Here is a 57,671-nt window from a genome sequence, read left to right on the forward strand (position 1 = left end):
GTCGTTCAACCCTTCGAAGCGGTAATAATTGGCAAGCGCAATATAAGCGCGGCCCGGATGGGTGATCGCCACGAAGGAGGAGTGGGCGATGATGTTGAGCGCCTGGAGGCCGCGATAGTCCGGATGTGCACGCCAGCTGATATCGGCCAGAAGGCAGGCCGCCTGCCGGTAACGGCTTTCCTCTTCCGTCTCCTCGATGCCGAAGACCGGAAAGGTGCGGCCGCTCCAGTCGGCCAGTTCGCGCGCATGTTCGGGCGAACGGGCACGCAGAATGGCAAGCTCGTCGGCCGTGACCAACAGCGGGTCGGTATCCCGCTCCGCTTCCGTCAGCAGCGAATAAAGATAACCTTCGCGCACGCCCTGCGCCGAGAAGGCGATCGTTGCCGGCTTCATCGCCTTTAGAACTTCACGCATGGCGATGGCGCCGAACGGCAGAAGCGAACGGCGGTTCTTGGAGACCGCCTGCCAGGCCGGGTCCTTGCTGTCCCTGGAGACGATGACTTCTTCCAGAAAATTCAGCATTTCCGCCAGCGGCAATTCATATCCCTGCATCATGTGCAGCGGATAACCTGTGATCTCCATGTGCAGCTTGGCGATGTTTCGCCACGTGCCGCCCACGGCATAAAAGGTACGCCCCTCGCCGGCCGCCAGCAGCTTTGCGAAAGATTTGACGTGCTTGCGGGCAATTGTCGTCGCCTTCTCCAGCGAGCCATCCGATTGTTCCGACAACCGAAGGCCGCCGAGCGGCAGGGTGATGCCCTCGCCGCAGTTCTTGCCCTTGATGTCGATGAGTTCCAGCGAACCGCCGCCCAGGTCGCCTGCAATGCCATCCGGGTCGTGGAAACCGCTGATCACGCCATAGGCGGAATAAAGCGCTTCCTTTTCGCCGGACAGGACCTCGATCTCGCAACCAAGTATGGCTTCGGCTTCACGGATGAAATCCGGGCCGTTTTCCGCTTCACGCGCTGCCGCTGTCGCCAGTACGTAGAGTTGCTGCGCCTGCGCCTGTTCGGAAAGCGCATGGAAGCGACGCAGCGCCATCAAAGCCCGGCTGACGCCTTCCTCATGCATCCGGCCCGTGAGGGCCAGTCCCTTGCCGAGACCGCAAAGGACCTTTTCGTTGAACAGCACGGCGGGCGCGCGGGAAAGACCTTCATATACGACGAGACGAACGGAGTTCGAACCAATATCTATGACGGAAACGGGGGCAAGGCCGGTCAGCCGCCCCTGTGCTTCTGATCGAGTCATTCAGCCTGTTTCTTGCGGGAAGAAATCAACCCGGCAATCAATTTGGGCGCACTTGATTTCAGGGCTTCACCACGTCCGGAAAGGCTGGGATTGGTCATGAAATAGTGCTGCGCGTTGAACGGTTCTTCGCCTTTACGCACCTCGATGCGCCTCGACGTTCCGTCCGCAAGTATCTCGTAGCTCTGCTGGTTGTCAATGAGATTGCCCAGCATAATCTGTGAAAGAACCTGCTCGTGCACGGTGGGGTTGGTGAGCGGCACCAGCGTTTCAACGCGGCGATCAAGGTTGCGCGGCATCATGTCGGCGGAGCCGATATAGACCAGCGCCTTGTCGGACGGAAGGCCGAAACCATTGCCGAAGCAGAAGATTCGGCTGTGCTCGAGGAAGCGGCCGACAATCGACTTGACGCGGATATTGTCCGACAGACCCGCAACCTGTGGGCGCAGGCAGCAAATGCCGCGCACGACGAGATCAATCTCCACGCCGGCCGCACTGGCGCGGTAAAGCGTATCGATAATCTCGGGATCGACCAGCGAGTTCATCTTCATCCAGATCGCCGCCGGCGCACCGCGCTTGGCGTGCTCGATCTCTTCGTTGATGTGCTTCACAATGCGCGCACGCAGCGTATAGGGCGAAATGGCGAGCTTCATGCCCTCTTCCGGTTCGCCGTAACCCGTGATGAAGTTGAAGATATTCGCCATGTCGTGGGCGATCTTCGGGTTGCAGGTGAAGAAGGACAGGTCGGTATAGATCTTGGCCGTGATCGGGTGGTAGTTGCCGGTGCCGAGGTGGCAATAGGTTCTGAGCTTGCCGTCCTCGCGGCGCACCACCATAGACATCTTGGCATGCGTCTTGAGTTCGATGAAGCCGAACACCACCTGCACGCCGGCCCGCTCCAGATCGCGCGCCCAGCGGATGTTCGCCTCTTCGTCGAAACGCGCCTTCAATTCGACCAGCGCGGTCACGGATTTGCCGGCTTCCGCCGCGTCGATCAGCGCGCGAACGATCGGGCTGTCGTTGGAGGTGCGGTAAAGCGTCTGCTTGATGGCGAGCACTTCGGGGTCGCGCGCAGCCTGCAACAGGAACTGCACAACCACGTCGAAGCTTTCATAGGGGTGGTGAACCACCATGTCTTTTTCGCGGATGGCGGCAAGGCAATCGCCGGCATGTTCACGCACGCGCTCGGGGAAACGGGCGTTGTAAGGCTCGAACTTCAGGTCGTCGCGCGGTGCGCGCACGATTTCCGAGATGGTGTTGAGCGCGAGCAAGCCGGGCAGAACGGCAACGCGATTATCAGGCACGCCAAGCTCGTGCACCACGAACTGGCGGAGCGACTGCGGCATTTCGCTGTCGGTCTCAATGCGGATAACCGAACCGCGGCGGCGGCGCTTCAGCGCGCTTTCGAAGAAGCGGACCAGATCTTCCGCCTCTTCCTCCACCTCGATATCGCTGTCACGGATGATGCGGAACGTGCCGAATCCCCTGACGGTATAGCCCGGATAGAGACGGTGAATGAACAGGCCGACTACATCTTCAAGCGTGATGTAGCGGATGGCGTTTTTCTCATCCGGTAAACGAACGAAGCGGTCGAGCGCCGTCGGGAGACGCAACAGCGCTGTCATCGGCTCGCGGCCGTTGACGCTGTCGAGTTGCAGGCCCATCGAGAAACCGAGGTTCGGAATAAAGGGGAACGGGTGCGCAGGGTCGATGGACAGCGGCGTCAGCACCGGGAAAATACGTTCCTCGAACTCGGTGCCCAGCCAGGTACGATCCGCTTCGGAAAGTGCGGCAGGCCGCACGATGAAGATTTCTTCCTTGGCGAGATATTGCTGCAGAACCGCAAGCGAAGCCTGCTGCTCCATTTGAAGATTGTCGATTTCCTTCAGAATATCTTCCAGCTGCTCGGCTGGTGTCTTGCCGTCAGGTGTCTTGACCGTAATCTTCTGGCGCACCTGGCCTTCGAGGCCGGCGACGCGAACCATGAAGAATTCATCGAGGTTGGCGGCGGAGATGGACAGAAAACGCAGTCGCTCCAACAGCGGATGATCCGTGTTCAGCGTTTCTTCCAGAACACGGCGATTGAACTGGAGCCAGGAGAATTCGCGGTTGATGAAGCGCGCGGGGCTGTCCCAGAGATTCTCGCCCTCGGTCACCGGCTGAACCTTGTTGAAGTCGTCCTGCACAATAGCGCCCATGTCCTGTACCATCCCCTGACTTTCCGTCCCGTGATCCTGCTGCATCCCGCGATCGTCCCTCTTGCCCGTATAACAGTTTGACGACGGAACTGTGACAGTCAATCGACCTCCAGCCCGCTACCCCTTGTCCCTTCGCCCATCGCGTTAAGGACTTCCGCCGCCAAGGGACGGGTTATCCTTGTTCCACGCGAGAGCGCCAGCCTGTCGATACGGTCCACAATCGTCTGCGCCGTATCGAGTGAACGCTCCATTCTGTTGACGATGTAGCCTATGAGTTTGTCATCCATATAAAGCTGCCGGTCGGCGAAGAGTTTCACCAGAACCTGTGCCAGAAGACCCTCGTCGGGCTCGCCTGTCTCCACCACAGTCACGGCTTTCAGGCGTGAGCGCAGGTCCGGCAAGGTCACCGGCCATGCGGCCGGCCATTGCCGGCTGGTCATCAAAAGCGTGGTGCCGTGCTGGCGCACGCTGTTGATGACATGGAAAAGTTCGGTGTCGTCAAAACCGCGGCGATCGGCATCCTCGAACAGAACCGCTCCGGTTTCGGCAAGACGCGCAGCGCCAACACCGGCTTGCGGGTGGATATCCTGCGCGCTGCTGATATTTTTCCAGATATTGGCGAGATGCGATTTTCCCGAACCCGGAGGCCCGGCCAGCACCACCACGGGCGAAGGCCAGTTCGGCCATTCATCCACAAGGCTGACGGCAGCCTTGAGCGAGTCGGACACGAGAAGATCGTCCCTTCCAGAAGCGGACTGGTGTGAGAATGCGAGCGGCAGCTGCTCGGCCTTCGACCGGGCGTTGTCGTTTTTGATTTGGTCAGTCATCGTTAGCCCTGAGAGTCAACCTTGCCGGAGGACGTTTCCTGTTCTTCCCAGGGAAGGTTGGCGGCGTGCCCATGGTAAAGATCGCTTTCAAGATATCGCGACAATGCAAAGCGGACAAGCACGCCAACGGCTGCCGCCGCCGGCACGGCGACCAGAAGGCCGACGAAACCGAAAAGCGCACCGAAGGCGAACAATGCGAACATCAGCCATACCGGATGCAGGCCGACGCTGCTGCCGACGAGCTTCGGCTGCAGGATGTTGCCTTCGATGAACTGGCCGGAAAAGAACACGGCAAGTGTCAGAAATACATAGATATAATCAGGCCAGAACTGCACGATGGCAACGCCGACGGCAAGGATGAGGCCGACCATCGAACCAATATATGGAATGAAGCTGATAAGGCCGGAGAAAAGGCCGATCAGCAGGCCGAAATTCAGGCCCACCAAGGACAGGCCGACAGCGTAATAAACACCAAGGATGAGGCAGAGCGACCCCTGCCCGCGCACGAATCCGGCAATCGTCCTATCCATGTCGCGGGCGATCTGGCGGACCGTATGCACGTAGTCGCGCGGTATCCAGCTATCGACCTTGTCGATCATCCGGTCCCAGTCGAGCAGCAGGTAGAAGGCGACGACGGGTGTGACGACCAGCAGCGACATGACATCGACCAGCGATTTGCCGGAATTCCAGATCTGCGTCAGCAGGGTGCCAATGAAGCCCGCGCCTTCGGTCAGCAGCTTGGAAAAATTCTCCTTCACTGCATTGATCTGGTTGCTCACCCAGTCAGGCAGCAGATTGGCGTCCGCACCGGCGATCAACTGCTGCAGGGACGAGACATATTGCGGGATGCGCGTGATGAATTCGGATGCCTGGGCGGCAATCAGCGGAATGATGATGATGAGCGACAGCGCGAAAATCAGCACGAAGGAGACGAGGATAACGACGGTCGCCATCAACCGGCTGAGGCCTCGGCACTCCAGCCAGTCGGCAACCGGATCGAGAAAATAGGCAAGCGCCATGCCCGCCACGAAAGGCAGGAGGATGGAGCTGAAGACCATCAGGAAAAAGATAAAGACGGCAAGCACGCCTATCCAGAAAAAAACCTGCCGGCGCAGGCTCGTACCGCTCACATGGGGTTGCATCCGTTCATCCTCTTGTCGCCGTGCCGTCATTGCCCATGATGGAGATAGGATGCGCATATGCACATGGTCAAGGCCGGTGGCCCGGCAGCGATAGACACGGCGGTTGCCAGGTCCGTGCAACGACGACGGGTTTTCAAGTCTGCGCTGCGCATATCGCCGTCGAGAGGCCCGAGGCACACAAAACGTCAAACCGTCGCAAAGCCGTTAAAAACCGGAGCTTTTGCCACTCAAACCCTTGCATCGGGCCCCGTCCCGTGCGAATGGCGACGCCAAAGGAACCAGCGGAGACGAGAGCGATGAGCCAGTCGGGCAAGAACGGTCTTACCTATAGTGACGCAGGTGTGGATATCGACGCCGGCAACCTGATGGTCGAAAAGATCAAACCGGCGGTGCGCTCGACGCGGCGTCCCGGCGCGGATGGCGAAATCGGCGGCTTCGGCGGCCTGTTCGATCTGAAGGCCGCAGGCTTTAACGATCCGGTTCTGGTGGCCGCCAATGACGGCGTCGGCACCAAGTTGAAGATCGCCATCGATGCGAATTTCCATGACACCGTCGGCATCGACCTCGTTGCCATGTGCGTCAACGATCTCGTCGTGCAGGGCGCAGAACCGCTGTTCTTCCTCGACTATTTCGCGACCGGCAAGCTCGACCCGGATCAGGGCGCTACCATCGTTTCCGGCATTGCAGCCGGCTGCCGCGAATCCGGCTGTGCGCTGATCGGTGGTGAAACCGCTGAAATGCCCGGCATGTATTCCGATGGCGACTACGATCTCGCGGGCTTTGCCGTGGGTGCTGCCGAACGTGGCCAGCTTCTGCCCGCCGGCGATATTTCCGAAGGCGACGTCATTCTTGGACTTTCGTCCTCCGGCGTTCATTCCAACGGTTTTTCGCTGGTGCGCAAGATCGTTTCGATCTCCGGCCTTGACTGGGACGCCCCGGCACCCTTCGCAGATGGCAAGAAGCTTGGCGAAGCGCTGCTGACGCCGACGCGCATCTATGTAAAGCCGCTTTTGAAGGCAATCCGCGAGACCGGCGCGCTGAAGGCGCTGGCGCATATTACCGGCGGCGGCTTCCCGGAAAACATTCCGCGCGTTCTGCCCAAGCATCTCGCCGCCGAGATCGATCTCGACGCGATCGAGGTTCCGGCTGTGTTCTCGTGGCTTGCAAAAACCGGTGGCGTTGAAGCCAAAGAAATGCTGCGCACGTTTAACTGCGGTGTCGGCATGATCGTGGTCGTTTCGGCTGAAAATGCCGCCAAGGTCACCTATGCTCTGACGGCGGAAGGCGAGACCGTGTTCCCGCTTGGCCGCATGGTCGCCCGCGAAGAGGGTGCGCACGGCACGATCTACAAGGGCGCCCTCAGCCTATGATGAGCGCCGCCTCTCGATCTGGCCGCGCACGTGTCGTCGTTTTCATTTCCGGCAGCGGCTCCAACATGGTGTCGCTTGCCAAGGCCTGTCAGGAGACGGATTTTCCGGCCGAGATCGCCTGTGTAATTTCGGACAAGGCGTCGGCAGGCGGGCTGGAAAAGGCACAGGCGTTCGGTATTCCCACGCTCGTTTTCGAGCGCAAGACCTATGCCAGCAAAGCCGAGCATGAGGGCGCCATTCTGGCCGCACTTGGCGAGATTGCGCCTGATATCATCTGTCTTGCCGGTTACATGCGGCTGATCTCCGGGGATTTCATCGCCCCCTATGAAGGCCGCATTATCAATATCCACCCTTCCCTGCTGCCGCTTTTCCCCGGCCTGCACACCCACCAGCGCGCCATCGACAGCGGCATGAAGATTTCCGGCTGCACCGTACACTTTGTAACCGAAGGCATGGACGAAGGCCCGACGATCGCGCAGGGCGCGGTGCCGGTTCTTTCCGACGACACGGCCAAGACGCTGGCGGCGCGGATACTCACCGTTGAACACCAGCTTTATCCACTTGCCCTGAAGCAGCTTGCGGAAGGCAAGGTGCGGATGGAAGGTGGGAAAGCCATTTCCAGCGGCGACGCAAGTAAATCTGAGTATTCCAGCCTGATTTCTGCTTACTGATAAATATTTCCCTAAAGTACAAAGATACTTAAAGTGGTATTTCCTCTAAAATAAACCGAACTTTTACCATAATCACCTTTAATGCCCGCAACGGTCCCGCATTTTGGAGCCCTCCGGTCATTCAGGAGCGATTATGCTAATTTCGAAGTTTTCCCTGCCGCTTTCGGCCGTTTTACTGTTGGGTACGAGCCTGCCGCTCGCCGCCGAGCAAAGCGGCATCACCGCTTCGCTCGATGCCGGTGTTCTAAACATCAAGGCCACAGAGACCTTTTACAACGGAAGCCACAAAAACAGTCAACTCGACTGGAAAACAACAAATGCCATGGCGTTACGCGGATCGCTTGGACTTGAGCTGTCACCCGAGTGGCGCATAAAAACGGAAGGTCGAATCGGCTTTGCTGGCGATGGCTACATGACCGACTACGATTGGCTGCCTCCCTATTACAGGGATACATCGAAAACTGGATGGAGCGACCGCTCACAGCACGGCGACACTCGCCTCGACCACTACCTGACCGGAAGCATCGAAATCAACAGAACACTGCTGGAAGACCCGCTGCAGCACGTCAGTGCCGGTATCGGCTTTCGCTATACCGACGTGCAGTGGTCCGCCTATGGCGGTGACTACATCTACAGTTGGAGAGGATTTCGCAATAATGTCGGTGAGTTCAACAATAGCGAAAAAGCCATCACCTACCGGCAGCAAATCCCCGTATTTTACGGCAATGTGACCGGTGGGCGCAAATTCGGGAACTGGTCGCTGAATGCCGGCCTCGAAGGCGGCGCAATGATCTATGCGAAAGCCACGGACGATCACTGGATGCGTTCGATCCGCTTCACCGACAAATTCCATGTTGGCGGCATGTTCGGAGCAAAAGCGGGCATCGCCTATGCCCTGACTGAGAATGCCTCCCTCTACCTGGATGGCGCATACGAATATACGAGCTTCGGTCGCGGTGACAAAACCCTCACACCGACTGGCGGAACTACCGGCCTGTTTTATAAAGATTCGGCGGGCGGCGATATGCAGTCGCTTTTCGTTGGGGCCGGCGTAAAGGGCAGATTCTGAGTTGAAGGCTTCCGGTTGAGGCGGGAGAAGATGTTATTATCGCACGCAGAACGAAGCTGTGGCATGCCTCGTAAAAGCGATTGACCCTCAATCTCGTCGACACCTCATCTCTGCGATGCGGACAGAACGGTCGCAACGAAAAAAGACAACTCCGGATGAGGTCAAGGCGTGGAAAGAAGAAGGCCGCAAGTAATGGCCTTTGTCGTGGACGCCTCGGTAGTCGCGGCTTGGTTCCTGTCTGACGAGGACGGCACAATCGCCGATCACGTCTCCATCATCCGCCTGGCACGAAACATGCGCTTCCCGCCTATGATGCTGCCTACCTCTCGCTTGCGATTTCGCACAATGTGCCTTTAGCAACACATGATAGGAAGCTTGCGGCTGCGGCAAAGCTGGAAAACGTTGCGTTCGCTTAAGGTTTGCGTAGAGCCGCGCGGTTCAACATCGCCCACTGCAACAGAATAATCGTCTTGGAATCGGTGATTTCGCCGGACGCGATCATCGCGAAGGCTTCGTCGAGGCCGTAGGTCAGAACCTCCAGATCCTCGCCTTCGGTTTCCAGACCGCCACCGCTGCCGGCCTGCACGTCGAGATCGATGCGGGCGACGAAGAGGCTGACTTTTTCGGTGAGCGTTCCCGGGCTGGCATACATGTCGAACAGGTATTCGACCTTTTCCACCGCGTAGCCAGATTCTTCCATCGCCTCACGGCGAATGGCGTCGGCGGCGTTGTCGTCATCGAGGAGCCCCGCTGGCACTTCGATCATGAAGCTTGGATCGCCGTTCACGAAGACAGCAGGGCGGAACTGGCGCACCATCACCACGCTGTCGCGTTTGGCATCGTATAGAAGGATGGCGGCGGCGCTGCCGTGATCGTGGACTTCCCTGATGATGCGGATTGTCTTGCCATCCGGCATGCGCTGATCGAAAATGAGCTTCTGCATATGCACGAAGCCCTTCCACACCGTTTCCTTTTCCACCAGCCGGACCCTGCCGGAATCAGTGTCGGCCGGAACGTTTTTCGCTTGCGTCTGTGTCACCGGATATTCCCTTGCCTGTCGCGGAAGTGTTCAGCTTGGCCCTGTTGCGGTGCAATATCAAGCCTTTCAGGCTTCGTCGTCGCGGTGGAGCCACACCTTATTGTCGTGGAAAGCCGCGCCGCCATAGGGGGCAACGGCATCGGCGCCCGTCAGAACATTGATACCCTCGCCGTCCAGATGCGCCTTGTTGGGCCACAACCCTTCGGCAACCAGAACGCCGGGCCTCGCACCCTCCACGATTTTCGCGTGAAGACGCACTTCGCCGCGGCCATTGCCGATACGCACGATGTCGCCATCGGCTATACCGTTGCGGGTGGCGTCCTCGGAACAGATCATCACTTCCGGACGGCCTTCCTTCTGCACGGAGGTTTTCGTTTCCGCGAAGGTGGAGTTGAGGAAGTTGCGCGCTGGCGATGTCGCCAGTCGGAAAGGATGCTCTCCGTCGGCGGTTTCGATGACATCTACCTGATCCGGGAATTTCGGAAATTGCGCAACCGGTCCCATCACGCCGATGTTTTTCGGCGGTTTGTTTGGAGACGGCCCTGTCGCCCATTCGGGGCTGAAACGGAATTTTCCGTCACCATAACCAAAGCCCTCGAGATAATGCGCCACCTCGAAAGAGGGCTGCGCATCGATCCATTTTTCTTCCGCCAACGTATCGAAATCGCCCCAGCCGCTGACTTTCAGCATATGATCGACATGGTCGCGGGCTGAAAGACCGAAGCCCGGCATATGGTCGATACCAAGACGTTTCGCCAGTTCTTCGATGACGAAGAGATTGGTGCGCACGGTTTCCGGCGGCTCCACCAGCTTGGGGCCAAGCAGAATGTGGTTCTGGCCACCGGCGCGGTAGATGTCGTCATGTTCAAGGAACATGGTGGCCGGCAGCACGATATCGGCCAACTCGGCCGTCTCCGTCATGAATTGCTCATGCACGGCAACAAAAAGATCGTCGCGCAGGAAACCCTGTTTCACCAGCCGCTGCTCGGGTGCGACATTGACGGGGTTGGTGTTCTGGATGAGCAGCGCCGTCACCGGGCCACCATGTCGCAGCGCTTCCGCATCCCCCGTCAGCACGCGGCCGATCTGCGACTGGTCGAGCTGGCGCACGTTGGGGTCGGCATAGGCTGTGCCCATCAGTTCCGCCTTGTTGAGCCGGAAGATATCGCCGTTATTGTGGAAGGCTCCGCCGCCTTCATATTGCCAGGAGCCAAGAACGGTGGCGATCGAAAGGGCGGCATGCATGGCGACCGCGCCGTTGCGCTGGCGGGCGAAACCATAACCGAGCCGGAAGAACGTCTTTTTCGTCGTGCCCACGAGCCTTGCGAAATCCTCGATTTCCTCCACGGAAAGACCGGTGATTTCGGACGCCCATTGCGGCGTCTTCGATTTCAGATGCTCTTCAAGTCCCACCGGATCGTCAGCGAAGCGCGCCATGTAATCGCGGTCGGCATAACCATCGCGGAAGGCAATGTGCATGATGGCGCAGGCAAGCGCTGCATCGGTGCCGGGACGCAGGACGATGCGCATATCGGCCTGTTTCATGGTCGGATTGTCATAGATATCGACGACGACGATCTTCGCGCCACGTTCCTTGCGGGCTTTTACCGCATGGGTCATGACGTTGACCTGCGTGGCGACAGCATTCGTACCCCAGATGACAACGACATCGGCCTTGCCGATTTCGCGCGGATCGGGCCCGCGCAGCGCGCCTGTACCCATCACATAACCCGTCCAGGCCATGTTGGTGCAGATCGATCCGAAAAAGCCGGAATATTTCTTGGCGTGACGCAGGCGCTCGATGGAATCGCGCTGAACCTGTCCCATGGTTCCGGCATAGAAATAAGGCCAGACGGCCTCGGCGCCGTGCTTTGCCTCGGCTTTGACGAAGGCGTCGGCAACCTCGTCCAATGCCGCCGCCCAGGATATCTCCTGCCAGTCGCCGGCACCCTTCGCACCCTTGCGGCGCTTCGGGGTCAAAAGACGGCCGGGATGATAGATACGCTCGGAGTAACGCGCCACCTTGGCGCAGATGACGCCGGCAGTGTATGTATTGGCATTGGCGCCGCGAACGCGGCCGATGCGGCCATCGGCAGTGATGTCCACTTCCAGCGCGCAGGCGCTCGGACAGTCGTGCGGACAGACTGTGTGGCCGATGCGCATGGCACTTTCGGCTTTCGGGGTGGCGTTTTTAGCGGAAATCGGGGTCGCAAGGTTCATGTCTTTTCTATATTGCATCAGCGACGCGGCAAAAAGGCCGAAGTGACGTCCATCAAGAATATTCATCATCCCCATCGGGAAGCGAGACACATCCCATGAACTATCGCCACATCTACCACGCCGGCAATTTCGCGGATGTTCTCAAACACGCCGTTCTCGCCCGTCTCGTCCGTTACCTGCAGAACAAGGACAAGGCGTTTCGGGTGCTGGATACTCATGCCGGCATCGGCCTCTACGACCTGTCGTCGGAAGAGGCGCAGAAGACAGGCGAATGGCAGACCGGCATCGGCAAGCTGATGGACGCCGATCTGCCGGCCCCTGTCGCCGAATTGCTGGAACCCTATCTTTCCACCGTCAGGGAACTCAACCCCGAAGGCGGCATGCAGTTCTACCCCGGCTCGCCAAAGCTCGCGCGCATGCTGTTCCGCCCGCAGGACAGGCTTTCGGCCATGGAACTGCACCCGGACGACGCACGCGCGCTGGCGCGTCTATTCGAGGGAGATTATCAGGTTCGGGTGACGGAGCTCGATGGCTGGCTGTCGCTTGGCGCGCATCTGCCGCCGAAGGAAAAACGCGGCCTCATCCTCGTCGATCCGCCTTTCGAGCTTGAAAATGAATATCAGCGGCTGGCGGATGGGTTGAACAAGGCATATCGGCGTTTCTCCACCGGCACCTATTGCCTGTGGTATCCGCTCAAAAAAGGCGCACCGATCAAGGATTTCCACGAGCGGCTGCAATCCTTCGATATTCCGAAGATGCTGTGCGCGGAACTTTCCGTGAAAAGCGACCGGCTGGAAGGCTTGAGCGGCTCAGGCCTCATCGTCGTCAACCCGCCCTACACGCTGAAGGACGAGCTGCACACGCTGCTGCCATTCCTGAAGACGGTGATGGCGCAGGACAGATACGCCTCGCACCGCGCCTTCTGGCTGCGCGGCGAGGAAAAGCCGGAAGAGGATTGAGGGCTTACCTCACCCCTTCCGCGCCTGTGCAAGCTGCGATCGCTCAAAGAACAGGATCACGAAAAGCGCCATGATGAACGGGATGATGAGGTAGAACAGCCGGAACACCAGCAGCGCTGCAATCACGTCAGCCGGGTTCATATCCGGCAGGCCGGTGACGAACACCAGCTCCAGCACGCCAAGCCCGCCCGGCGCGTGCGAGATGAGCGCCGCGGAAAAGGAAATCAGGAAAATCCCGAGAATGACCATGAAACCGGGATTTCCGGCTTCCGGCAGCGCGAAATAGATGATGCCTGCAGCTCCGATCAGTTCGATCGGACCGATGACCAGCTGTTGCGCCACCAGTTTCGGCACGGGATATGGCAGAAAAAACGAACCGATTTTCAGCGGCCGCAGCTTCAACAGACTGCCGAGCACATAAAGTGCAACGATGGCGAGCAGCAGTACGCCGGTTGTCGTTGATGCTTCCACGGGCAGGATCCCGGTAAATCGCTCGGTAATGTCCGGTTCGTAGACCAGCACCAGACCGATGAGCATGATCGTTCCGATGATGAAGGTGAAGGAACAAAGGCCGACGAGAATGCCGACTTCGGCAGCGCTCAACCCTTTGGACGTATAGGCCCGGTATCGGACGACGGCACCGGAAAACACGGATGCCCCGACATTGTGGGAAAGCGCGTAGGTGGTGAAGGAGGTGAGCGTGATGAAGAACCAGTTTACCTTCCGGCCGAGATGCTGGAGAGCGATGCGGTCGTAACCTGCAAGGGCGGCATAGGCGACAAGCGTCGACAGGCCGGAGCACACCCAGTCCCGCGCGCGAATGGCCGTGAGGCTTTCCCATAGATCATCGAGTGAAAGACCGCGCAGCTCGTGATAGAGCAGCCAGGCCGAAAAACCGATCGTTGCCAGACCAATGACGGGCCAGATGTATTTCTTCAATGTCATGCGGTCATGCCCGCCTATTTCCCCCAGCTTCACCCCAACCCGATTTCCGCACTCCGCAGAAGATTCGTTCGACTCTATTCGTTATGCGGCGAAGCTTTCAACCTTTTTGCCCGTTTGCCTCGTTCACAAATTTATGTAAGACCGCTTTGTCGTCTGCGGGCGATACGAGGTCGTCCATTTTCCGGAGAACGTGCACGAAATGAAGCGTTATGCCGGTTTCATCGCCCTCGGTCTTCTGTCGCTTGCGGCCCTTTGGTTTTCGCGGGAAAATCCGGCCCCGACCGGTTCTGCAATCAACCGGCAGACCCAATCCCAAACGCAGCCCGCCGGCAATTCCAGGCCCGAAACATCCCAGCCGGAAATTGCCCGACGAGACACGGGCAAAAACCCTGTGCCCGCCGGAACAGGCTTCGATTTTTATGTGCTTTCGCTCTCCTGGTCGCCGGCGTTCTGCGCCAGCTCCGAAGGTTCCGGCAATCGCCAGCAATGCGGCAGCAACAGGCGTTACGGTTTCGTCGTACACGGGCTTTGGCCGCAAAACGAAACCGGATACCCCGAATTCTGCACGAGCAGCGAGCCGGACCGTGTGCCCGACGCAATCGGCCGCACGATGTTCGACATCATGCCCTCCATGGGCCTGATCGGCCACCAGTGGCGCAAGCACGGCGCCTGCTCCGGCCTTTCGCAAAAGGATTATTTTTCGGCAACACGAACCGCCTTCGAGGCGGTCAAGCTGCCGGAGACGATTGCCTCGGGCGCTAAAGGCGCCACCCTTTCCGCCGAAGCCATCGAAACCGCCTTCACCGACGCCAACCCCGGCATGTCGAAACGCGGCGTCTCGATCAGCTGCGACGGAAAACGCCTTGAGGAAGTCCGTATCTGCCTCAACAAGGACATGACATTCCGCGATTGCCCTGAGCTTGACCGCAAGGGCTGCCGCGTCAGCGCTACCGAAATCGTCCCCATTCGCTAATACCCACACATCAACATATGTCAGGACCCGACTATGGAACTGCTTTATTCCGTCACTTCCCCCTACTCCGCCAAGGTGCGCATGGCCGCCCGCCATCTCGGCATCGACATTACCAACGTCGCCGTCGACACCAATGCCGAGCCCGCGACGCTGGTTGACAACAATCCGCTCGGCAAAATTCCGGTCCTGCTTCTGGACGATGGCGGCTCGGTCTATGACAGCGTCGCGATCATGCACTATCTAGACCGCCTTTCGGGCGGCAAGCTCTACCCGAAAAAGAACGGCAAGCGCACCGAAGCGGAAATTCTGGAAGCGCTCTGCGACGGCATCATGGATTGCCTGCTGGCCATCGTTTACGAGCGCCGTTCCCGCCCGGAGGACAGAGTTCACCAGCCATGGATCGACAAGCAGTGGAAAAAGGCGGTGAAGGGTCTGGATCATCTCAACGCCAACCTGCCGAAAACCGGCAAGAAGCTGCATGGCGGACATTTCTCCCTTGCGGCGTTGATCGGTTATCTCGATCTGCGTTTTGCAGGTGAATGGGCCGAAGGGCACGAGGCGCTGGCGCAATGGCCGGAGACATTCGGCAAGCGTTTCGAAGCCTATAAGGACATGAGGGCTGCCGCCTGACGCCAATGTGAGCGCCATGCCTGGCCTGATCGCCGGGCATGGATGCTGTAACTGATGGCAAAAACAAAAAAAGCCGGGGCGTAAACCCCGGCTTTTCTTTTACCGATCCTTGAAGGATCAGAACTTGACGCCGATACCGGCCTTGACGGAGTGGTCGTCGAAGCCGCGCGAGAACGCGCCGGAGTCCAGGCTGTAGTCCTTCTTCTGGTAGTCGCTGTAGCGATATTCCAGACGGGCAGTGATGTTGTCCGTAACCATGGCTTCAACGCCGGCACCAACGGTGTAGCCGAGGGCGGTTGCGCTGTCCTTGGAGGTCGCGTCACGTACCTTGTTGTCGGAGGCTGCGAGACCAGCCGTACCGTACAGCAGGAACGGGTTCATGTCGTAACCGACGCGGGCACGCAGCGAGCCGTTGACGCCCTGCTTGCCTTCGACGGCGTTGCCACCAACCGTACCAGCGGAACCGCGCTCGCGGCCGAGGTTAACGTCTGCTTCGGCACCGTAAACGATCTGGCCGTTCTGCATGTTGTAACCGCCGTAGATGCCGCCGCCGGCGCCCTTGGCGTCACGGCCGTCGTTGCTGGAGCTGAAACGGCCCCAATCGTAGTTGGCGGTACCACCGAGGTAAGCGCCGGTCCAGTTCTTGACCGGAGCGGGCTGGTCGTAGGCTACCGGTGCCTGCGGCACGTCGTTTACGGCGTCAGCGGCGTGAGCAGCCGAGAAACCAGCGGCTGCAATGGTCGAAGCCATAATGGTTGCTACGAAAATACGCATGTTATTCTCCTTTCAGGACCGCGCCGTACTCAAAACATTGTTTTTAGACGCGGTAAATTCGTCGGGTTAATCGCCCCTCTGAAAATTGAATTTGATGGGAGAATGCGGAGATCAAAGAGCCAAAATGTGAATTGTTTGGGGCAGACACGTGACTAGAATTAGACGTTGCCTAATTGCCACAAGGGTTTTATTAACCCTACCGGAAACTTAATTTCCAATATATCGAATTTAAACTTAGTTATATTCAAATTAAATTTAAATTACATTACCAATAAAAATCCACACAATTCTTTTACGGCCCACGGACAGCTTGCGATTTGCGATTATATCCAGCAAATAGGGCGTGTATGAGCAAATGCAGGTCCGCTGTGAAAGAAAATATACCGAAGACAGTCTTGATAACGGGTGCCGCCCGGCGGCTCGGGCGGGCGATCGCCACGGATTTGGCCTCGCATGGCTTTGCGATTGCCGTCCACGCCAATGCCTCCATGGCGCAAGCCGAGGAATTCGCTAACGAAATAAGGCAAAAAGGCGGCAAGGCCGTTGCCGTTCAGGCGGATCTGACACAATCATCGCCAACAATGGCGCTTGTCGAACAGGCATCTTCGGCGCTCGGCCCGATAGGCGTCGTCGTCAACAACGCATCCATTTTTCTGGACGATTCGGCAGAAACGCCCGATCCGGCAATCTTCGACGCGCATTTTTCCGTGCATGTGCGGGCGCCTTCCCTCATCGCGGCCGCCTTCGTTCAGCAATTGCCTCAGGATAAATCCGGACTGATCGTCAACATCATCGATCAGCGCGTACTTGCGCTTACGCCGCGTTTTTACTCCTATACGCTTTCGAAATCGGCCCTTTGGACAGCCACACGGACGATGGCGCAGAGTTTTGCGCCGCGGGTGCGCGTCAACGCCATCGGGCCGGGTCCCTCCTTCAAAAGCGAAAGACAGGCGCCGGAGGACTTTCAGGCGCAGATCGACGGCCTTATATTAAAGCGCGGTCCGGAACCCGACGAGTTCGGGCGGACGATTCGCTTTCTTTTTGATACGCCGTCGATCACCGGACAAATGATCGCGCTCGATGGCGGCCAGCATCTTGGCTGGGAAACCCCTGATGTGGCGGAGATACCTGAATGAACGGAAAGAAGCTGCCTGACGGCGGTATTCTCTTCGATGAAACCGATGACGAAGACGACGATGCAAACCTTGCCGCGACAGACGCGACCGAGGCACCGCGCGACGTTGCCGGCATGGACTGGAATGCCGGCTGGAAAAACGAATCCGGCCTGAAGGGCATGGATCTTATCGGCGAATTCGTCAAACACCTGCCGAACTCGCCGGGTGTCTACCGCATGTTCAACGAGGCGAACGACGTTCTTTACGTCGGCAAGGCGCGCTCGCTGAAGAAGCGCGTCGGCAACTATGCCCAGGGTCGCGTGCATTCCAACCGCATTGCGCAGATGGTGCGGCTGACCGCCCATATGGAATTCGTCACCACCCGCACGGAGACCGAGGCGCTTCTCCTGGAAGCTAACCTCATCAAACGCTTGCGGCCGCGCTTTAACGTGCTTTTGCGCGACGACAAGTCATTTCCCTATATCCTGATCACAGCAGACAATCGTGCACCGGCGATTTTCAAGCACCGGGGTGCGCGGGCGCGCAAGGGCGACTACTTCGGACCCTTCGCCTCTGCCGGAGCCGTTGGACGCACGATCAATTCACTGCAACGCGCGTTCTTGATCCGCACCTGCACCGACAGCGTTTTCGAAACCCGCACGCGTCCCTGTCTTCTTTACCAGATCAAACGCTGTTCCGGCCCCTGCACACATGAGGTGAGCGATGAGGGGTATGCGGAACTCGTCAAGGAAGCCAAGGATTTCCTGTCAGGCAAGAGCCAGAGCGTCAAGACCGCGATTGCCCGGCAGATGAACGAGGCGGCCGAGGATCTCGACTTCGAGCGCGCCGCCGTCTATCGCGACCGGCTGGCAGCGCTCTCGCACGTCCAGAGCCATCAGGGCATCAATCCGGCCGGCATCGAGGAGGCGGATGTTTTCGCCATCCATCACGAGGGCGGCATATCCTGCATCCAGGTGTTCTTTTTCCGCACCGGCCAGAACTGGGGCAACCGCGCTTATTTCCCGAAGGCCGACCCGTCCCTGCCCGGCTCGGAAATCCTCAATGCGTTCCTGGCGCAATTTTACGACGACAAACCGGTGCCGAAGCAGATCCTGCTTTCCGAAACCGTGGAGGAACAGGAATTGCTGGCCGCTGCTCTCGGCGAAAAAGCCGGACACAAGGTCACGATCAGCGTGCCGCAGCGCGGCGAGAAGAAGGACATCACCGACCATGTTCTTGCCAATGCCCGCGAGGCGCATGGCCGCAAGCTGGCGGAAACCTCGTCTCAGGCGCGGTTGCTGAAGGGGTTCGCGGAAACCTTCAACCTTCCCTACGTGCCGCGCCGGATCGAGATTTACGACAACTCGCACATCATGGGCACAAATGCCGTGGGCGGCATGGTGGTGGCGGGGCCGGAAGGCTTCGTGAAAAACCAGTATCGCAAGTTCAACATCAAATCGACTGACATCACTCCCGGTGACGACTTCGGCATGATGCGTGAGGTCATGACCCGCCGCTTCTCGCGCCTGTTGAAGGAAGAGGGCAAGCCCGACCGCGCACAGACGCTGACGCCCACACCCGAGGAAGCCGCGGACATGCCCTTCCCCGCCTGGCCGGACGTTATCCTGATCGATGGTGGTCAGGGACAGATGACGGCGGTGCGTGCCATCCTCGATGAGCTCGACATTCGCGACAGCGTGATTGCCATCGGCGTCGCCAAGGGTGTGGACCGCGAGGCGGGCCGCGAGCGCTTCTTTGCGGATGGCCGCAGCGATTTTTCCCTGCCGCCGCGCGATCCCGTGCTTTACTTCATCCAGCGCATGCGCGACGAGGCCCACCGTTTTGCCATCGGCTCACACCGGGCGCGGCGCAAGAAGGAAATGGTGCGCAATCCGCTGGATGAAATTTCGGGGATCGGCCCAGGACGCAAGCGCTCGCTGCTGCAGCATTTCGGTACGGCAAAGGCGGTTTCACGCGCAGGCCTCAACGATCTGATGAATGTCACCGGCATTTCAGAAGCCGTAGCGCGGCAAATCTACAATCACTTCCATGAGAGCAGTGGCGATTGAAGGCGCACTGTCGCAACGAACTGCTAAAAAAACATAATAACGTGTTGACCCTATGCGTCAGGGGCGGCATCAAGGCAGCTTATCCAGACTGACAGGTTTCCCATGGCTTCGCGCGCATACAGCATTCCCAACCTTCTCACCTATGCCCGCATTCTGGCGGTTCCCGTCATCGTTTTGTGTTTTTACATCGAAGGAAAGCTGGAAAGCTCGGATTTTGCGCGCTGGACGGCACTCTGGCTGTTCATCGTCGCCTCGCTGACCGATTTTCTGGATGGTTATTTGGCGCGTATCTGGAATCAGACCTCCAATATCGGCCGCATGCTGGACCCGATCGCCGACAAGCTGCTGGTCGCCTCAGTGCTGCTCTTGATGGCAGCGGACGGCACCATTGCCGGCTGGTCGCTCTGGGCCGCCATCACCATTCTTTGCCGCGAAATTCTGGTCTCGGGCCTGCGTGAATATCTGGCGGCGCTGAAGGTCAGCGTTCCCGTCACCCGCATCGCGAAGTGGAAGACCACCATCCAGATGGTGGCCATCGCCTTTCTTCTTGCCGGTCCCGCGGGAGACAAGGTTCTGCCCTACACGACCGAGATGGGAATTACGCTTCTCTGGCTTGCAGCAGCGCTGACCATGTACACCGGCTACGACTACTTCAAGGCGGGTCTCAAGCACATTGTGGACGAAGAATGATGGCGCGGATCGTTTATTTCGCCTGGGTTCGCGAAAAGATCGGCACGGCGGAGGAGGAGCTGGATATCCCCTCCTCCGTTACCACGGCCGGTGAGCTGATCGCCTATCTCTCAACCCTTGGTGAAAACTACGAAGCCGCCTTCGAATTTCCGGATGTGATCCGCGTTGCGGTCAATCAGGAACATGTTGAACATGACGAGAGCATTGCCGGTGCGCGCGAGATCGGCATCTTCCCGCCCATGACGGGGGGATAACCGGATGCAGCCCACGGTACGCGTGCAGGCACAGGATTTCGACGCTGCGGAAGAAACCCGCAGGCTGACGGAAGGCGACAAGAGCATTGGCGCGGTGGTGGCCTTCACCGGGCTTTGTCGCGATGATGGCGGTACGCTCGCGGCGCTGGAACTCGAGCATTATCCCGGCATGGCCGAAGCGGAAATGACCCGTATCGCGCAACTCGCCATCGAACGCTTCGATCTCCTCGGCCTCACCGCCATTCATCGCCATGGCAAGATCGCCACCGGCGAGAATATCGTCCTCGTCATTGCTGCTTCCCGGCACCGGCAGGCCGCTTTTGACGGCGCAAATTTCGTGATGGACTACCTCAAGACGTCCGCCCCGTTCTGGAAAAAGGAACATGGCAAGGATGGCACGAAGGGCGACTGGGTTGCCGCAAAGACGACCGACGACACGGCCAAGGACAAATGGCGGTAACGCTTTGTGTTTTCCCGCACTTCCACACGAAAACCGGACGCCACCCCTCCTGGAAATGCTCTAGGGCGCTTCCACTCTGCTGCGCATGACGATCAGCCAGCCCACCAGAAGTGCCAGAACCGCCGCATCCCGCCAGATAACCGGGCCGTAACCGACCCATAGCGTTTCCGCGAACCCGACGGCAGCAGCCCCGAGCGCGCAGACGAGCGGGCTTGCATAACCGCCCGCTGCCGAAATCAGCACGACTTTCAGGCCGAACACCAGACCGGCACCGAAATCCATGGTGCCGTAATAAAACGTGGCGAGGACGCCGGCGATAGCGGCAAGCAGACCCGCTGCACAGTAGGACAGCAGGAACACCCTGCCTTCATTTACCCCGCACAGTGACGCGGCGAAAGCATCGTCCGACACCGCCTTCCAGCGTCTGCCAAAGCCGGAACGCTGGAGGTAGAAAGTGCCTGCGAGAACGAGCAGGCAGAAGACAGCCGTGTTCAGCATCTGCATCGACGTCAGGGTGACGGCGAAGCTTCCATCGGCCCAGAATCGCACCGGTTCCGACAAAAGCGGTGGCAGCCATAATTGCCGCGTGCCGGCGGCAAGTCTGGCACTTTCGGTGAGCGCAATCAGCACGCCAATGGAGGCGACCGTCACCGCATTGGGGGAGGCTTTCGCCAGGGGCCGCATCACCGCCCTGCCGATGAAAGCCGCCGCCCACAGACCGCCGAAAAGACCGGCCCCTGCCCCAAGCGCGAGTGTTGCAGGCAAGATCAGCCACAGCCGGTTCCAGCCAAAATCGGCAAACAGCAGGCAGGTCTGACCGGCGAAAGCGAAAATCGCGCCATAGGTGACATCGGCCCGTTTCGTGACCGAAAAGGCGATGGCATAGCCGAACGCCAGAACCGCATAAAGCGAGGCTACCGGTACGGCATTCAGCAATTGTTGCAGGAAATAAGCCAATCCGTCCTCCCCATCGCATTATAACTGTTAAAATCCATTTTGATAGTTATAATGTCGCCATGACATTTCGCTGGACAGAACATCGTTTCGCAGGCGGCGCATTGGCCCTCGATGTCGCCAATAGCGTCATCCTGCGCGCGGACGCGGTAAAATCGGTAGACCGTTTTGCTGTGCCTGAGCAGATCGCCACCTTTGCCGAGGCGTCGACCCGACTCGGAGCGGAGCGCGACAGGTTTCCCGCACTCATCGCGCCCCAAGCGGACATGAGGCAGGTATTTCTCGATCTTCGCGAGGCGATCGACGATTATTTCCGCTCTTCGATGACGAATGGCGACGATGACGACGGCCGGCTGGCAGGGCTTCTCTTCGCTTGCGGCACGGCACTAAAGTTGTTTCCTCTGCGAGAGAGCCTTGCCAATGCGACCGCCCATTCCGCTCTGTCGCTGCTTGCGGCGGAGACGCGGAAACGGCTGCGGATTTGCGGCAATTGCGGTTGGCTTTTCATCGACCGCAGCAAGAACAGAAGCCGCATCTGGTGCGACATGACGGTGTGCGGCAACCGGCAGAAAGCCAGCCGGCATTATCACCGCAAGAAGGAAGCGCAGGCATGAAAGGAATAACCATTCCGTTGCTGGCGATCACTACGGTGCTCGGTCTTTCCGGTTGTCAGCGGGACGAGCCGCGCGATGTCGCGAAGGTTTCCGGCCGCATGTTCGTCTTTAACTACCGTGTGGCGATTGCCACCTATCTCGTGACCTTGCAGCGCATCGCCCCCATCCGCGACGGCAGCACGCTGGAAGCGAGCTTCGAAAATCCCCGCGGCGGAACCGAGCTGACGACCAGGGAGAAGATTTTCCCGGCAGATGAAAAGATCGCCGTTCAAAGTCCGCCGGTCGAATGCGTCAAACAGGACCGCCCCTACAAGATCACGATCCGCATCAAAGGGCCGGAAGGCAATGTACTGCAGACGATAGAGACCACCATCCGCTCCGACACCGACCAGTCGCTCCTTCCCGCCAAACCGCTGACGGTCGGCCCACTCTACACACCCAACCCGGACGTGTTCAAAGCGGACGGCACGACGGATATGCGGCCAGTCGAGGGGTGTCCGGCGTCGTGAAAACCTCCCCTCATCCCTGGGCTCGTCACAGGACTGAGGCCCGTGGGGATGGCTTCGGCGTAAACTTCTTTCGGCAATAAAACAAAAAAACGGAGCCTTTCGGCTCCGTTTCATCGAGTCTTTTCAGCGGCTTCATGCCATCGCCTGAGAGGGCGATTCAAGCCGTTGATATTTTGAATCAGCCGACGATTTCAGTTTCGGCGAACCAGTAGGCGATTTCCTGTGCGGCGGTTTCAGGAGCGTCCGAACCATGAACGGAGTTCTCGCCGATGGAAAGCGCGAAGCTCTTGCGGATGGTGCCTTCAGCAGCCTGGGCCGGGTTGGTTGCGCCCATGATTTCGCGGTTCTTGAGGATAGCGTTTTCGCCTTCCAGAACCTGAACGATGGTCGGGCCGGAGGTCATGCCTTCAACGAGTTCGCCGAAGAAGGGACGCTCTTTGTGAACGGCGTAGAAGCCTTCGGCTTCGCGCTTGCTCATCCAGACGCGCTTGGAGGCGACGATGCGCAGACCGTTGTCTTCAAATACCTTGGTGATCGCGCCAGTCAGGTTACGCTTGGTTGCGTCCGGCTTGATCATCGAAAATGTGCGTTCAATCGCCATGTGTCCGTTTCCTTTTCCTATAGAGAAAGTGGGCGGTCTTTACCCGCCCAAAGGCCCGAAAACAAGGGGGATCAACCACATTGCGACGATGGCTGCAGACATTTCACGCCGCTGTCACACTGCGGCCTCTGGCGTCGTGGAGGTCTAGGCAACCTTCGAACCAGTCACGGACGGGGTCGTTTTCGGAAAACAGATCCGCTCCGGTGGTAATCCTTGCCCATTGCAGCGCACCGAAAACAATGTAATCCGCAAACAGCGGCGATGAGCCGCCGATGAAAGGCTGGAAGCCCAGCATGCGGCGGATCGGCGCCAGGAGCGCTGGGAAGGCCGCGATTTCCACCTCACGGTTCGCCACCACATCCTCGAGCGTCCGGCCGAGCGCCTTCGTCCTGCTGTCGCGGAAATAAAGGCGGTCAGGCTCATCAAGCATATTGTGGATATCGAGCACGGCAATGCGGGTGATGGCCGGGTGCAGCACCGTCTGCGACCAGCTTTCAACGAAACGCGCCATCGCCTTGCCGCCTTCCCCGTTAAACAGCGACGGCCGCTCCGGATAGGCCTCATCCAGATAAAGGGCGATCTCGAAACTGTCGCTCACCAGCTGGTCGCCATCACGAAGGATCGGCACGGTCCTCGAAAAACCGTCCTCCACCGTCGGGATGACCGTGAAGGGCAAGGGACGCTCCTCGAACTCCAGCCCCTTATGCGCCAGCGAAAGCACGGTTTTCCAGCAATGGGGAGAGAACGGCCGTGCGCTATCGCTTCCGCAAAGTGAATATAAGGTTCTGGAGGTCGTCATAGGCTGCACCCTCTTCTGCTACATCGATGATGCGATATAAAAACGACCGCCGCCTGAAATCAAATCAGGATTTGTCATACTACTGATCAAAAACCGCATCCGGCGCTCAACCGTCCCCTCCACGAGAATTGGGGTCTCACGGCAATGAAAACCTCGTCAGGTTTAGCCTATTTTAAACCGTTGCTTGTAAGAATAATCGTGTTCAACAATCGGTTATCACCGGTGCATTCATAATTTATTGGTATTGGGGCTGTCAGTGACGTCAACGGCGGGCGATAAAAAACGCGAGAAGGCAAGGAACGGTCTCGTCTTTACAAAAATTGCTCAGTTCATCGACAAGATGAATATTGCTCCGCTGCCGCGAAACTACGAACTGATCTACGAAATATTGTCGGGGCATAACCCGGCGATGGGACGCGATATTCTCGCCCTTGGCAACGCGCCGCAACAGCATGAAATCGATATTGTCGGCCAGAGACACAATCTGCCGGGTTTTTCGAAGATCGAGGCCGAGCAGATGGCAGCGACGGCCTTCGAGACGCTGAAGCAGATTTCCGCGCGACTGGAAGCCGGCCTGCAACGCACCGAAACATTTATTGCCAGTCTTTCCGGGCAAGATCACTCCGAGCTGCCTGCAACGGAGCGGCTTGCGCAATTGATGGGCGATATTCACGAGGAACAAACGAGTCTCCGGCATTTCGTTTCCATGGGGCTGATGAAAATCCGCGAGGTTGAGAAAAGCCGGACCGATCTTCAGGCGAATTCCCTGCGTGATGCCTTGACGGCGCTTCCCAACCGGGCGGCTTTCCTCGAGAAGCTCGGCGACCTGTTTTCGGGCGCTCAGGGGGCATCAGCTACATCGCTTGTGCTGCTCAACATCGACCATTTCCGCGAAATCAACGGCAAATACGGCCCCACTGCCGGCAACAAGGCGCTGCGCCGGCTGGCAGCGCTTTTCCGCAAGACGATCAAGAAGGACGATTTCGTAGCCCGCATCGGCGGAAACGAGTTCGCTTTTCTGTTTGCCGGCGTCTCGCAAAATACAGCTGAAGCAATTGCGGAGCGGTTGCGGCAGAACGTCGAGGCGCTACGTTTCGTCACCAGTGAGGGCGACGGCGAGCATCTGACCGTATCGATCGGCGTTGCGGCAGTGGACTGCACCGCGACATCAGCGGAATTTTTCAGCCATGCCGGGCTCGCCCTGCTGTCCGCACGCTGCGGCACGCGCAATTGCGTCATAGGCTACTCCCGGGACGTGGCTCAACGCAGCCGCAGCAGCTATCTGGCGCAGCTCGGCTGTTGAAGCTGCATATCTGATCTGGTGTGGCGCGCGCGCTCTTGCCTTGGCCACGCAGTTCGGCCAAAACGGCGCCATGATTACGATTACCGATCTCTCCGCCCGCATCGCCGGGCGCCTGCTTCTCGACCACGCCAGCGTGACGCTTCCGGCTGGCGTGAAGGTGGGCCTCGTTGGCCGCAACGGCGCCGGCAAATCTACTCTTTTCCGGGTCATCACCGGTGACTTTTCAGCGGAAAGCGGTTCGGTAACGATCCCGAAACTGGCGCGCATCGGCCAGGTTGCGCAGGAAGCGCCGGGAACGGAACAATCGCTGATTTCCATCGTGCTTTCCGCCGACAAGGAGCGCAGCGCGCTGCTGGCCGAGGCGGAAACCGCAACAGACCCGCACCGGATCGCGGAAATTCAGGTGCGGTTGGTCGATATCGACGCGCATTCGGCGGAAGCCCGCGCGTCCAGCATTCTTGCCGGTCTTGGCTTCGATCACGAGGCGCAGCTTCGCCCCGCCTCTTCGTTCTCCGGCGGCTGGCGCATGCGCGTGGCGCTCGCGTCCGTGCTGTTTGCCGAACCCGACCTCCTGCTGCTCGACGAGCCGACCAACTATCTCGACCTTGAAGGCACGCTCTGGCTGGAAGACTATATCCGGCGTTATCCGCATACCGTCATCATCATCAGCCACGACCGCGATCTGCTGAACAATGCCGTCAATTCCATCGTGCATCTGGACCAGAAAAAACTGACCTTCTATCGCGGCGGATACGACCAGTTCGAGCGCCAGAAAGCCGAAGCAGACGAATTGCAGATGAAGGCGAAGGTGAAAAACGACGCCGCGCGCAAACATCTGCAAAGCTTCATCGACCGTTTTCGCGCCAAGGCCACCAAGGCGCGCCAGGCGCAGAGCCGTATCAAGGCGCTGGAGCGCATGGGCACCGTCGCCGCCGTGATCGAGGACCACGTCCAGCCGATCACGTTCCCGGAGCCGGAAAAGCAGCCCGCCTCACCCATCGTCGCCATCAATGGCGGTGCCGTGGGTTACGAGCCGGGCAAATCCATTCTGAAGCAGCTCAATCTCCGCATCGATAATGACGACCGCATCGCGCTGCTCGGTTCCAACGGCAACGGCAAATCGACCTTTGCGAAATTCATCTCCGGTCGGCTTGCGCCGCAAGCGGGCGATCTTCGCATCGCCCCGGGCCTGAAGATCGGCTTCTTTGCGCAGCATCAGCTGGACGATCTCGTGCCGGACCAGACACCGGTCGAACACGTGCGCAAGCTGATGCCGCTGGCGTCTGAAGCGCAGGTGCGGGCGCGGGTTGCGCAGATGGGACTTGCGACGGAGAAGATGGCGACGGCGGCGAAAGACCTTTCCGGCGGTGAAAAGGCCCGGCTGCTGATGGGACTTGCGGCCTTCCATGCGCCAAATCTGCTCATCCTCGACGAACCGACCAACCATCTCGACATCGACAGTCGCCGGGCGCTGATCGAGGCGCTGAACGACTATAACGGCGCCGTCATCCTCATCTCGCACGACCGGCATCTCATCGAGGCAACTGTCGACCGCCTATGGCTGGTGGCCGACGGCACGGTGAAGACCTTTGAAGGCGACATGGAGGAATATCGCGACCTCGTCGTATCTTCCGGAAAAAAGAAGGAAGAGAAGACAGAAGCCGCCGCCGACCAGACATCGAAAGCCGACCAGCGCAAGGCCAACGCCGAAAAACGCGCCCAGCTTGCGCCGCTGAAGAAAAAGATCAATGAAATCGAATCTTTGACGGCGAAGCTTGAGAAAGTGATTCAGTCGCTCGACAAGGAACTGGCGGACCCTGCTTTGTACGAAAAGGCACCTGCCAAGGCCGCGCAGAAAGTCAAAGAGCGTGGCGAAGCCGCGAGTAAGCTTTCAGACGCCGAGGAGCAGTGGCTGATGCTTTCGAGCGAATATGAGGATGCGATGACGCAGTGATGCGTCATGATGCTGGTGCGAAAATCTAAGCGCATTCCCTGCGAGGCTGCAGCCGCTCGAGCGGCACGGCCGGCGAATAAAGATAGCCCTGACCGAAACGGATTCCCATCTGCATGAGCAGCCTGCTCTGCTCTTCCGTTTCTATACCTTCCGTCACCAGCGTGGCGCCGTAACGTTCGGCGCTTTCGAAGGCGAGCGCGATGGCCTCCCGGAACCGCGACTGTTCAAGCCGGGACGTCATCCAGTGATCGATCTTGACCTCCTCGAAGGGGAACCGCGCAAGCAAGGTGAGTGCCGCATAACCGGTGCCAAAATCATCGAGCGCCAGCCGCACGCCCGCTTCGCTCAGCCTGTCGAAATTCTGCTGCACAATGTCGATCGCCGGTATCCTGCTCATCTCCGTCACTTCGATCGACAGACGGTGCGCCGGGACCCCCATCTCGTTCAAAAAGGCCACAACCCGCTCTCCGAAGCCCGCAGTGGCAAAAGACGATGCGGAAATGTTCACCGCCAGATGAAAGTCCGGGTCGAGACCCCGCAGGTCGATGAGGTCGCGGACAACGGCTTCGATCGTCGACCATTCAAACTCCACCAGCAGCCGGTGACGCTCGGCAATCTCCAGCACATAATAGGGCGAAAGCGGCTGTCCGCACGCATCCACCGCCCGTAAAAGAGCCTCCGCGCCAATCATGCGGCGATTGTGCATTTCGAATTTCGGCTGATAAAATATCGGCGGCTTGCCGGATCTGATCCAGTTGACCAGCATCTGGCGCACCCCCTCGTCCCGCGTGGCCTTATCGGCGAAGGAGAAGGGGAATATCTGCACCGGATTTTCGCTTCCTCGCAGCGCAAGACTAAGCTGCCGGAGGAAGGAAGCCACGTTCTGCCGGGAAAGCTTATCCAGATTAGCGGCGCCGATTTTCAGATGCGGCACCGGTTCTGGATCCGCAGACCGTGAAAATGTACTTAACCCGTCGTGGAGACGCATTATCAGCCTTGTGCTTTCCGACTTCTCGAGCGAAATCGCCGACATGACGACTGCAAGCGTGGTATCGCCGAACATGAAGCTGCGCGGTGCATTGGAACTCGACAGCAGGCCGTTGTCATCGTTGCAGATTTCCTGTGCCAGCCTCGGCCAGAAAAGATCGCCCCAATCCTCGCCCTGGCAGGCGGCGACATCGGCCATATTGACGATTTCTATGAGAAGGAGAGCGTGCGGAACGGCCGGCTCCTGCCGCATCACGACTTCGATATGGTCTTTGAGGGCGCGCCTGTTTGGAAGGCCCGTCAACGAATCCGTCCGCGCCGCAGCATCGCGTTTCCTTGCCTCTTCACGCGCCCGCGCCTCTCTGCGCAGTAACAGAAACAGACAGGCGATCATCGGCAACCCGACCAACGAACCGAAGATGCGCCGTCCGACGTTACTGAGAAAAACGTCCTGATTTATCATGCTGAGACTGTAGGTCACGCAAACAGCGAACAACGCCGCGAAAATCCTGACCGCGAATACGCCGAAGACCTCGCGGACGCCGAGTTCAGTGAGACTGCGCCTGCGCATCCAGCCATACATTGCCATCCCGAAAGCCGAGATAATGCTCATATCCAGAAAAGCGGCCCCAAAGAGTGCCGGACCACCAAACAAAAATCGCCCTGCGGAGACGAGCGCCAGGCTTATCAAGCCGCCTTGCCAGGACCCCAACACGCCAGCCAGGAACAGCAGGTCAGAGCGGATATAGGGCTTGGAAGGCAGCTTGATGAACTCGGATACCAGTAGCGTCAGCAAGAAACCGGTAACCCCGAAGATGATGCCGTAGTAGATTTTATAACGAGCGTCATCGAGAGCGATGTTTCGCTGCAGAAGGATCAGCACCGACACCATGCCGACAAGGGCCGCAGCCTGGAGCAGCAGGAACGGCAACTCGGCGGCTGACGCGGCCGCCTGGGCGGCGATCAATTCCATCATCTCTGCATGCCCCCCCGGTCATTACTATTCTTTTGCCGTGGTTCCGGCGTTTGACCTTCACAAATCCCGCGTTTACGCAGGAAAATCAGTACATATAGCCAATCGCTCCACACGACCTGTAGCTCCACCGCGGGCTGCCCCCGGCGAAATCGCCGGACAGGTGCCAACAGCAAGCGGCTGACAAGACACGAGTTCGAGTACCTCCTCACCGCCGGCGTCGCACAATGCCGAGCAGGAAAATCAAGAAACGAAGCGAAGCGCCAACCAACAACCGAACGAAAAAACCATCGAGACAGTCTAACTAACGCATTTTACGTCGACACTAAAGAACTTAGTGTAGATAAGATGCGATAATTACGCTTTATGTATTTAGTTGACAATTGCCTTCGTTGAAATCCTGAAAATCCATATAACGATGTATTTTCAATTCTGATTATAATACATTCAATACTGAAATTGAAATTGGTTTACATATATACTATGCATTAATATTTCGGAACTTAACTTCGAGTCCGAATTTTAAAAGCATTAAGTTATAAAAATCAATAATTTTAAATTTTAAACAATATTTTCACATTTCAAATATTAGGCAACATAAAATATGCATACCGATTTTTGCCATGCCGTTACGCACGGAAAAAAGACGGGACCTGCAAGGACGATCGCCTTGCTCCTTTGAGCGTTTCTGTTAAAAAACTCGTAAAGTCACACTTTATCCCACGCATCATACAAATGGGTCCCACTTCATGTCAGCCACCAAGCTTGCCATCGTCGGCGTCGGCAAAATCGTTCGCGACCAGCACCTTCCCGCCATCGCAGGCAATCCGGATTTTGAATTGATCTGCACGGCCAGCCGCCACGGTACCGTGGATGGCGTCGCTTCTTACGGCACCATCGAGACCATGCTGGAGGCCGTCGAGGATATCGAGGCCGTATCGCTCTGCATGCCGCCACAGTACCGTTACGAGGCTGCTTATGCGGCGTTGAATGCCGGCAAGCACGTTTTCCTCGAAAAGCCGCCGGGCGCAACGCTTTCGGAAGTTCAGGATCTCGTTCGCCTTGCGGATTCGAAGGGTCTTTCGCTATTTGCAAGCTGGCACTCGCGTTATGCGCCGGGCGTTGAAGCTGCAAAGGCGTTTCTCGCCTCGACAAAAATCGACAGCGTGCATGTCATCTGGAAAGAGGATGTGCGCCACTGGCACCCCAACCAGGCATGGATCTGGCAGGCGGGCGGTCTCGGTGTGTTCGATCCCGGCATCAACGCGCTATCGATCATCACCCACATCCTGCCCCGCGCGCTGTTCCTGACCAAGGCAACGCTTGAGTTCCCGGAAAACCGCGACGCGCCCATCGCTGCCGAGCTGCATTTTTCCGACGTTACGAAAATGCCCGTGCGCGCCGAGTTCGACTGGCGCCAGACCGGCAAGCAGAGCTGGGATATCGTTGCCGAAACGGCGGCCGGGCAGATGGTGCTTTCGGAAGGCGGCGCGAAGCTCTCCATCAATGGCGAGCAGGCGGTGTCGGAACCCGAGCGGGAATATCCGGCGCTCTACGAGCGTTTTGCGGAAATCATCAAGGCCGGACGCTCTGATGTCGATCTTGCGCCATTGACTCATGTGGCCGATGCCTTCCTGCTCGGCCGCCACAAATTCGTGGATTCCTTCTACGACTGAGGAGCCGAAAGGCTTTTGGAAGCCTTCCGGAAGACAGGTGCATCAAAGGGCGCGGCTGACGAAACGGTCGCGCCCTGACTTTTTTGCCTGATACAGTGCCTCGTCAACGCTGCGCAAAAGCGTGGCGCGGTCAGCACCGGCCTGAGGAGCGATGGCGCCGCCAATGCTGAGACGCGCACCGACCGCCTGCCCGTCAACATCAAAGGGTTCACGGAAGGCTTCCAGAAGCCTGTCTGCCAGTCCGTTCATCACCTCAGACGTGCTGGGACGGGGTATGAAAATGGCGAATTCGTCGCCCCCCATGCGCACCACCGTATCTTCGCTGCGGATCGAATTGCGAATGCGGTCGGCGGCAGCGGTCAGCACCCTGTCACCCGCCGGGTGGCCGAACGTGTCATTGATCGCCTTGAAACCGTCCAGATCGAGATAGAGCACGCCGAAGGCCTCGTTCTCACGCAGAGCCGCGCCAAGCTGGCCATCGACAATCGCCTCCAGCGCCTTGCGATTGTAAAAGCCGGTCAACGGATCAGTCATCACCGCATCCCGCAATTCACGCTCCGCCAGACTCATTGTGAAATTGGCCTTCTGTAAACGCAGGAGTGCGGCCGCCAGCAGCGCAAAGTGCTTCAGATTGTCAATTTCGCTTTGAGAGAATTTTCTCGGCACCGTATCGACAAGGCAAAAGGCGCCGACCACAAGACCCGGTTCCAGCTCGATCGGCGCGCCAGCATAGGAACGCAATCCGGGACCGCCCTTCACATAGGACATGAAGCGGAAATCCGGATGCTGGGTCAGATCGGAAATGACCACGACATCCTGCCTGGCAATTACTCGGTTGCAGATCGACAGATCGCGCGGACATTCCGAAAGTTGCATTCCCGCCTGTTCGGCAATATGGAGCCAGTCCTCATCGACGATATGGACGGCCGCACGCGGTACGTCAAAGACGCCCTGCCCCAATCGAGACAGCACTTCCAGTTCCGGCATCTCGGCATTCTTGACGGACATGATTGACCGCACCGCGACCAGACGCTCTATTTCCCCGTCGGGCCGTGAAATCGCCTGTCCCATGATGATGTCCTTCTGCTGTTTCGTCTGTGGCAGCCGCCACCGTCCGTCACCTGTCGGCCGGATCAGACAGCTATGTCTGATTCGGCTCATAATGCGAAAACCGGCAGGCAGCGCCACATGCGAATTTTTGCCAGTCTTTTTGTGTGGGAAACTGTGATCAGGCCTTCTTCTGCCAGCGGCCTTCCGGCGACTGCTGCCAATAGGTCAGCGCATGACCTTCGGTCTTCAGCCTTTTCCAGTGGTTCCGCGCCATTTCCAGCTGGTAGGCATCATATCCGTCGAACATGAACACTATCCGCTCATAGCCCTCCACCGCCGGCGGTTCGGCACCGTCGACCAGAAAGCGGACACTCGCCTCGTTACCGTTCGCATTCGACGCCGTCAAAAGAATCGGCTGGTTTTGCGGCGCGGCAGAGGTATCCGTTGCGTGCGGCAGAAAACTGTCGTCACGAAAGGTCCACAGATGCGTGTCGAGGAAATCGCGGCGCTCCTCGTCCACCGTCTGGATCGCGACCTTCCAGCCGCGTTCCAGCGATTTTTCGAGCAAGGGCGGCAATGCATCCTCCAGCTTCGATTCCGTCAGATGGTAGAACAGGATTTCAGTCATCTGCGGACTTGCAGCTCCGGTCGCATCAATCTTCGTAATGGGCGCGAACGAGTTCGTTCAGCAGCCGCACACCGTAACCGGATCCCCAGGACTGGTTGATCTCGGTCATCGGCGAACCCATGGCGGTGCCAGCGATATCGAGATGCGCCCAAGGTGTTTCACCCACGAAACGCTTGAGGAACTGAGCGGCGGTGACAGAGCCCGCCAGACGGCCAGAGCTGTTCTTCATGTCGGCGAATTTGGAATCAATAATCTTGTCGTAATCCTTGCCCAGCGGCATGCGCCACAGCTTTTCCGCCGTAACATCGCCCGCCTGCGAAAGACGTTCAGCCAACTCGTCGTCATTCGAGAAAAGGCCAGCCTGAAGATTGCCGAGTGCAACCGTGATCGCTCCCGTCAAGGTGGCGAGGTTGATCATGAATTTCGGGTTGAAACGTTCCTTGGTGTACCAGAGTGCATCGGCGAGAACCAGCCGGCCTTCGGCGTCGGTATTGATGATCTCGATGGTCTGGCCGGACATGGACGTGACAATATCGCCGGGACGCTGGGCGTTACCATCAGGCATGTTCTCCACCAGACCGATGACGCCGATCACATTGGCTTTCGCCTTGCGGGCCGCGAGCGTGTGCATGAGGCCGGTCACGGCGGCAGCGCCACCCATGTCGCCCTTCATGTCTTCCATGTTAAGGCCGGGCTTCAGCGAGATACCGCCGGTATCGAACACGACGCCCTTGCCGACGAAGGCGATAGGCTCATCCTTCTTGGAGCCGCCGTTCCACTGCATGACCGCAAGCCGGGGCGGACGCGCCGAACCCTGCGCCACACCGAGAAGCGCGTTCATGCCAAGCTTCTTCAGCTCCTTCTCGCCGAGAATTTCGACCTCGACACCGAGCTTTTTTAACTCCTCCGCCTTTTCAGCGAATTCGACAGGACCGAGAACATTCGGCGGCAGGTTGACGAGATCACGCGCCAGGACAACGCCGCCCGCGACGGCCTCGGACACGGCAAAGGCCTTTTCCGCCTCCTGATGGACTGCTGTCACGATGACGATTTCTACTTTCTTCGGCGACTTCTCATCATCGGATTTCTTCTTGGTCTTATAGGCATCGAAGCTATAGGCACGCAGCAGCAGGCCAAGCGCAAAATCCGCAGCCGCCTGCGCACCGACATCGACGCCCGGGGCATCTAGATAGACGGCAACCTTGTCCGCCTTCCTGAAATTGGCGGCAGCGGTGCCGCCGGCACGCAACCAGTCATGGGCGACAAGTTTCGCCGGCTTGCCGAGGCCAATGACGAGAAGCCGGTCGGCGCCCGAACCCTGCGGCGCAATCACGTCGAGTGTCGTCATGGACTTTGCGGAAAAGCCCGAAATCTTTGCCGCCCGTTCAAGCACGCCACCCGGATCGGCTTCCGATGCGCCGGCAGCTGCCTGCGCCTCACCCGAGGCTTGCAGCACAACGGCAAGGGTATTTTCAAGCGAGGCGGAATTGGCGAAAGAAATATCGAATTTGGCGGACATGTTTTCCTGCTCTTCGTGGATAACTTGCGTGTGCGCCCGATCATGGCCTTTTCGGCCCCCGGCGCAACCCTGCATTTTTAAAGGCTCACATTCTTTAAAGGCCGACATTCGCTAAAGGAAAGGCATTTTTGTGGAATGGCCGATCGCGTCATGAAACCGACAGCTTGTTCCACAAAAAGACACAGGCGGTGGAAAAATCATCGCGCAAAACATTTTTGTGAGCGTGCCGGAATAGCCAATTGCAAACGATGCGATTAGATAGGCGGAAATCCGGCGAGCGATCGCGCAGAAAAACAATGTCGACAAGGGCAGTATGAAGCTTCTCGAGAACTATATCCTGCGACGGACAACGCAGATGTTTCTGGTCGCGCTGCTGCCGGTGCTGGCCATCATCTGGACCATCCAGGTTCTCCAGAGAATCAACCTCGTCACCGATACCGGCCAGTCGATGGGCTCCTTCATGGCGCTGGCGACGATGATCCTGCCGACGCTGATCCCCGTCGTGTTGCCTTTCGCCCTCGTCATCGGCATCACCCAGACGTTCACGGCGATGAACAACGATTCCGAGCTTGCCATCATCGATGCGGCCGGATCGTCGCGCTCCGTGATGTTTCGCCCGGTTATCATTCTGGCTGCCGTTCTAAGTGCGCTGTCCTTCACCATCACCAACTTCATCGAGCCGCCTGCCCGAAATTCGGCCAGGCAGATGGTGGCGGCTGCCTATGCCGACCTCCTCTCGTCGGTGATCGAGGAAAAGACCTTCCGCGCTGTTCAGGACGGCCTTTATGTGCAGATCGCCCAGCGTCAGGGCCGTATCCTCAAGGGCCTGTTCGTCGCCGATCGCCGCGATCCGAATTTCGATCTTATCTATTACGCCAAGGAAGGCATGATCGATGAAAGCGGCACGTCGCTGACGATGCGCGACGGCGAAGTCCAGCAGAAAACACCTGATGGCAAGGTCTCCATCGTCAAGTTCCTGTCCTATGCCTTCGACCTTTCGACCATGTCGGAAAAGCAGACTTCCGAACCGTCGCTTTCTCCGGGCGATGCGAGCCTCGGTTTCCTTCTTTCGCCAGACGAGAACAACGCGAGTTACAAGCGGTCTCCCGAAAGCTTCCGCAGTGAGTTGCACAAGCGCCTGTCGGACTGGATGTTCGCCTTCGCCTTCGCACTGATATCGCTGGTCATAGCCGCTGATGCGCGCTCGCATCGTGAAGCGCGGATGCATCCGATGGTCGCTGCGCTGGTGACGGCCTTCATGCTGCGCTGGCTCGGTTTTTACGTCACCAACCAGGTCAAGCAGAGCGCGGCCTTCATTCCGCTGGTCTATGCCGTGCCGGGCCTCAGCGGCGCCGCCGCCGCCTTTATTCTCATCACGGGTCGCAAGCCGAGAATGCCGAAGATCGTCGCGGATACGGCCAGCCGTCTGCGCCGTCTTTTCTCCAGCCGGCTGGCGCGAAGCTCGGGGAGCGGTAACGCATGATTTTCAGCACACTCGCCCGGTATTTCCTCAAACGGTATCTGATCACGGCCATCTGGTTCCTGCTCGGCGTATCGGCAATTATCTATCTTGCCGATTTCAGCGAAACGGCGCGGCGCATGTCCAGCGTGCCAGGCTATTCTGTTCCAGGCGCACTTGGCCTCACCGCGCTTCGCCTGCCGCTGATCCTGCAGCAGACTATTCCCTTCATCGCGCTCTTCGTCGGCATGACGACGCTGATCTCGCTCAACCGGCGTTACGAGCTCGTCGTCACGCGTGCGGCAGGCGTCTCCGCCTGGCAATTCATCCTTCCTTTTGTCCTTGGTGCGGTCTTTCTCGGCATCCTGTCCGTCCTCGTCCTCAACCCTATCGCCGCTTGGGGGCAAAACCAGTCGCTATCGATGGAAGCGGGCTGGCGTAACGAAGGCAGCGGCGGCCGCCAGCAGGACATCATTCCCTGGATGCGCCAGTCGAGCGGCGGCCAGGATACGATCATCGGCGCCAAGAGCTTCGAAGACAACGGGACCATGCTTCTCGACGTGGTTCTGATACACCTCGACAAGGCCGGCAACATCGTCTCCCGGCAGGACGCGAAGTCGGCAAAGTTGGAAGATGGTTACTGGCTTCTTAACGGCGTCGCGGAAACCCGCGCGGGACATGTGCCAGTTCGGCAAGAGAGCACGCGGATCAGTACCAATCTGAGACGGGAATTCGTTCAGGAACGCATGACACAGACGGAAACCGTTGCTTTCTTTGATCTTTCTCACAAGATCGAAGTTGCAAAGTCTTTTGGACTGTCTTCGAAAGCGCTTGAGACGCAGTATCATTTCCTGCTATCGACGCCCCTGCTTCTGGTTGCGATGACCTTGATCGCCGCGACAGTTTCATTAAAGTTCAGCCGCTTCGCCCAGTCGCGCTCCGTGATTCTGGGTGGAATCGTTTCCGGCTTCGTGCTTTATGTAGTAACCGTGCTCGTAAGGGCATTCGGGAGTGGTGGCGTTGTCCCTCCCACCGTCGCGGTCTGGGTTCCAGTCATCGTGGCGTTGGCTTTGGGGGCAACCATTCTGCTTCATCAGGAGGACGGCTAGTGGCGGTATATGACCGCGGGAATATCAGGCGGCTTTGGACGGCCCTTCTGACAGGTGCCGCTGTGTGCGCATATTTGGCATCCAGCCCGGTCGCTTTCGGCCAGGGTGGTTTGCTTGCGCCCGGAAGCCAAGACGATTCGAAACTCCTGCTTACGGCAAATGAACTGACCTATAATCGCGATTCCCAGCGGGTCATCGCGAAGGGTGTGGTTCGCATGCATTATTCGGGCTACCGTATGGTGGCCCAGCAAGTGGAATATAATCAGCAGACGGGCCGCGTGATTGCGCACGGCAACATCGAGCTGATCGAGCCCGGCGGCAACAAGATCTATGCCGACGAGATGGATGTCACTGACGATTTCGGTCAGGGCTTCGTCAATGCGCTGCGCGTCGAGACCCCGGACAATACCCGCATCGCGGGTGAAAGCGCCGAACGGCTCGAAGGCGACCGCATGGTCCTCAATAACGGCGTCTATACCGCCTGTTTGCCCTGCGCCGAACGGCCCGAAAAGGCGCCGCTGTGGCAGGTCAAGGCTGAACGCGTCATTCAGGACGGCAAGACCCATACGATCCGGCTGGAAAAAGCCCGTTTGCAGCTTTTCGGCCATTCGATCGCCTATGTGCCGTTCCTGACGGTTCCGGACAATACGGTGAAGCGGAAGTCGGGTTTCCTGTTCCCGCAAATGAGCATTACCGACAACCTCGGTTTCGGCATCGGCGTGCCCTATTTCCAGGTTCTGTCCGACACCTCGGATGTGACCGTTACCCCGACCTATTACACGACGCAGGGTCTGCTTCTGCAGGCGGAACTGCGCCAGCGTTTCGAAACCGGCATGCACACCGTGACCGTCGCCGGCATCAGCCAGCTGAAGTCCGATACATTTACTGCCGGAACCAGTGACGCCCTCAACGATAATCGCGGCATGATTGCCAGCAAGGGTAACTTCTCCATCAATCCGCGCTGGGCGTTCGGTTGGGATGCCATGGTGCAGACCGACAACAACTTTTCGCGCACTTATGGGCTGAAGGGTTACAAGAACGACGTCCAGACCAATCAGATCTATTTGGCTGGCGCTGGCGAGCGGAACAGCTTCGATGCCCGCGGCTATTATTTCAACGTTCAGGATACGGACAACAACGAATCCAACGAACGCAAGCAGGCCATCGTTCATCCGGTTGTCGACTACCGTTATTTCGTACCGGATCCGATCTATGGCGGCGAACTTTCGCTGACCACCAACCTGACCAGCATCACCCGCCAGAAACAGGATGCCTACGCGCTTGGAGGCTATTCGCGGTTCAACGGGCTTGAAGGAAACTACACGCGTCTTTCCACCGAAGCCGAATGGAAGCGCACCTTCACGATGGATAGCGGCCTGCAGATCACGCCGATCCTTGCCGCCCGTGGCGATGCGCTGTGGACGGATATGTCGGCGGCAAGCTTTACATCGGGTGGCACGTCCTATGCCTATCAGGGCATGATGCAGGACGATGCGGCGTTGCGAGGCATGGTAACCGGCGGTCTGGAAGTGCGTTACCCCTGGCTGTTCACGGCACTTAACAGCAACCACGTGATCGAGCCGATTGCGCAGATTTTCGTGCGTCCGAACGAACAATATGCCGGCCGCTTCCCCAACGAAGATTCGCAGGCTTTCGTGTTCGACGCGACCAACCTGTTCGAACGTGACAAGTTCTCCGGTTTCGACCGGATCGAGGGCGGCACGCGCGCAAACATCGGTCTGCGCTACAACGGCACATTCGACAATGGCTACGGCATTCGCGCCATTGCCGGTCAGTCTTTCCACCTGGCGGGCGACAATTCTTTCGCCTCCTACGATCTCGTCAATGTCGGCGCGAATTCCGGTCTCGAATCCGACCGCTCGGACTACGTCGCCATGGCAGCCTTCGATGCGCCAATCGGCCTATCGCTGTCATCGAGCCTGCGCTTCGACAAGGACAATCTCGAAATCAACCGTTCCGAGACAGGCGTCAGCTATTCGGACCGCCGCCTCACCGGCAAGCTCAGCTATACGCAGGTCAAGGCGCAGCCGCAGTACGGCTACAATGAAGACCGCGATATCGTTCAGGCGTCCGGTACGCTGCGCATGGACGACAACTGGTCGCTGTTCGGCTCGATCAACTACGATCTGAACGGAAAATTTGCCGCCGAGCGCCGTATTGGCATCGCCTATCAGGATGAATGCACGATCTTGACGGTCAGCTACTCCGACGAGGGCAATATCAATTCCAGCCGGCAGGCCGCCAATGACTGGTCGATCAATGCCCGTCTGGCATTCCGCACGCTCGGCGATGTCAGCATCGGTTCCGCAAACGAGGACTGGGCCGATATGGATATCGGCTGGAAACCGAACAATTACTGAGTTTAAAGGCAGGCCATACAGCATCGTGGCCTGCCTTTTTGCCATCCAGCCAGTAAAAGTCACGGTTTTGCCGCAACAACGCGCCAGGGTCTGTCCGGTATAGGACCATCGGGTTTCTTTCAACAAACCGACACATTGCCGTCTTGCAGATCGCGATGATATATACGTGGCAAATTCGCGGTGCGGATGCACAGGTGCAGATCTGAAAAGCCGGGGTAAGGAATATTCCCCATTGGCAGACAGAACAGATTGGCGGGACGGGGAAACAGACCCCCGCCCGACGAAAGGGAGAAGGATATGATGAATTTCGGAAAGACGGCTTTGCGTGGCGCTGCTTTCGCCTTTGCGATATTCGCCGTTCCCATGGCCGTTGCGCCCTTTGCCAGCCAGGCCTTCGCCGACAGCACGGTCAAAATTGTCGTCAACAAGACCCCCATTACTAATGATGATATTGCCAAGCGTGTCGCCTTTCTGAAGTTGCAGCGTCAATCCGGCAATCTCGCCGAAAAGGCACGCGAGCAGCTGGTTGATGAGGCGCTAAAGCGCGAAGAAATCGGCCGTGTGAAAATGTCGGTCAGCACCCAAGAAGTCGATGCGGCTTTTGCGCGCTTTGCTGCAAACAACAAGATGAACCCGCAACAGCTGACGCAGATCCTCTCCAAGGCCGGTGTCGGCGCCGACCACTTCAAAGCCTTCATTGCCGTGCAGATGAGCTGGCCGCGCCTTGTGAACGCCCGTTATGGTGCGCGTGGCAAGATGTCTAACCAGGACCTCGTCACCCGCCTGAGGGAACGCGGCGACAAGCCGGTAACGACGGAATATTTCCTGCAACAGGTGATCTTTGTCATTCCGGAATCGAAGCGTAATGCCATCACCGGCAAGCGCAAGGCCGAGGCTGAAGCCTCGCGCAAGCGTTATCCCGGCTGCGACCAGGCCATGACTTTCGCGGCCACCATGCGGGACGTGGCGATCAAGGATCTTGGACGGATTCTGGCGCCCGAACTGCCGGAAGAGTGGAAGCCTCTCGTGGAAAAGACCAAGGAAGGCGGCACCACAGGAACACGCGTGACCGAAAAGGGCGTCGAATATCTGGCAATCTGCAAGCAGCGTCAGGTTTCCGACGATTACGCAGCGGAAATGGTGTTCAAGTCCGAAGACCTGATGAAGGCCAAGGGTGGCGAAAACCCGAACGAGAAGAAATATATGGATGAGCTGCGCAAGAAGGCGCAGATCGTCAACACCTGATACGAGAGCCGGCCTTTCCGTGACACATGCATCCCTGCCGCTTGCCCTGACACAGGGAGATCCAGCCGGTATCGGCCCTGATATCGCCATTGCCGCCTGGGCCAACCGCCGGGAGAACGGCGTGGCGCCATTCATCTTCATCGGCGATCCCGATGTGGTGGCGAGCCGTGCGGCGCTGCTTGGCATACCGGTCAATATCGAGACCTGCGAAGCGGCGGATGCCGTCGGCGTGTTCGACCGTGCTTTTCCCGTTCTTCCTCTTCCCGTCGGTTTCGAGGTTCAGGCCGGCCAGCCGCATGTCGGAGCCGCTCATGCGACGATCAAGGCGATCGAGCTCGCCGTTGCCTTGACGGTCGAGGGCAAGGCTTCCGCCGTCGTCACCAATCCGATTGCGAAATCCGTGCTTTACGAAGCAGGCTTCGGTTTTCCCGGTCACACGGAATTTCTCGCCGATCTGGCTTTGCGCCTGACCGGCAAACAGGTGATGCCGGTGATGATGATTGCCGGACCCAAGGTCCGCGTCGTGCCGGTAACGATCCATATCCCAGTAAAAGACGTGCCTTCGGCGCTGACGGAAGAGCTGATCGTTACGACCTGCCGCATTATCGATGCTGATCTGCGGCAGAAATTCGGCATTGAAGCACCACGACTGGCGGTCGCCGGTCTCAATCCGCACGCGGGTGAAGATGGGGCATTGGGCACGGAGGACCGCGATGTGGTTCACCCTGCGACCATACGGTTGCGGAAAGACGGGATCGACGCTTTCGGCCCACTGCCCGCCGATACGATGTTCCACGATGCCGCCCGCAGGCGCTATGATGTCGCCGTCTGCATGTATCACGATCAGGCCCTTATCCCGGCCAAGGCGCTTGGCTTTGACGATTCCGTCAATGTCACGCTCGGCCTGCCCTTCATCCGGACCTCGCCCGACCACGGCACCGCCTTCGGCATCGCCGGCCAGGGCATTGCCAGCGAAACGAGCCTTGTCGCAGCGCTGAAGATGGCGGCGGAGATTTCTCTTCGCAGCCGGGTCGGCGCATAATGGCCGCCATTGACGGATTGCCGCCGCTACGCGATGTCATTCAGCGCCATGGGCTAGACGCTAAGAAGTCGCTCGGGCAGAACTTCCTGTTCGATCTCAACCTCACCCAGAAGATCGCCCGAACCGCTGGGCCGCTTGACGGCGTGACGGTCATTGAGGTTGGCCCCGGGCCTGGCGGCCTCACCCGCGCCATTCTATCGCTCGGTGCCAAAAAGGTTATCGCCATTGAGCGGGACAGCCGCTGCCTGCCGGCACTTGCGGAGATCGAAGCGCATTATCCCGGACGTCTTGAGGTCATCGAGGGTGATGCGCTGAAGACCGATTTCGAGGGTTTGGTTCCCGCTGGCGAACCGGTGCGGATCATTGCCAACCTGCCTTACAATGTCGGCACGCAATTGCTGGTCAACTGGCTGCTGCCGAAAGAATGGCCGCCTTTCTGGCTCTCCATGACGCTGATGTTCCAGAAGGAAGTCGGCCAGCGCATCGTGGCAGAAGAAGGCGACAACCATTACGGCCGCCTTGGCGTTCTCGCCGGCTGGCGCACGGTTTCGGAAATGGCCTTCGACGTCCCGCCGCAGGCCTTCAGCCCACCGCCTAAGGTTACCTCGACGGTCGTGCATCTGCTGCCAAAGGAAAAGCCGCTGCCCTGCGATGTCGCGAAGCTCGAAAAGGTAACGGAAGCCGCCTTCGGCCAACGCCGCAAGATGCTGCGCCAGAGCGTGAAAAGCCTTGGCGGTGAAGTTCTGCTGGAAAAGGCAGGCATTGACGCGACACGACGGGCTGAGACGCTGTCGGTCGAGGAATTTGTGACGCTGGCGAACTGCCTGTAATTGAAGGCGACGTTTCGGCACTTCTAACGCGGGTGAAAGAATTAGGGGACAAGCGCGTGGAGAGTGCCGGTTTTCACTACAAGCTCTACATGCCCGTCGGATCGCCTGATTGCGCGGTCGTGTTGCTACACGGTTCGGGAAGAACGGAGGAAGATCTCGCTTCGTTTGGCCGTGCCGTTTTTCGCAACGGCATTCTGTATGCTCCGAGAGGCATTGTGCCATGGGAAAATGGCTTTGCGTTTTTTCGCAGAAAGCCCGACAGACAACTCGATATCGACGACCTGAAACATCAAGCCGCCGGGCTTTGCCGGTTTATCGAATTCGTATTTCAGCAGACAGGGCAAAGACCCTTTCTCGTGGAATATTCAAACGGTGCGATCATCGCGGCTGAAACAATCTGCCAGAATCGTCATCTGTCGAGGGGTGCAATTCTGCTTCGACCACTATCCCCACGCAATAACGAGCATTTTCCGAAGCTCACCGGATATCCTGCGCTCCTGCTTGCAGGTGCGCATGATGAGCGGCGGCATCGCGATGATGCGCCCCATTTGGCCGATCAATTTTCGACTGCGGGCGCGGATGTGGTACTGGAGACACTCGACACAGGCCACGGCTGGGCAGCAGACGCGGCAGACGAGCGCCTGTCCCGGCAATGGCTACGTCAGCATTAGAGATAACACGCCGCTTTAACTGCCAAATCAGAGCTGCGGTTCTTCTGCAAGCAGTCCGCGCACGAAATCGAACATGCCGTGGCGGCGGTCGCGGCGCACACGTTCGGCCTTCACTATCGCTTCTACGGCCTCGAAGGCCGCCTGCAGGTCGTCGTTGAGGATGACGTAGTCGTAATCGCGCCAGTGCTCGATCTCGGCGCGGGAATTGAGAAGCCGGGTCTGGATCACCGCTTCGGTGTCTTCGGCGCGGCGGTGCAGGCGCGATTGCAGCTCGGTCATGGTTGGCGGCAGGATGAAGATCGACACGACGTCGGCCTTCATCTTGTCCTGAAGCTGTTCGGCGCCCTGCCAGTCGATGTCGAACAGCATGTCGCGTCCGGCCGCCATCGCCACTTCCACCGGCTCGCGCGGCGTGCCGTAAAAATTGCCGTGAACCTCGGCCCATTCCAAAAGCTCATCGCTGTCACGCAGGCGCTCGAAGTCGCGCTTGGAGATGAAGTGGTAGTGGATGCCTTCAATCTCGCTCTGGCGGCGCGGGCGCGTCGTCACGCTGACGGACAGGCTGATGTTCTTGTCCTTGTCGAGCAGGTTGCGCGCTATCGTGGATTTACCAGCGCCCGATGGCGATGAAATCACCAGCATCAGCCCTCTGCGGGCAATCGTAACAGGGGAATTGTTCACCGGAACCATGGGTCTACTCCAGATTTTGGACCTGCTCGCGGAACTGGTCGATAACCACTTTCAGCTCTATGCCTGCTGCGGTTACCGCACTGGCGTTCGATTTGGAACAGATTGTATTCGACTCACGGTTAAATTCCTGTGCAAGAAAATCGAGCTTGCGGCCAACTGGCCCGCCATGAGCCAAAAGTTCGCGCGATGCCTGGACATGTGCGTGTAGCCGGTCGACCTCTTCGCGCAGATCCGCCTTGGTAGCGATCAGTGCGGCCTCGGCGTGCAGACGGTCGCGATCGAGCCCGTGCATGCCATCGCCAATAAGGGCAATCTGCTGGGCAAGCCTTGCAGCGATCTGTTCCGGCTGGCGGGAAGGATCGTTTTCGATGAGGTTCACGAGTTGCTCGATCCTGTCGATCTGCCCGGAAAGGATGGCAAACAGGGACGCCCCTTCCCGCTCGCGCATGTCCTTCAGCTTCTCGACGGCGGCGGCAAAGCCCGCAAGCACGTCGGCGTTGCGCGCGGCCTGCGCCTCGGCGTCATCTTCCGCCTCGCGAAAATCGACGAGCCCGCGCAGCGACAGTAGCGTATCGAAGCTCAGCGGCTTGTCGTCGACGACGTCGCCCAGTTCTTCCTTGAGAGCGAGAACTGCGGCAAGAGCATCGCGGTTGATCACCGCCTCCAGCCGGTTTTCCGCAATCGCCAGCGTCAATCCCGCCTGAATATTGCCGCGGGAAAGATGCTGTGCCGCGATTTCCCGCAGGCCCGTTTCCAGCGCTTCCAGACCGTTTGGCAGGCGCAGGCGCACATCGAGCCCCTTGCCGTTCACCGAGCGCAATTCCCACGCCCAGCGGTAACGGCCGGAGGTTCCTTCGCTGCGCGCGAACCCGGTCATCGATTGCAATGTCATATTCAGAAAGCCCCCATCATGCCGTGCAAAAAACCGGGCCTTGCGATGACAAGGCCCGGTCAGAACTATCAGTTATTGGCCGGTTTTTCCGCCTCGGTGCCGCCGGGCTGACCATCCACGACAACATCGGGATTGGCGCCGGAAGCCGCTTTTTCGGCCTCGATCTTGCGCCAGCGGCGCACATTGGCGTTATGTTCGTCCAGCGTCTTCGCAAACACATGGCCGCCGGTGCCATCGGCAACAAAGTAGATGTCATCAGTACGCCACGGGTTGGCAACCGCCTCGAGTGCGGCCCGGCCCGGATTGGCGATGGGAGACGGTGGCAGGCCCTTGATGACATAGGTGTTGAACGGCGTCTGCTTTTGCAGGTCCGACTGGTAGATCGGACGGTCGGACGGTTTGCCGTCGCCGCCGAAGAGACCGTAGATGATCGTCGGGTCGGATTGCAGGCGCATGCCCTTCTTCAGCCGGTTGTAGAACACCGAAGCGACATGGGCGCGCTCGTCGTCCTTGCCGGTTTCCTTCTCCACGATCGAGGCGAGCGTCACGAATTCCTCGACCGTCTTGATCGGCAGGTCTGGGTCACGACGTTCCCAGATCATGTCGATCAGCTTCTCCTGCGCCGCGCTCATCTGGTTGATGATTTCCTCACGCTTCGTACCACGGGTAAAGCGATAGGTATCGGGGCGAAGGCTGCCTTCTGGCGGCAGGGTGGCGGGCAATTCGCCATCCAGCACCTCGTCGGCGGAAAGCCGCGCGAACATCTGCTTGACGGTCAGACCTTCCGGCAACGATACGGAATAAAGGATCGATTTGCCCGACTCCAAGAGCATCATGATATCCTTCATCGATGCGCCGGCCTTGATTTCGTATTCGCCCGCCTTCAGCGTCTGGTCCTTTTGCAGGTAGCTGCCCGTCATCAGGCGGAAGACACGGGCATTGGATACGACGTCATTGCGCTCGAGATTATTGGCGATCTCGATGAGGCCTGCGCCGTTGCGCACCGTGAAATGTGTGTTCGTCTGAAGCGGACCGGGCTCCTGGAACGCATTTATCATGTAATAGAAGGCTGCGACAGCAAGCACACAAACGGCAACCGCAAGCGTCATCAGAAAATTCAGGAAGATCACCAGCTGGCCATGGGCCTTGCGGGAGCGCTTCGGTGGAGCCGGCACTTTTTCCGGCCGAAGCGCTTCGGTCGGGGATTTCGGGATGATCGGGCCGCGATTGCCCTCACCCGCGCCGTCTCGTCCGTATGGTCCCTGGCTGTTCTGGTTCGTGTCGCTCACCGTCGGTCCTTTTCAGTTCGGCGTTGTCAGCGCTTTTTTGCGCAGGTAATGCGGCAAAAACAGGTTCGGAATGCCTTCCTGCACCACATAGAGACATCGTGAAGACCTCATTGTCCTCCTTCACGAATCGTCGTTTCCGGCAAAGCCGGTCAAGGAAAGCCATCTGCGGCGGGAAATTCACCCGCAGCAGGAAATCATTCCGAAACCGGCAAACCGTCTTCCGTAAACGACTACAATATCGGCGCGAAAATCGAAATGGCTTTCGCAAGCCGCAATGCGTTCTTCAAAGAAGAGCGCTCTCAGCCACCCGGCGGGAGGGAGCCGCACCGCTTTAGGCGGTTTGCGGCGCCGGGCTTTCGTCGTGATTTATGCTTCGTAGCGACGCAGTACGAGGGAAGCGTTGGTGCCGCCAAACCCGAAGGAGTTTGACAAGGCGACGTTGACCTGCCTCTTGCGCGCCTTGTGCGGCACCAGATCGATCTTCGTCTCCACGTCGGGATTGTCGAGGTTCAGCGTCGGCGGAACGATATTGTCGCGGATCGCAAGTGTGGCGAAAATCGCCTCGATAGCGCCAGCTGCTCCGAGAAGATGGCCTGTGGCCGACTTCGTGGAAGACATGGAAATCTTCGACGCCGCGTCACCAACCAGCCGCTCGACCGCGCCAAGCTCGATCGTATCGGCCATGGTGGAGGTGCCGTGGGCGTTGATGTAGTCGATATCGTCAGGCGTGAGGCCGGCGCGCTTCAGCGCCATCGCCATGCAGCGGTACGCGCCATCGCCATCTTCCGACGGTGCGGTGATGTGATAGGCATCACCGGAAAGGCCGTAACCGACGACTTCGGCATAAATCTTTGTGCCGCGGGCTTTGGCATGTTCCAGCTCTTCCAGAACGACGATGCCGGCACCTTCGCCCATGACGAAACCGTCACGGTCGCGGTCATAGGGACGGGATGCCTTCTGCGGATCGTCGTTATGCTGGGTGGAAAGCGCCTTGCAGGCGGCAAAGCCGGCAAGCGCGATGCGGCAGACCGGCGATTCGGCACCACCTGCGACCATGACCTCGGCATCGCCGAACGCAATCATCCGGGCAGCATCGCCGATGGCATGCGCGCCGGTCGAGCAAGCCGTCACTACGGCGTGGTTCGGACCGCGCAGCTTGTGACGGATTGAGACGTGGCCGGAAACCAGGTTGATCAGACGGCCGGGAATGAAAAATGGAGAAATGCGGCGGGGGCCCTTGTCGCGCAGCGTATAACCCGCCTCGACAATACCTTCCAGACCGCCGATGCCGGAACCGATCAGAACGCCCGTGGCGATCTGGTCCTCGTCCGTTTCGGGATGCCAGCCGGCGTCCGCAAGCGCCATGTCGGCAGCGGCCACACCGTAAAGGATGAACGGATCGATCTTGCGCTGCTCTTTGAGTTCCATCCAGTCGTCGGCATTGAACGTGCCGTTGGAGCCATCGCCGACGGGAATGCGACAGGCAATCTTTGCGGGCAAGTCTTCGACTTCGAACTCAGTCACGAGACGGGCACCGTTCTGGCCGGCAAGCAGCCGTTCCCAGGTGATTTCCGTTCCGCATCCAAGAGGAGATACCATGCCGGTACCGGTGATAACGACACGCCTCATCGCCAACGCTCCGCCCTTATCCAAATCATCGGTCTTTTTGCAACGCCACACACCATGGAATGGCGGGAACAGGCGCTGCACCATTTTGAATGTCCGCATAATCTTCCGCAGGCCAGAGCCGGTTCGGAAACTTATGCATTCGTCAGGACGCACATCTTTCGGGCGCGTTCTGTTTCACGATAAAATATTGGCCCGGACAAGCCGGGCCAAGACGGGAGGTTGTTACACCTCCCCAATACAGGTCGATCAGGCCTGGGCCTTCTCGATGAACTTGACAGCGTCGCCAACAGTCAGGATCGAGTCAGCTGCGTCGTCTGGGATCTCGACGCCGAATTCTTCTTCGAAAGCCATGACCAGTTCAACGGTATCGAGCGAATCAGCGCCCAGATCGTCAATGAAGCTTGCGCCTTCAACAACTTTGTCGGCGTCGACGCCCAGATGATCAATTACAATTTTCTTTACGCGTTCTGCGATATCGCTCATGTCGGTTTCCTCGACCTTTATTTTGAAGGGAATGCCTTACGGCACCCTGCCCTGTTAGAAGCCCTCATGCGCCGTTCAAATCCGGCACTGCTGGCAAACCCGTTCAACCCGGTCCAAGCTAGACATCGTCGCGCAAAATCGCAACGGCTTCCTGTCTCTCCGGGACGACTGTTCACAGTCTTGGCCCGATTAACACGGTTTCAACCGGTCGAAAAGCCTGAAAACGCGCTAAGCACAACGTATGACAGGCAATTTCGCCGGAAACCGGCATGGAGGGTCTTGCGGCGCCCGACACCAAACAAGGTGCAGAAACAGCGCCGCAATCGTTTCAAGACGCCTTTCAGGTGGCGTCAGATCATCGCCATGCCGCCATTGACGTGCAAGGTCTGGCCGGTCATGTAGGCAGCTTCATTGGAAGCAAGATAAAGTACGGCCGAAGCGACTTCGGCGCCCGTCCCCATGCGCTTCATGGGAATGGCACCCATGATGGCGTCTTTCTGCTTGTCGTTCAGCTTGCCGGTCATCGCGCTTTCGATGAATCCAGGTGCTACGCAGTTGACGGTGACGTTGCGGGTGGCGATTTCCTGTGCAAGCGACTTCGAAAAACCGATCATGCCGGCCTTGGAGGCGCAGTAGTTCGCCTGACCGGGATTGCCGGTGACGCCGACGATGGAGGTGATGTTGATGATGCGGCCGAAACGGCGGCGCATCATCGGATGCGTCAGTTCACGCGTCAGGCGGAACATCGCGGTCAGGTTCACCTCGATGACGTTGTCCCAGTCCTCGTCGCTCATGCGCACGAACAGGCCGTCCTTGGTAATCCCGGCATTGTTGACAAGAATGTCGACGCCTTCCAGCTCGGCCTCGGCCTTTTCGCCCAGCGCCTTGACCTCGGCACGATCGGCAAGGTTGGCCGGGAAAATCTTGACGCGGTCGCCAAGTTCCGCCGCCAGGGCTTCGAGCTTTTCAACGCGCGTGCCGTGCAAGCCGACGGTTGCGCCCTGGCTGTGCAGAAGGCGGGCGATTTCCTCGCCAATGCCGCCGGTCGCGCCGGTTACGAGAGCCTTGCGGCCTGTCAGATCAAACATGTTCCGTTCCTTCTTTAGAGCAATTCCGCAAAAGCCTTTTAGCGAAATCGCATCGGGAATTACCGTAAAACAAAAAGCCGATGCGGGGCGAAGCCCGTCTCAGCCGATAAGAGTGGCGAGAAGCTGGTCGATATCGGCAGCGCCGTTGACGGCAGCGCCGTTCACCGTCTTGTCGATGCGACGGGCAAGACCCGTCAGCACCTTTCCGGAGCCGATCTCGTAAAGCTGCGTCACATTGTTGGCGGCGAACCATTCCACCGTCTCGCGCCAGCGCACCTGGCCCGTCACCTGCTCGACCAGCAAAGCGGCGATCTCATTGGCGTCGGAAACGGGGGCGGCACGCACATTGGCGATAACAGGCACGACCGGGTTATTCTTTTCGACAGCCGCCAGCGCCTCGCGCATGGCTTCCGCCGCCGGCGCCATCAGCGCGGAGTGGAAGGGCGCGGAAACCGGCAGCATGATGGCGCGCTTGGCGCCCTTTTCGGAAGCGATCGCAGCCGCCTTCTCGACAGCCGCCTTGCCGCCGGAAATGACCAGCTGGCCGCCGCCATTGTCGTTGGCGATCTGGCAGACGCCGAGAATGGCAGCCTCTTCACAGATTGCCGAAACAGCATCGTGCTCCAGCCCGATGATCGCTGCCATCGCGCCCTCGCCCACCGGCACGGCAGCCTGCATCGCATTGCCGCGGATGCGGAGAAGCCGTGCGGTATCGGCAACCGAGAAGGTGCCGGCAGCACAGAGCGCGGAATATTCACCGAGCGAATGGCCAGCGACATAAGAGACGGCGTCAGAGAGCTTCAGACCCCGCGCTTCCAGAACCCGCATGACCGCCATGGACACCGCCATGAGCGCCGGTTGGGCGTTGGCCGTCAGCGTCAGCGTTTCTTCCGGGCCATTCCACATGATGTCGGAAAGCTTCTGGCCGAGCGCGTCATCGACCTCCTGGAACACAGCCCGTGCTTCCGGATAGGTATCGGCGAGTTCCTTGCCCATGCCGATGGCCTGGCTTCCCTGACCGGGAAATGTGAATGCAATACCCATGGGATGTGGTCCTTCTTGTCTGGCCTTGCCTTTATTCTTTTCGACTTCCATTCACATTCCGGCCTGCGGAGTCAAGGCTTGAAGCCCTTCGGCACCCCATCGACGCGGTTTTGCCGATCTATTTTCCCCTTTCTTTTCATCATATTTTTTCTTGCACTGCGGCAATTCCCCATTACTTTCATGCCACCTTTCAAAATATCTGGCCAAGCACCGGGACATTTCCATGAAACAGAGACTATTGGGCCGCACGGGCATTTCCGTGTCCGAAATTTGCCTTGGCACAATGACGTGGGGCACGCAGAACACTGAAGCCGAAGCGCATGCGCAGATGGATTACGCGCTGGAGAACGGCGTCAATTTCTTCGATACGGCCGAGCTTTACCCCACCACCCCCGTTTCCGCCGAAACGCAGGGACGGACGGAAGACTATATCGGCACATGGTTCGAAAAGACCGGCAAGCGCGACCAGGTCGTGCTCGCCACCAAGGTCGCCGGTTCCGGGCGTGACTATATTCGCGGCGGGCGCGATATCGATGCGAGCGCCATCCGCGAGGCAGTAGATACCAGCCTCACGCGCCTGAAGACGGATTACATCGACCTCTATCAGATCCACTGGCCGAACCGCGGCACCTATCACTTTCGCGGCGCCTGGAGCTTTGATGCTTCCGGTCAGGAAAAGGAGCGCACGCTTGCCGAGATAACCGAAAAGCTCGACACCCTCGGCGAGCTGGTAAAGGCCGGCAAAATCCGTGCTATCGGCCTTTCCAACGAAAGCGCCTGGGGTACGCAGAAATATATCGATATTGCCGAGGCCCGTGGCCTGCCGCGCGTCGCAACCATCCAGAACGAATATAACCTGCTCTATCGCAGCTTCGATCTCGACATGGCGGAAGTCGCGCATCACGAAGATGTCGGCCTGCTGGCCTACTCGCCGCTGGCGGCGGGGCTGCTCACCGGCAAGTATCAGAACGGCGCACGCCCTGCGGGCTCGCGCGGCACCATCAACAAGGACCTCGGCGGTCGCCTGCAGCCGCATCAGGAAGCGCCGGTCAAGGCCTATCTTGAGCTAGCCGCACAACACGGCATCGATCCGGCCCAGCTCGCCATCGCGTTCTGCCTGACACGCCCCTTCATGGCCTCCGCCATCATCGGCGCAACGACCATGGAGCAGCTGAAGGTGGATATCGCAGCAGCCGATGTCACCTTGTCCGACGACGTCCTGAAAGGCATCGCGGCGATCCATCGGCAGTATCCGATGCCGATCTGACGACAGCGCAGCGCGCTTTTTCGCCTCCGGTCCTTGCATTCCGGGCAAAAATGGGTATAAGCGCGCTGTTCACAACACCCGGTCCAATTGGCTGGTGGCTGAACGGAGGGCTGGTTTCGATAACGAAACAGCAGGAACCATAAGGTTTTTCCGGCCTCCCGTGTCTCCGCTCTCGACCGTCTCGAACAACGCTTTTCTTGCTTTAAGGCTTCGCAGCCTAACCAGGAGCAGTCGTTGAGGCTTAGCGCCGTTGCCGGGTGAAGGACGAAACGCAAGAAAGGCAAAGCTTAAATGGCTCTTTACGAACACATCTTCCTTGCCCGGCAGGATATTTCTGCCCAGCAGGTCGACGCACTTGTCGAGCAGTACAAGGGCGTTATCGAATCGTTCGGCGGTAAAGTCGGACGCGTCGAGAACTGGGGTCTGAAGTCCCTCACCTACCGCATCAAGAAGAACCGCAAGGCTCACTACGCTCTCATGGACATCGACGCTCCGGCGCCTGCGATCCACGAAATCGAGCGCCAGATGCGCATCAACGAAGACGTTCTTCGTTACATGACCATCGCCGTCGAAGCCCACGAAGAAGGCCCGTCCGCGATGATGCAGAAGCGCGACCGTGACGACCGTCCGCGCCGCGATGGCGACCGTCCGGATCGTGGCCCGCGTGAAGATCGTGGTCCCCGCGCACCGCGCGAAGGTGGCTTCGGCGACCGCGAAGACCGTCCGCGCCGTCCGCGCGAAGACCGTGCATAAGGAGAATTGACCAATGGCTGATACATCCTCTTCCCAGGCACGCCGCCCGTTCCACCGCCGTCGCAAGACGTGCCCCTTCTCCGGCGCAAACGCTCCGAAGATCGACTACAAGGACGTTCGTCTCCTGCAGCGCTACATTTCCGAGCGCGGCAAGATCGTTCCTTCCCGCATCACGGCCGTTTCCCAGAAGAAGCAGCGCGAACTCGCCCAGGCGATCAAGCGCGCCCGTTTCCTCGGCCTGCTGCCTTACGTCGTAGCGTAATGATTTGAAACGAGGCCGCGCTTTGGCGCGGCCTCGTCTTCCACGATGCAACTGACTTTTAATCAGTAGGTTGCGAGTTCAAATCCTTCCGCGTTGGGCGCGGATCGATACCATAAAACCCATGTTGGGGACGACGATCCTGATTGGACCGGTCCTCTAACTGCTCAAGTTTCCAGCAGGACAGCGAAGTGCAAAAGTTGAACCAGACAGTGCTGATCACCGGCGTTCTCGCCGGCATATGCGCCGCGTTTCTAACGCTTGGCGCAACGGCACAGTCGTCCTTTTCCTTCCTGCTTTACGCCGGTTCCGCCATGCCCATCTTCATCGCCGGCATGGGCTGGGGCAATCGCGCAGCCGTCGTTGCGATCATCACCACGGCTATCATCGGCGCACTCGTCATATCGCCGCTTTTCTCGCTGACCATTGCGATCTTCACGCTGATCCCGGCGGGCTGGCTTTCGCATCTTGCCAATCTGGCGCGCCCGGCCTCTGAACTCGGCGGCCCGGATGACCTGCTTGCCTGGTATCCGCTGTCCGGCATCGTCCTGCATCTCTGCCTTCTGGTTTCGGTTGCCGTCGTCATTCTCGGCTGGATGATCGGTTACGGTCCCGATCTCGTCGCGCGCATGGTCGATCTGATGATGACCTCCGTGCAGAGCCGCGAACCGCTGTTCGAACCCAATGTCGAGGCACTGGCGCAGACGAAGTCGCTGCTGGTTCTGATGCTGCCGATCGTTCAGGGCGGCCTGTGGGTCATCCTTTTGTTTGCTGCCTATTATTTCGCGGCCCGGCTGGTCGGTTCCTTCGGCAAGGTTCTTCGCCCACGCGAGGACATTCCTTCCGCGCTGCGCATGCACCGCAACGCCATCTTCGTTTTTCTCTGCGGCATCGTCGCCATGTTCTTCGGGGGCGTCGCCGCGATGGTCGGCGCAGTCGTCTGCGGCACCTTCGGTGCGGGCTTCCTGATGGCGGGTTACGCCTCGCTGCACAAACGCGCGCGTGGAAAGGACTGGCGTCTGCCGGTTCTCATCCTCGCCTATCTCTCGGCGGTCTTTGTCTTCCCGCTGCTTATCATTCTCGTTTTGGGATTGAGCGACGTGCGCAGCACGATCTCCCTCACCCCAACGCGGAAAACTGACAATACGAACGAAACCAACACATAGAAAGGATCAAGAAGATGGACGTTATTCTTCTCGAACGCATCAACAAGCTCGGCCAGATGGGCGAAACCGTAAAGGTTCGCGACGGTTACGCACGTAACTTCCTGCTGCCGCAGGGCAAGGCGCTGCGCGCCAACGCCGCCAACAAGACCCGTTTCGAAACCGAGCGCGCAACGCTTGAAGCCCGTAACCTGGAGCGCAAGTCGGAAGCCCAGAAGGTTGCCGAAGCACTCGAAGGCAAGTCCTTCATCGTCGTTCGCTCGGCTGGCGAAACCGGTCAGCTTTACGGTTCTGTTGCTGCTCGCGACGTCGTTGAAATCCTCGGCGCCGAAGGCTTCAACATCGGCCGCAACCAGGTTGAACTGAACACGCCGATCAAGACCATCGGCCTGCACAACGTTACCCTGCACCTGCACGCCGAAGTCGAGCTTCAGGTCGAGCTGAACGTTGCCCGTTCTGCCGAAGAAGCCGAGCGTCAGTCCAAGGGCGAAAGCCTCACCTCCGCCGACGCCATCTACGGCGTTGACGAAGACGCCCTGCGTCCGGAAGACTTCTTCGATCCGGAAGCTGACGGCAACGACGACGACGAATAAGATTTGGCCTTGTGGTCATAAGGAAAACCCCGGATGGCGACATCCGGGGTTTTTTTGGTTTTGTGACTGGAGTGTGCGGAGAGGTTACCCCCCCCTCTGCCCTGCCGGGCATCTCCCCCACAAGGAGGGAGATCAGCAGGGCGATCCCACATCGCTAATAGCCGCAACGTTGAGGTTGTCGAGCGCAAGCCACAATTCGATCTCCACCCTTGTGGGGGAGATGTCCGGGAGGACAGAGGGGGCGCCTCTCGGCATACTCCAATAGCCAGACTACCTCGCCGCCGTCTCCGCCCCCTCAGGCGCCACGCTCTTGTCCACATGCACGACCACCGACATGCCCGGCGACAGATCCGCTGCCAGCGGCTGATCGGCGTCGATTGCGATACGCACGCCGAGACGCTGGGCGATCTTCACGAAATTGCCGGTGGCATTGTCGGGCTTGATGACAGCGAATTCCGATCCCGTGGCGGGCGAGAACCGCTCGACGCGGCCGTTGAGCTTGCGGCGATGCAGGGCATCCACCGAGATCGTCACCGGCTGGCCGACCTGCATGCCCGCGAGCTGGGTTTCCTTGAAATTGGCGATGACCCAGACATCATGCGGCACAACCGCCATCAACTGCGTTCCGGCTGTCACATACTGACCGGTGCGCACGCCGATTTCGCCGAGCCTGCCGTCCACCGGCGCGTGAATTTCGGTATTGTCGAGATCGATCCTGGCGAGTTCGACCGCAGCCTCGGCATTGGCGACAGCGGCCTGCAGGGAACTGCGGTTAACGATGATCGTCTGCAAATCCTGCCGCGAGACCTCAAGTGCCGCTTTCGCCTGCGAGAGCGATGCCCTCGCCTTTTCAAGCGCGGCATGCGCCTCTTCCTGCAGGCTGGAGGTGCCGGCACCGCTTTTGATGAGGTTGTCCTGACGGTCTGATGCCAGTTGCGCCTGTTTCAGAGATGCCTGCGCGCTATCGACCGCCGCCTCGCTGGAACGGATATTGGCGTTGGCGGCGTTTTCCTGCTGGCGGGAATTGTCCAGTGCCGCTTTTTGCGTATCCAGCGCGGCTCCCGCCTGCGCCTGCTTCTGGCGGTAGATGCGGTCGTCGATCTTCGCCAGCAACGTACCCTGTTTGACCTCCTGATAGTCCTTCACCGGCACATCCACGACATAACCGCTCACCTGCGGGCTCATCGTCGTCACGTAACCACGCACGAAGGCGTTGTCGGTCATTTCGACGGTGGAAAGGAATGGCGGCAGGCGCCATGCATAGAGCACCAGCGCGACGCCGGCGAGGCCACCGAGCAGAACGAGAATGGAAACGGGGGTAAAAATCTTCTTCAGCATATTATCACTCTTGGAGGTTCAAGACTGTGGCGCCGGCGCGGCATCGACATTGTCCCGGAAAAAGCGGGGACGGATGCGCAGCCATGCAAGGTGGAGCAAAAGCGCCATGAGCGCCAGCGCCGCAACGGTGGAAATCAACAGGAACGTATCGTTATAGGCGAGCACATAGGCTTCCTTGGTAACCTGCTGGCCAAGGAGGGAAAGCCCCTCGGCCTTCAGCAGCGCCGGATCGGTGATGACGTGGCTGTAGGCGCCGGAAAGCTGCGACACGCGCTGGGCGACCAATGGGTTGGTGAGCAGGATATTTTCCACCAGAATATTGGAATGGAATTTTTCGCGCAGCGTCACGAAACTGCCGAGCAGCCCGGTCATCAACATCGATCCGGTGATCTGGGTGAACAGGAAGATGGTGATGAAATTCACCAGACAGGGCGCTCCGCGCGCAAGTGCGGCAGCGAACCCCTTTGCCATAACGGGCGGCAGGAACATGGCCGCACCGAAGGCGATCATCATCTGGCTCAGATACATCTGCGCTGGCCGCGTCAGATTGTTGGACTGGCTGTCCAGAAAAGCGCCGGCCGCAATCAGGGTAAGCGCAATCACATGAGCGGTATCGACATATTTCGTCAGCATCAGCCAGGCACAGGCCGCACCGCCGAGAACCGTCGCCAAAAGCACCAGAGCATAAAGCGTGATCGTCTGGTCGTTCAAAAGGCCAAGCTGCTGGTAGAAACTCACCGCCGTCGAGGATTGCTCGGAGGAAACTGCACGGTAGATGAGCAGGACCGCTATGACATGCAGGTTGGTTTTCGAAAAAATCCAGCGCAAGTCAAGCAGCGGGTTCTTGCGCGGCAACTCGATGACGACCATCAGCGTGAGAAGCGTGATCGACGTGGCCAGAAGCACGCCCAGCCACCATGTTTCGAACCACCAGTAAAACCGGCCAAGCGTGAGCATGACCGCAAGACAGCCGAGGCCACCCGCAAACAGAAGGTAGCTCAGAATATCCGTGCGCTCGATGACTTTCGCGCGCGGCGGCGGCGTGACTTTCAACAGGTAGATCAAGGCGAGCGAGATCAGCGCGAAGCCCATTTCCATCGTGTAGAGGGCATTCCAGCCGCCTATTTGCAGCAAAGAAGGCGAGACGATGCGCGCGAGCGGTGCAGACAGCAAGGTTCCGGTGAGCGCGATGCTGAAGCCCAGCGAGAATTTCCGTGCCGGCGGAAAGGCCTCCAGAATGTAGAGAAAGCCGAGCGAAGAAAGAGGTGCCGCCGCCATGCCGCTGAGGAAGCGGATGACGATCGCCGAATGCAAATCTGTCACGAACAGGTTGAGGCATGAGGCGACGACGAAGACGATGATCGAAAGTTCGGCAAAGGGACGCAGGCCATATTGCGTTCGCACCTTGAACAGCGCGATGGAAAACGTGGCATAGGGGGCCATATAGGCGGCGGAAAGCCAGGCGACCTCGGCCACCGTGGCGGAAAACTCGCCCTGCAACTGGTATAGATTGGCCATGACGAGGTTCATGCCCAACCCTTGGGTGATGAAGAACGCCAGGCCCGCAAAGATGAAACACAGCCGCAGCCACACTGGCCGCTCCACCGGTTGCGGCGCGGCGGCAGCAGCAGATTCCGGCGCGCTCGCCGGCTTTACCGTCACGTCGGCATTTTCAGAGGCGGTCTCATCTGCCGTTTGCGGCACCACGGTACTCACGATTGCGCCCTCCCGCTTGCCAGATTTTGCAGATTGGCCGAAAGCCTGCGCATGACATCCAGCGCCATCGCCAGATCCTGCGAGGAAACATCGGCGGCGATTTCAGAACGGAGCGATTTTGCCACCGCCTGCACCGTTTCGGAGGTTTTCTCGCCCTCCTCCGTCATGTGGATGCGTTTGGCACGGCGGTCGGTTTCGTCGGAGCGTCGCTCGATGAGGTTCTGTTTCTCCATGCCGTCAAGCACGCGCACCAGCGTCGGCGTTTCGATTTCCATTTCCTCGGCAAGCTCCGTCTGGGTCAGCGGCCCACGTCGCGACAGCGCGAAAAGCGCACGCGCACGCGCCAAAGTCAGGCCGCTTTCCCCTACCCGCGCGTCAAAAAATGCGCGCAGCTTGCGGGTGAAGGCGGACACCTCGTCCAGAAGCTGTTCCTTGTCGGTTTCGCGGGACATGTCAGCAAGCCTTATAATTAGCACACTACTTATTTTCTGCCTATTTATTTGGAAGCCTGCC

The 57,671-nt window shown here is 58.8% G+C and carries 53 protein-coding genes (1 of these 53 cut by a window edge); 28 read left to right on the top strand and 25 right to left on the bottom strand.

The window, feature by feature from the left end; genetic code table 11:
- From ppx to AC5SEO_RS14350, 4 genes are all read right to left on the bottom strand, one after another.
- On the bottom strand, positions 1-1,248 hold the 5' portion of the coding sequence (gene ppx, locus AC5SEO_RS14335) for an exopolyphosphatase (protein ID WP_174068176.1). It extends 276 nt beyond the left edge of the window; only the first 1,248 of its 1,524 coding nucleotides appear in the window; its start codon is at positions 1,246-1,248; its stop codon lies off the left edge, out of view.
- Positions 1,245-3,443, bottom strand: coding sequence for an RNA degradosome polyphosphate kinase (locus AC5SEO_RS14340; RefSeq protein ID WP_495363889.1), 2,199 nt, complete (start codon positions 3,441-3,443; stop codon positions 1,245-1,247). The genes ppx and AC5SEO_RS14340 overlap by 4 nt, the downstream gene beginning before the upstream one ends.
- 98 nt (positions 3,444-3,541) lie before the next feature.
- The gene (gene hdaA, locus AC5SEO_RS14345) at positions 3,542-4,270 is read right to left on the bottom strand and encodes a DnaA regulatory inactivator HdaA (protein ID WP_003512460.1); all 729 of its coding nucleotides are present in this window, start codon (positions 4,268-4,270) and stop codon (positions 3,542-3,544) included.
- Positions 4,271-4,272: 2 nt separating this feature from the next.
- Positions 4,273-5,412 carry an AI-2E family transporter gene (locus tag AC5SEO_RS14350; protein WP_495363886.1) on the bottom strand — a complete coding sequence of 380 codons (1,140 nt, stop codon included), beginning with the start codon at positions 5,410-5,412 and terminating at the stop codon, positions 4,273-4,275.
- Positions 5,413-5,708: 296 nt separating this feature from the next.
- On the opposite strand from AC5SEO_RS14350, the gene purM reads away from it, so the two are divergent.
- The 3 genes from purM (at position 5,709) to AC5SEO_RS14365 (ending at position 8,522) form a co-directional block, all read left to right on the top strand.
- Positions 5,709-6,782 (top strand): phosphoribosylformylglycinamidine cyclo-ligase, encoded by a 1,074-nt coding sequence (gene purM / locus AC5SEO_RS14355; protein WP_174068175.1) that lies wholly within the window; start codon positions 5,709-5,711, stop codon positions 6,780-6,782.
- Positions 6,779-7,453, top strand: a complete 675-nt coding sequence (gene purN / locus AC5SEO_RS14360; protein ID WP_495363887.1) for a phosphoribosylglycinamide formyltransferase — start codon at positions 6,779-6,781, stop codon at positions 7,451-7,453. Before purM ends, purN begins: the two co-directional genes overlap by 4 nt.
- Positions 7,454-7,586: 133 nt before the next feature.
- Entirely contained in the window at positions 7,587-8,522 is a 936-nt protein-coding gene (locus AC5SEO_RS14365; protein WP_174068343.1) for an omptin family outer membrane protease, read from the top strand.
- Positions 8,523-8,934: 412 nt separating this feature from the next.
- Here the strand turns inward: AC5SEO_RS14365 and AC5SEO_RS14370 are convergent, their stop codons facing one another.
- Entirely contained in the window at positions 8,935-9,561 is a 627-nt protein-coding gene (locus AC5SEO_RS14370; RefSeq protein WP_025593009.1) for an NUDIX domain-containing protein, read from the bottom strand.
- A 66-nt stretch (positions 9,562-9,627) separates the two neighbouring features.
- Positions 9,628-11,847, bottom strand: a complete 2,220-nt coding sequence (locus AC5SEO_RS14375; protein ID WP_174068174.1) for a molybdopterin-containing oxidoreductase family protein — start codon at positions 11,845-11,847, stop codon at positions 9,628-9,630.
- A 29-nt stretch (positions 11,848-11,876) separates the two neighbouring features.
- Here AC5SEO_RS14375 and AC5SEO_RS14380 point away from each other — a divergent pair, with 29 nt between their 5' ends.
- A complete protein-coding gene (locus AC5SEO_RS14380; protein WP_003512446.1) occupies positions 11,877-12,740 on the top strand; it encodes a 23S rRNA (adenine(2030)-N(6))-methyltransferase RlmJ in 864 nt (287 codons plus the stop codon).
- 9 nt (positions 12,741-12,749) lie between these two features.
- Here AC5SEO_RS14380 and AC5SEO_RS14385 read toward each other — a convergent pair whose 3' ends face one another.
- A complete protein-coding gene (locus tag AC5SEO_RS14385) occupies positions 12,750-13,685 on the bottom strand; it encodes a lysylphosphatidylglycerol synthase domain-containing protein (protein WP_041694364.1) in 936 nt (311 codons plus the stop codon).
- Between the two features lie 199 nt (positions 13,686-13,884).
- On the opposite strand from AC5SEO_RS14385, the gene AC5SEO_RS14390 reads away from it, so the two are divergent.
- Both AC5SEO_RS14390 and AC5SEO_RS14395 read left to right on the top strand, forming a co-directional pair.
- Positions 13,885-14,658: a ribonuclease T2 family protein gene (locus AC5SEO_RS14390; RefSeq protein ID WP_013635860.1), complete on the top strand. Its 774-nt coding sequence runs from the start codon at positions 13,885-13,887 to the stop codon at positions 14,656-14,658.
- Positions 14,659-14,691: 33 nt separating this feature from the next.
- Positions 14,692-15,288 (top strand): glutathione S-transferase, encoded by a 597-nt coding sequence (locus tag AC5SEO_RS14395; RefSeq protein WP_174068173.1) that lies wholly within the window; start codon positions 14,692-14,694, stop codon positions 15,286-15,288.
- Between the two features lie 117 nt (positions 15,289-15,405).
- On the opposite strand, the gene AC5SEO_RS14400 is transcribed toward AC5SEO_RS14395, so the two are convergent.
- Complete coding sequence (locus AC5SEO_RS14400) at positions 15,406-16,062, bottom strand: outer membrane protein (RefSeq protein WP_003512439.1); 657 nt, start codon at positions 16,060-16,062, stop codon at positions 15,406-15,408.
- Between the two features lie 347 nt (positions 16,063-16,409).
- Here AC5SEO_RS14400 and AC5SEO_RS14405 point away from each other — a divergent pair, with 347 nt between their 5' ends.
- The 5 genes from AC5SEO_RS14405 (at position 16,410) to AC5SEO_RS14425 (ending at position 20,650) form a co-directional block, all read left to right on the top strand.
- A complete protein-coding gene (locus AC5SEO_RS14405; protein WP_025593002.1) occupies positions 16,410-17,198 on the top strand; it encodes an SDR family oxidoreductase in 789 nt (262 codons plus the stop codon).
- A complete protein-coding gene (gene uvrC, locus AC5SEO_RS14410; RefSeq protein ID WP_003512435.1) occupies positions 17,195-19,246 on the top strand; it encodes an excinuclease ABC subunit UvrC in 2,052 nt (683 codons plus the stop codon). Before AC5SEO_RS14405 ends, uvrC begins: the two co-directional genes overlap by 4 nt.
- A 102-nt stretch (positions 19,247-19,348) precedes the next feature.
- Entirely contained in the window at positions 19,349-19,936 is a 588-nt protein-coding gene (pgsA, locus tag AC5SEO_RS14415; protein WP_003512433.1) for a CDP-diacylglycerol--glycerol-3-phosphate 3-phosphatidyltransferase, read from the top strand.
- A complete protein-coding gene (gene moaD, locus AC5SEO_RS14420) occupies positions 19,936-20,190 on the top strand; it encodes a molybdopterin converting factor subunit 1 (RefSeq protein WP_019565410.1) in 255 nt (84 codons plus the stop codon). The genes pgsA and moaD overlap by 1 nt, the downstream gene beginning before the upstream one ends.
- A gap of 4 nt (positions 20,191-20,194) precedes the next feature.
- Positions 20,195-20,650: a molybdenum cofactor biosynthesis protein MoaE gene (locus tag AC5SEO_RS14425; protein WP_013635855.1), complete on the top strand. Its 456-nt coding sequence runs from the start codon at positions 20,195-20,197 to the stop codon at positions 20,648-20,650.
- A gap of 60 nt (positions 20,651-20,710) precedes the next feature.
- Here AC5SEO_RS14425 and AC5SEO_RS14430 read toward each other — a convergent pair whose 3' ends face one another.
- Complete coding sequence (locus AC5SEO_RS14430) at positions 20,711-21,607, bottom strand: branched-chain amino acid ABC transporter permease (protein WP_111798984.1); 897 nt, start codon at positions 21,605-21,607, stop codon at positions 20,711-20,713.
- 59 nt (positions 21,608-21,666) lie between these two features.
- Between AC5SEO_RS14430 and AC5SEO_RS14435 the strand changes: the two genes are divergently transcribed.
- Positions 21,667-22,218 carry a CGNR zinc finger domain-containing protein gene (locus AC5SEO_RS14435; protein WP_111798983.1) on the top strand — a complete coding sequence of 184 codons (552 nt, stop codon included), beginning with the start codon at positions 21,667-21,669 and terminating at the stop codon, positions 22,216-22,218.
- Positions 22,215-22,727: a hypothetical protein gene (locus AC5SEO_RS14440; RefSeq protein ID WP_065658066.1), complete on the top strand. Its 513-nt coding sequence runs from the start codon at positions 22,215-22,217 to the stop codon at positions 22,725-22,727. Before AC5SEO_RS14435 ends, AC5SEO_RS14440 begins: the two co-directional genes overlap by 4 nt.
- A gap of 178 nt (positions 22,728-22,905) precedes the next feature.
- Here the strand turns inward: AC5SEO_RS14440 and ndk are convergent, their stop codons facing one another.
- Together ndk and AC5SEO_RS14450 are read right to left on the bottom strand one after the other, a co-directional pair.
- Positions 22,906-23,328, bottom strand: coding sequence for a nucleoside-diphosphate kinase (gene ndk / locus AC5SEO_RS14445; protein ID WP_003502118.1), 423 nt, complete (start codon positions 23,326-23,328; stop codon positions 22,906-22,908).
- 103 nt (positions 23,329-23,431) lie between these two features.
- Positions 23,432-24,127, bottom strand: coding sequence for a glutathione S-transferase family protein (locus tag AC5SEO_RS14450; RefSeq protein WP_081308693.1), 696 nt, complete (start codon positions 24,125-24,127; stop codon positions 23,432-23,434).
- A 256-nt stretch (positions 24,128-24,383) separates the two neighbouring features.
- On the opposite strand from AC5SEO_RS14450, the gene AC5SEO_RS14455 reads away from it, so the two are divergent.
- Complete coding sequence (locus AC5SEO_RS14455) at positions 24,384-25,430, top strand: GGDEF domain-containing protein (RefSeq protein ID WP_174068172.1); 1,047 nt, start codon at positions 24,384-24,386, stop codon at positions 25,428-25,430.
- A gap of 70 nt (positions 25,431-25,500) precedes the next feature.
- Positions 25,501-27,384 (top strand): ribosomal protection-like ABC-F family protein, encoded by a 1,884-nt coding sequence (gene abc-f, locus AC5SEO_RS14460; protein ID WP_038490565.1) that lies wholly within the window; start codon positions 25,501-25,503, stop codon positions 27,382-27,384.
- A 25-nt stretch (positions 27,385-27,409) separates the two neighbouring features.
- Here the strand turns inward: abc-f and AC5SEO_RS14465 are convergent, their stop codons facing one another.
- Positions 27,410-29,347, bottom strand: coding sequence for an EAL domain-containing protein (locus tag AC5SEO_RS14465; protein WP_174068171.1), 1,938 nt, complete (start codon positions 29,345-29,347; stop codon positions 27,410-27,412).
- Positions 29,348-30,093: 746 nt separating this feature from the next.
- Here AC5SEO_RS14465 and AC5SEO_RS14470 point away from each other — a divergent pair.
- Positions 30,094-31,020, top strand: a complete 927-nt coding sequence (locus AC5SEO_RS14470; RefSeq protein ID WP_003512408.1) for a Gfo/Idh/MocA family protein — start codon at positions 30,094-30,096, stop codon at positions 31,018-31,020.
- A 42-nt stretch (positions 31,021-31,062) separates the two neighbouring features.
- On the opposite strand, the gene AC5SEO_RS14475 is transcribed toward AC5SEO_RS14470, so the two are convergent.
- The 3 genes from AC5SEO_RS14475 to AC5SEO_RS14485 form a co-directional block, all read right to left on the bottom strand.
- On the bottom strand, positions 31,063-32,091 hold the full coding sequence (locus AC5SEO_RS14475; protein ID WP_025592989.1) for a sensor domain-containing diguanylate cyclase: 1,029 nt from the start codon (positions 32,089-32,091) through the stop codon (positions 31,063-31,065).
- A gap of 157 nt (positions 32,092-32,248) precedes the next feature.
- Positions 32,249-32,698 (bottom strand): DNA polymerase III subunit chi, encoded by a 450-nt coding sequence (locus AC5SEO_RS14480; RefSeq protein ID WP_013635847.1) that lies wholly within the window; start codon positions 32,696-32,698, stop codon positions 32,249-32,251.
- Between the two features lie 25 nt (positions 32,699-32,723).
- A complete protein-coding gene (locus AC5SEO_RS14485; protein WP_041694360.1) occupies positions 32,724-34,217 on the bottom strand; it encodes a leucyl aminopeptidase in 1,494 nt (497 codons plus the stop codon).
- Positions 34,218-34,530: 313 nt separating this feature from the next.
- On the opposite strand from AC5SEO_RS14485, the gene AC5SEO_RS14490 reads away from it, so the two are divergent.
- The 7 genes from AC5SEO_RS14490 to AC5SEO_RS14520 all read left to right on the top strand — a co-directional run bounded on the left by AC5SEO_RS14490 (position 34,531) and on the right by AC5SEO_RS14520 (position 42,954).
- Positions 34,531-35,700, top strand: coding sequence for an LptF/LptG family permease (locus AC5SEO_RS14490; RefSeq protein WP_038490551.1), 1,170 nt, complete (start codon positions 34,531-34,533; stop codon positions 35,698-35,700).
- Positions 35,697-36,785, top strand: coding sequence for an LPS export ABC transporter permease LptG (gene lptG, locus AC5SEO_RS14495; protein WP_003512400.1), 1,089 nt, complete (start codon positions 35,697-35,699; stop codon positions 36,783-36,785). Before AC5SEO_RS14490 ends, lptG begins: the two co-directional genes overlap by 4 nt.
- Positions 36,785-39,166 carry an LPS-assembly protein LptD gene (locus tag AC5SEO_RS14500; protein WP_003512398.1) on the top strand — a complete coding sequence of 794 codons (2,382 nt, stop codon included), beginning with the start codon at positions 36,785-36,787 and terminating at the stop codon, positions 39,164-39,166. The genes lptG and AC5SEO_RS14500 overlap by 1 nt, the downstream gene beginning before the upstream one ends.
- A 297-nt stretch (positions 39,167-39,463) precedes the next feature.
- A complete protein-coding gene (locus AC5SEO_RS14505; protein WP_111798978.1) occupies positions 39,464-40,411 on the top strand; it encodes a SurA N-terminal domain-containing protein in 948 nt (315 codons plus the stop codon).
- A 19-nt stretch (positions 40,412-40,430) separates the two neighbouring features.
- The gene (gene pdxA / locus AC5SEO_RS14510; protein ID WP_065688186.1) at positions 40,431-41,453 is read left to right on the top strand and encodes a 4-hydroxythreonine-4-phosphate dehydrogenase PdxA; all 1,023 of its coding nucleotides are present in this window, start codon (positions 40,431-40,433) and stop codon (positions 41,451-41,453) included.
- Positions 41,453-42,283: a 16S rRNA (adenine(1518)-N(6)/adenine(1519)-N(6))-dimethyltransferase RsmA gene (gene rsmA, locus AC5SEO_RS14515; RefSeq protein ID WP_003512392.1), complete on the top strand. Its 831-nt coding sequence runs from the start codon at positions 41,453-41,455 to the stop codon at positions 42,281-42,283. The genes pdxA and rsmA overlap by 1 nt, the downstream gene beginning before the upstream one ends.
- A 56-nt stretch (positions 42,284-42,339) precedes the next feature.
- Positions 42,340-42,954: an alpha/beta hydrolase gene (locus AC5SEO_RS14520; protein WP_111798977.1), complete on the top strand. Its 615-nt coding sequence runs from the start codon at positions 42,340-42,342 to the stop codon at positions 42,952-42,954.
- A gap of 27 nt (positions 42,955-42,981) precedes the next feature.
- Here AC5SEO_RS14520 and gmk read toward each other — a convergent pair whose 3' ends face one another.
- The 7 genes from gmk to fabD all read right to left on the bottom strand — a co-directional run bounded on the left by gmk (position 42,982) and on the right by fabD (position 50,069).
- Positions 42,982-43,644, bottom strand: a complete 663-nt coding sequence (gmk, locus tag AC5SEO_RS14525; protein ID WP_003512388.1) for a guanylate kinase — start codon at positions 43,642-43,644, stop codon at positions 42,982-42,984.
- 4 nt (positions 43,645-43,648) lie between these two features.
- Entirely contained in the window at positions 43,649-44,536 is an 888-nt protein-coding gene (locus tag AC5SEO_RS14530) for a YicC/YloC family endoribonuclease (RefSeq protein ID WP_003512385.1), read from the bottom strand.
- 68 nt (positions 44,537-44,604) lie between these two features.
- The gene (mltG, locus tag AC5SEO_RS14535; protein ID WP_174068170.1) at positions 44,605-45,825 is read right to left on the bottom strand and encodes an endolytic transglycosylase MltG; all 1,221 of its coding nucleotides are present in this window, start codon (positions 45,823-45,825) and stop codon (positions 44,605-44,607) included.
- A 366-nt stretch (positions 45,826-46,191) separates the two neighbouring features.
- Positions 46,192-47,454: a beta-ketoacyl-ACP synthase II gene (gene fabF, locus AC5SEO_RS14540; RefSeq protein WP_174068169.1), complete on the bottom strand. Its 1,263-nt coding sequence runs from the start codon at positions 47,452-47,454 to the stop codon at positions 46,192-46,194.
- Between the two features lie 246 nt (positions 47,455-47,700).
- On the bottom strand, positions 47,701-47,937 hold the full coding sequence (locus AC5SEO_RS14545; protein WP_003502080.1) for an acyl carrier protein: 237 nt from the start codon (positions 47,935-47,937) through the stop codon (positions 47,701-47,703).
- Positions 47,938-48,287: 350 nt separating this feature from the next.
- On the bottom strand, positions 48,288-49,025 hold the full coding sequence (gene fabG, locus AC5SEO_RS14550) for a 3-oxoacyl-[acyl-carrier-protein] reductase (protein ID WP_003512379.1): 738 nt from the start codon (positions 49,023-49,025) through the stop codon (positions 48,288-48,290).
- Positions 49,026-49,124: 99 nt separating this feature from the next.
- Positions 49,125-50,069 (bottom strand): ACP S-malonyltransferase, encoded by a 945-nt coding sequence (fabD, locus tag AC5SEO_RS14555; protein WP_174068168.1) that lies wholly within the window; start codon positions 50,067-50,069, stop codon positions 49,125-49,127.
- Between the two features lie 223 nt (positions 50,070-50,292).
- Here fabD and AC5SEO_RS14560 point away from each other — a divergent pair, with 223 nt between their 5' ends.
- The 5 genes from AC5SEO_RS14560 (at position 50,293) to rplI (ending at position 54,104) form a co-directional block, all read left to right on the top strand.
- Positions 50,293-51,336: an aldo/keto reductase gene (locus AC5SEO_RS14560; protein ID WP_026330797.1), complete on the top strand. Its 1,044-nt coding sequence runs from the start codon at positions 50,293-50,295 to the stop codon at positions 51,334-51,336.
- 291 nt (positions 51,337-51,627) lie between these two features.
- Complete coding sequence (gene rpsF / locus AC5SEO_RS14565) at positions 51,628-52,089, top strand: 30S ribosomal protein S6 (RefSeq protein ID WP_003512373.1); 462 nt, start codon at positions 51,628-51,630, stop codon at positions 52,087-52,089.
- Positions 52,090-52,102: 13 nt separating this feature from the next.
- Complete coding sequence (gene rpsR, locus AC5SEO_RS14570) at positions 52,103-52,351, top strand: 30S ribosomal protein S18 (RefSeq protein ID WP_003496832.1); 249 nt, start codon at positions 52,103-52,105, stop codon at positions 52,349-52,351.
- Positions 52,352-52,539: 188 nt separating this feature from the next.
- The gene (locus tag AC5SEO_RS14575; protein ID WP_174068167.1) at positions 52,540-53,514 is read left to right on the top strand and encodes a YybS family protein; all 975 of its coding nucleotides are present in this window, start codon (positions 52,540-52,542) and stop codon (positions 53,512-53,514) included.
- A gap of 14 nt (positions 53,515-53,528) precedes the next feature.
- On the top strand, positions 53,529-54,104 hold the full coding sequence (gene rplI / locus AC5SEO_RS14580) for a 50S ribosomal protein L9 (protein WP_003512362.1): 576 nt from the start codon (positions 53,529-53,531) through the stop codon (positions 54,102-54,104).
- Between the two features lie 270 nt (positions 54,105-54,374).
- On the opposite strand, the gene AC5SEO_RS14585 is transcribed toward rplI, so the two are convergent.
- The 3 genes from AC5SEO_RS14585 to AC5SEO_RS14595 are packed head-to-tail and all read right to left on the bottom strand — an operon-like array spanning position 54,375 to position 57,610.
- Positions 54,375-55,442, bottom strand: coding sequence for an HlyD family secretion protein (locus tag AC5SEO_RS14585; protein WP_003512361.1), 1,068 nt, complete (start codon positions 55,440-55,442; stop codon positions 54,375-54,377).
- Positions 55,443-55,460: 18 nt separating this feature from the next.
- Positions 55,461-57,158: an MFS transporter gene (locus AC5SEO_RS14590; protein ID WP_495363888.1), complete on the bottom strand. Its 1,698-nt coding sequence runs from the start codon at positions 57,156-57,158 to the stop codon at positions 55,461-55,463.
- On the bottom strand, positions 57,155-57,610 hold the full coding sequence (locus tag AC5SEO_RS14595; RefSeq protein WP_003512359.1) for a MarR family winged helix-turn-helix transcriptional regulator: 456 nt from the start codon (positions 57,608-57,610) through the stop codon (positions 57,155-57,157). The genes AC5SEO_RS14590 and AC5SEO_RS14595 overlap by 4 nt, the downstream gene beginning before the upstream one ends.
- Positions 57,611-57,671: the final 61 nt, after the last annotated feature.

Source organism: Agrobacterium sp. K11 (genome assembly GCF_059429395.1).

Coding starts and splice junctions, on each gene's coding strand:
- AC5SEO_RS14340 (WP_495363889.1), bottom strand. CDS start 3,443: ATGGGCGCTATTGTGCAGGACGACTTCAACAAGGTTCAGCCGGTGACC.
- hdaA (WP_003512460.1), bottom strand. CDS start 4,270: ATGACTGACCAAATCAAAAACGACAACGCCCGGTCGAAGGCCGAGCAG.
- AC5SEO_RS14350 (WP_495363886.1), bottom strand. CDS start 5,412: ATGCAACCCCATGTGAGCGGTACGAGCCTGCGCCGGCAGGTTTTTTTC.
- purM (WP_174068175.1), top strand. CDS start 5,709: ATGAGCCAGTCGGGCAAGAACGGTCTTACCTATAGTGACGCAGGTGTG.
- purN (WP_495363887.1), top strand. CDS start 6,779: ATGATGAGCGCCGCCTCTCGATCTGGCCGCGCACGTGTCGTCGTTTTC.
- AC5SEO_RS14365 (WP_174068343.1), top strand. CDS start 7,587: ATGCTAATTTCGAAGTTTTCCCTGCCGCTTTCGGCCGTTTTACTGTTG.
- AC5SEO_RS14375 (WP_174068174.1), bottom strand. CDS start 11,847: ATGAATATTCTTGATGGACGTCACTTCGGCCTTTTTGCCGCGTCGCTG.
- AC5SEO_RS14380 (WP_003512446.1), top strand. CDS start 11,877: ATGAACTATCGCCACATCTACCACGCCGGCAATTTCGCGGATGTTCTC.
- AC5SEO_RS14385 (WP_041694364.1), bottom strand. CDS start 13,685: ATGACATTGAAGAAATACATCTGGCCCGTCATTGGTCTGGCAACGATC.
- AC5SEO_RS14390 (WP_013635860.1), top strand. CDS start 13,885: ATGAAGCGTTATGCCGGTTTCATCGCCCTCGGTCTTCTGTCGCTTGCG.
- AC5SEO_RS14395 (WP_174068173.1), top strand. CDS start 14,692: ATGGAACTGCTTTATTCCGTCACTTCCCCCTACTCCGCCAAGGTGCGC.
- AC5SEO_RS14400 (WP_003512439.1), bottom strand. CDS start 16,062: ATGCGTATTTTCGTAGCAACCATTATGGCTTCGACCATTGCAGCCGCT.
- AC5SEO_RS14405 (WP_025593002.1), top strand. CDS start 16,410: ATGAGCAAATGCAGGTCCGCTGTGAAAGAAAATATACCGAAGACAGTC.
- uvrC (WP_003512435.1), top strand. CDS start 17,195: ATGAACGGAAAGAAGCTGCCTGACGGCGGTATTCTCTTCGATGAAACC.
- pgsA (WP_003512433.1), top strand. CDS start 19,349: ATGGCTTCGCGCGCATACAGCATTCCCAACCTTCTCACCTATGCCCGC.
- moaD (WP_019565410.1), top strand. CDS start 19,936: ATGGCGCGGATCGTTTATTTCGCCTGGGTTCGCGAAAAGATCGGCACG.
- AC5SEO_RS14425 (WP_013635855.1), top strand. CDS start 20,195: ATGCAGCCCACGGTACGCGTGCAGGCACAGGATTTCGACGCTGCGGAA.
- AC5SEO_RS14435 (WP_111798983.1), top strand. CDS start 21,667: ATGACATTTCGCTGGACAGAACATCGTTTCGCAGGCGGCGCATTGGCC.
- AC5SEO_RS14440 (WP_065658066.1), top strand. CDS start 22,215: ATGAAAGGAATAACCATTCCGTTGCTGGCGATCACTACGGTGCTCGGT.
- ndk (WP_003502118.1), bottom strand. CDS start 23,328: ATGGCGATTGAACGCACATTTTCGATGATCAAGCCGGACGCAACCAAG.
- AC5SEO_RS14450 (WP_081308693.1), bottom strand. CDS start 24,127: ATGACGACCTCCAGAACCTTATATTCACTTTGCGGAAGCGATAGCGCA.
- abc-f (WP_038490565.1), top strand. CDS start 25,501: ATGATTACGATTACCGATCTCTCCGCCCGCATCGCCGGGCGCCTGCTT.
- AC5SEO_RS14465 (WP_174068171.1), bottom strand. CDS start 29,347: ATGATGGAATTGATCGCCGCCCAGGCGGCCGCGTCAGCCGCCGAGTTG.
- AC5SEO_RS14470 (WP_003512408.1), top strand. CDS start 30,094: ATGTCAGCCACCAAGCTTGCCATCGTCGGCGTCGGCAAAATCGTTCGC.
- AC5SEO_RS14475 (WP_025592989.1), bottom strand. CDS start 32,091: ATGGGACAGGCGATTTCACGGCCCGACGGGGAAATAGAGCGTCTGGTC.
- AC5SEO_RS14480 (WP_013635847.1), bottom strand. CDS start 32,698: ATGACTGAAATCCTGTTCTACCATCTGACGGAATCGAAGCTGGAGGAT.
- AC5SEO_RS14485 (WP_041694360.1), bottom strand. CDS start 34,217: ATGTCCGCCAAATTCGATATTTCTTTCGCCAATTCCGCCTCGCTTGAA.
- AC5SEO_RS14490 (WP_038490551.1), top strand. CDS start 34,531: ATGAAGCTTCTCGAGAACTATATCCTGCGACGGACAACGCAGATGTTT.
- lptG (WP_003512400.1), top strand. CDS start 35,697: ATGATTTTCAGCACACTCGCCCGGTATTTCCTCAAACGGTATCTGATC.
- AC5SEO_RS14505 (WP_111798978.1), top strand. CDS start 39,464: ATGATGAATTTCGGAAAGACGGCTTTGCGTGGCGCTGCTTTCGCCTTT.
- rsmA (WP_003512392.1), top strand. CDS start 41,453: ATGGCCGCCATTGACGGATTGCCGCCGCTACGCGATGTCATTCAGCGC.
- gmk (WP_003512388.1), bottom strand. CDS start 43,644: ATGGTTCCGGTGAACAATTCCCCTGTTACGATTGCCCGCAGAGGGCTG.
- AC5SEO_RS14530 (WP_003512385.1), bottom strand. CDS start 44,536: ATGACATTGCAATCGATGACCGGGTTCGCGCGCAGCGAAGGAACCTCC.
- fabF (WP_174068169.1), bottom strand. CDS start 47,454: ATGAGGCGTGTCGTTATCACCGGTACCGGCATGGTATCTCCTCTTGGA.
- AC5SEO_RS14545 (WP_003502080.1), bottom strand. CDS start 47,937: ATGAGCGATATCGCAGAACGCGTAAAGAAAATTGTAATTGATCATCTG.
- fabG (WP_003512379.1), bottom strand. CDS start 49,025: ATGTTTGATCTGACAGGCCGCAAGGCTCTCGTAACCGGCGCGACCGGC.
- fabD (WP_174068168.1), bottom strand. CDS start 50,069: ATGGGTATTGCATTCACATTTCCCGGTCAGGGAAGCCAGGCCATCGGC.
- AC5SEO_RS14560 (WP_026330797.1), top strand. CDS start 50,293: ATGAAACAGAGACTATTGGGCCGCACGGGCATTTCCGTGTCCGAAATT.
- rpsF (WP_003512373.1), top strand. CDS start 51,628: ATGGCTCTTTACGAACACATCTTCCTTGCCCGGCAGGATATTTCTGCC.
- rpsR (WP_003496832.1), top strand. CDS start 52,103: ATGGCTGATACATCCTCTTCCCAGGCACGCCGCCCGTTCCACCGCCGT.
- rplI (WP_003512362.1), top strand. CDS start 53,529: ATGGACGTTATTCTTCTCGAACGCATCAACAAGCTCGGCCAGATGGGC.
- AC5SEO_RS14585 (WP_003512361.1), bottom strand. CDS start 55,442: ATGCTGAAGAAGATTTTTACCCCCGTTTCCATTCTCGTTCTGCTCGGT.
- AC5SEO_RS14595 (WP_003512359.1), bottom strand. CDS start 57,610: ATGTCCCGCGAAACCGACAAGGAACAGCTTCTGGACGAGGTGTCCGCC.